Source organism: Oceanisphaera ostreae (genome assembly GCF_042676125.1).
GTDB lineage: Bacteria > Pseudomonadota > Gammaproteobacteria > Enterobacterales > Aeromonadaceae > Oceanimonas > Oceanimonas ostreae.
Genome location: NZ_JBHTJS010000011.1, coordinates 1 through 57671, shown reverse-complemented (window position 1 = coordinate 57671; position 57671 = coordinate 1). Strand labels below are relative to the sequence as shown.

The window sequence follows — 57671 nt, the reverse complement described above, 5'->3', positions numbered from 1 at the left end:
CACTGAGCACTTTCGCACCCGAATCGGCGACCGGCTGGATCGATAAACCGCTGGTGAGCGCAAAAAAAGCCATGGTGGTCACGGCCAATCCATATGCCAGCCAAGCCGCGCAACACATACTACAACAGGGCGGTAGCGCAGTAGACGCCATGATTGCCGCACAGGCCGTGCTAACGCTAGTGGAGCCACAATCTTCTGGCTTGGGTGGCGGTGGTTTTATGGTGTATTGGCAGCAACAACACGCCCGGCTTACCACTCTCGATGGCCGAGAAACCGCCCCTATGGCGGCACCGGACGATCTTTTTTTAGACAAGAATCAGCAGCCGCTGGCTTTTTTTGATGCGGTGGTCGGTGGACGCTCGGTGGGCACGCCGGGCACAGTGATGCTGATGTGGCAAGCCCATCAGCGCTTTGGCAAGCTCGAATGGCAAACACTCTTTGCCTCGGCTATTCGTTTAGCAAACGACGGGTTTATTGTTTCACCTCGACTGGCTCACCTTATTGCACGAGATCAAGAGCATTTGGCAAAAGATGCCGACAGTCAGCGTTACTTCTTTAACGAGCAAGGCAAGCCGCTAGCGGCTGGCAGCATCCACACTAATCCCAAGCTTGCCAAGGTGCTGACACAAATCAGTGTGAATGGCCCCAGCGCGTTTTATGAAGGCCCAATTGCTAATGCCATGGTTGATAAGGTGGCTCAGGCTAAGACCCCCGGTTATTTAAGCCTGACTGACCTAAGCCGTTATCAGGTGAAAGAGCGTCCTGCCTTATGTGCGCCTTATCGGCAATATCAAATTTGCGGCATGGGGCCACCGAGCTCAGGCACGCTCGCACTGGGGCAGATATTGGGTATCTTGTCTCATTCTAACTTGGCTACCTTAGGCCCCAATGCACCGCAAAGCTGGCGCTTAATCGCCGATGCGTCTCGCCTCGCCTTTGCCGACCGCAATCATTATGTCGCCGACAGTGACTTTGTATCGGTACCGGTAGCCGGATTACTGGCCCCAAAGTATTTAGCCAAACGCGCCCAGTTACTTAATCAGTCTCATCAAGCTTTAGCTACAGTGAGCCCAGGCGTGCCCGCGCCTACTTTGGGCCGCTTGGCCTCGGATACCTCTATAGAATTTCCGTCTACTACCCACATCAGCATTGTGGACGGTGAAGGCAACGCTTTGTCGATGACCAGCACCATCGAAAACGGCTTTGGCTCTCGGTTAATGGTGCACGGCTTTTTATTAAATAACGAGTTAACCGATTTTGCTTTTCGCCCCTCGGTAAATGGCGTGCCGGTCGCCAATCGACTAGAGCCGGGTAAACGCCCTCGCTCCTCCATGACCCCCACCATTGTGATGCAGGATGATAAGCCGTTACTCATCGTCGGTTCACCGGGCGGCAGCAGTATTATTGGCTATGTGCTGCACAGTCTTATTAATATACTGGATTGGGGAATGACCGCGCAGCAGGCCGTGCATCAACCGCATGTATTACACCGTGGCAGTGTGCTAGAAATGGAGCCTCAAGGCAGAAATCTCGCCTTGCAGCCCGCGATGGAAGCATTAGGATTTTCCACTCGTTTTACCGAGCTTAACTCGGGTCTGCATGTCATTATGCTCAACCCAGATCAAATTACCGCTGCTGCCGATCCTCGGCGCGAAGGCACGGCGTTGGCCGCTGATTAGCGCGCCGTCTCAATATTAAGAAACTCATTTAGGTATATTGTTAATAATACCGATACAATCGATAAATATATGATCATTTAATTACGGGCATAATCATCCATGAGTAAAAGAAACCAACACGTAATAGACGAGGAAGTCACCTACAACGGCCAGGAGCAATTGGTTTCAACCACAGACTTACGTGGTGTTATTACCTATGCCAATGATATATTTTGCCGTGTTGCAGGTTATCTACCCGAAGAGCTGGTCGGAAAAAATCATAATATTGTTCGCCATCCCGATATGCCCAAGGCTGCCTTTAATGACTTATGGGAACACGCTAAAGCCGGTCGCCCTTGGCGAGGCGCCGTAAAAAACCGCTGCAAAGACGGCCGTTATTATTGGGTAGATGCCTACGTAACCCCCATTTATAACGAAGGGAAAATTACTGGCTTTCAATCGGTGCGTACTCAACTTGACGATAAAACTCGCAATGTGGCCAGCCAAGCCTATCGACAGCTATTAAAACAAGAGCAACAAAAGCGTAAGGCGGCATCATGGCTGAAGCCTATTCTTTCGGGCGCACCACTAGCAGGATTGTGCGCCTTGCTAATTGCCGCTTTTATTAACGGCGGTAGCAGTCAATTACTCTGGAGCCTGCTGCCGTTGTTGTGGCTAGGTGTGTGTTATCGCAAATCGTTATTGGGCACTCGTCAATACTTGCAAGGCCTTGGCCAAGAGTACGACAGTATTTCTCGATTGGTTTATTCCGGTGATGCACCCCACTCCATTGCCGATTATCACTTAAAGATGTGGCAAGCGCGTACCCGGACCATTTTAGGGCGTGTGGATGACGCCACCATTTCACTGAAAGAGTTGGCCAGCTCGATGATGCAGGCCATGACCGGCGCCCGAGTAGAATTAAGCCAGCAAGACAGCGACACCCATCAAATAGCCGCCGCTATTAATGAAATGTCGGCGACCGCTAATGAAATTACCCGCAACACTCAGCAAGCCGCCACCAATGCCGAAGAAGCCCAGCATCAGTGTCATGTCACCCAAGAGCAGTTAGAGCAAACTCGCATCAAAATTGTTGGGTTAGCTGAAGAAGCTGAGGAAGCGGCACACGCTACGCTGGCGTTAACAGAAGAGTCGAACCGCATCGGCACCTTAATGAGCGAAATCCAAGGTATCGCCGACCAAACTAACCTGTTGGCGTTAAACGCGGCCATAGAAGCGGCTCGCGCCGGTGAACATGGCCGAGGCTTTGCCGTGGTCGCAGAAGAAGTACGTGCGCTGTCTACCCGTACCCATGGTGCTACGGAGCAAATTCAAGGCAGTATTAGTCAAATTCAGCAAACATTGGCCAAATGGCGCACCATGATGGACTCCAATTTGGTGCATAGCCAAGAGTGTGTGCAGGCGGCAGAAACGGGCAGTAATAGCCTTGCATTGGTAGTCAGTGAGATTGATCAGATTGTAGGTATTACGGTACAAATTTCTTCCGCCGCCGAGCAGCAACAGCTGGTTGCAGAAGAGATTAGCCATAATGTGCACCAAATTTCTGAAACCTCGTCTGCCAACCTCACTAAAATTGCGCAGGTAGAAGACTCAAGCAAACAATTGCTTGATCGCTCCCAGGGGCTTAACGATCTCACTCGGACCTTTTCTTAAAATATGGTAAGCCCCGCCCCTGATCACCAACGCCAGATTCTAAAGCTACTGGCGTTGGTGCCCTACGGGTGTGTGGTCAGTTATGGTCAGCTCGCCGACTTAGCAGGGTTGCCAGGTCGTGCCAGATTGGTGGGCCGTACATTGCGCACTCACAATACCGAGCACCTTCCTTGGCATCGAGTGATAGGAGCTGGCGGGCGTTTAAGTCTACCCAAAGGCAGCCCCGCTTGGCGTGAGCAAAAGCAACGTTTACTCAGTGAAGGGGTTACCTTTAAGGGCAATGCCGTGAGTGGTAATTACGTGGCCATGGCACAACACCAATGGCAACCCGACCTAGCCGCCATGCTAATGCTGTTTGAGGGGTAGATAACAGCGCCCGGCGCCCAGCACCAAGCGCCCAGCTAAAACCAGTGACTCAAGACTTTCTCGCAACGGAAGAACACGGAACGCACAGAAAAATTAAGCTGAGATAAGGGCGAGAAAGGCCAAGTGATTTATTGGTAAGAGCCAGCCCTTCGGGCAGCGATAACCTTGAATCTGTAAGCCATCAGCTAAGACAAATACTGCCCTTTTAATCCAGCGTAGCAGGATGGTTTGGCTTTTAGGTCTCATGTTGTCCTCTTCACTTTTTACGCTTCATCCTTAACAGGTTTTTATTCAGATTTAATCGCTATTTTTCCGTGGGTTCCGTGGTAAAAACAGCTTTAGTCTCTGTCTTTAAGCTTAGTGCTAGGCGCTTGGCAATAATTAAAATAGTCCCAGCTGTTGGCCGGTTAATGCTTCAAAGTTGAGTCCTATAAACGGCAAGATGGCTTCTGCCACCGGCTTGATTTGGCGATCTACGTAATGCTGATAATCCAGCGGTGAGCTGACATATTCCAAAGCTTCGGGGCCGTTAACCGTCATTACATAACGGATCACACCTTTATTTTGATAACGCAATGGCAAGCCTAACCGCGCATTGTGCGTATCTGCATCCCGTGCGGCTCGCACCTGCGGTGGCTGCGATTTCACATACTGTGCCAAGGGGCGGCGCAAGCGCTTGCTGTACACCAGATCTGCGTCGTATCTGCCCGACAAGGTATGAGCTAGGGTCTCGCGTACAAAATCACAGGGGTCATCATCATTAAAAATAAGCCGATACAGCTCAGTTTGAAAATGTTTCGCCAAGGGCGTCCAATCTGAACGTACGGTTTCTAGTCCCTTAAACACCAGTTCACTGATGCCATTTTTATAGCTTAATCCGGCATAACGCTTTTTAGAGCCCTGCTCTTGGCCGCGAATGGTCGGCATTAAAAAACGAGCAAAGTAGCACTCAAACTGTAATTCAAGATGGCTGGTTATTTGTAACTCTTCGGCCAATTTATGTTGCCACAACTGCGTAACCAAAGCCCCAAGGCGCTTACCCTCTGTGCTGGCACTCGCCTCATTATGGTGTCCGGTCAACAATACAAACACCGAGTCGGTATCACCATAAATCACTTCATGCCCTTGCTCGCTTATCCAACGCGCACTTTGTTGCATAATTTCATGACCGCGTAGCGTAATCGATGAGGCCAACCGCGTATCATAAAAACGACACCCTCCCGAGCCAAGCACCCCATAAAACGAGTTCATTAAAATTTTAATGGCCTGAGAGCGCGCTGCATCTTGTTCGCGTTTGGCCTGATCTCGCGCCAGCCATAAATGTTGAATAATGGCCGGCAGAAAGTGTTGGTGACGAGAAAAACGAGCGCCGCGAAATCCAGGAATAGCCCCTTCTTCATTGAGGCCGATCACCAATCCCAGCGGGTCGATATTAAAAGTACGAATAATCGCCGGATACAAGCTCTTAAAGTCGAGCACCAGCACATGGCGATATAACCCAGGTCGAGAGTCCATCACATAGCCGCCCGGGCTGGCTAAGCCGCCTCCGGCAGGTAGGTTGGGCGCCACATAGCCGGCACGGTGCAAGTGTGGCAAATACACTTGCGTAAACGCCGCCACCGAGCCCCCCACGCGGTCCAGCTCTAGCCCGGTTAGTTGACTGCGTAGCCGTAAGAAATCCAATAATCGAGTATGAGTAAAAATATCCCATACCAAACGGCAATCTTCTAAATTATAGGCGGCCAGTTTTGGCTTATTGCGATGAAAATCCCGAGTAATGGCGGCTAATCGATTGGCGACATCTTCAGTCTGCTTACCCCGCCCTAATAATTGCTGAGCCACCGACTCAAGGCTAAAACTGTCAAACTGATAGCAGGCCGTTTTAAGCGCCGCGATGCCGTCAATTACCACCCGGCCTGGCAAGGTAATAAAAACCTGATCGGTATAATGGGACTCACGTAAAAAGGCCGGTTCACCACCTCGCCCCAAGCGCAGCCTTATGCCGTGTAAAGCTGCGCGCTGTAATAGCAGGCGAAAATCAAAACCGATGATATTCCAGCCAATAATAATATCGGGATCATACTCAGTTAATTCTTGCTCTAGCGCCTTAAGCAACGCCACTTCGTTAGCCTGCCAACAAATATCGGTCTCGGCCGGCTCGGGCTTTCCTATCATCAATACCCGCGCAAGCCCATCACCGTACAGCCCAATAGAATACAGCTCACCTTGACCCGAACATTCAATATCTAATGACAGCACGCGAAACTGGGGAGTGTAATCACTCGGTTTTAGCCGCGCCTGACGGACTTGGCGAAAACCGTTAGCTGGCTCAAGCGTGCCCATAAAGGCCACGCCACCACGAATAAAACGACTCAGTAAAAAGCGCTCATGCAGGCGAATATCATCCTCAAATACCGAGATACCCTCGCGGCGCAACACCTCGGCGGCCGCTTTGTGCCCCGCTATAGTGGCAAAATACAACACGCCCACCGCTTGGTGCTCTAAGGTCTGTAATCCGGGAGTAGCCCATTGCGCCGTAATATTGGCGTGAGCCAGTATTTGCAGGGCTTGAGCATGTTGTTCGAGGGGGATCATCAGCAGTGGCCGTTCGCCACCCAGCACCAGCCGCACCGGACCTTGATCCGTGGTCAGCCAATAAACAATGTCACAACTATTGTGCCGATCACGGCTATGGCGGGTTAAAATAAACCCCTGCTCAATATTACTCATGGCGCCATTATATCAGCCCCACCACTAGCCGAGCTATTTTGTTATTCGCAGAGAAAGACCTGATGAAAGGTAAAGGGTGAAGGGTGAAGGGTGAAGAGGACGACACAACACCAGCCTTTAAATCATACCCAACACTATTTTCCATCGCCCACAAAAAAGCCCCGATAACCGAGGCTTTTTCACAGTAGCTAATACACATTAGCGCAACTTATTTAGCGTAGCTTACTTAGCGTAACAGGTCGGTGCGCTGAAAGGCGTCCGTTAAGGTAGTGGCTACCTTGCTTAAAATATCAGCAGACACGGGTATTTTATTCTTGTCGCTTAACGTAATACTGCTTTGCTCACCTAAGTCGCCCAGCTGAATACGGTATTTTTGCTCGGGGATGTTGAGCATAGGCAAGCTCAGATCACGCCACTTCCCCTTGCTAAGGCCGTCAAACTCAACATCAACATAGCCCAGTGCTTGCTGGCGGTTGGTTAAGTCAAAACCCAAAGTGGGTAATAAGGTAATCAACCGCTTCCAGCTTCTGTCGTAGCCTTCGGCTACCAGTAACCGCCCTTGCGCCTCATCGAGTGTTAGCTTGATGGGGCTGCGATCCAATAAGTTTTTCTGCTGAGTTAACGCTCGCTGATAAGACAACGAGAACGCATTCATCATCGATGCTTCTGCGCGTTGTTTATCTTGGGCAGGGCCCGAGCTCTTATCGTCTGCGCTTATCTGTACTGCCACAGCACGACGCACCGTGTCTGGGCGCAATTGCCAGCTAAATTGTTGCTCGGCACTACCAATGGCTTTACCGTTACTGCGCCAGCCTTGACCGGCTTGGCTATATTCAGATTTTTGCCCTTTTAAAAAGGCCTCTAGCGCCTGATTTAGCTCTTGTTCTAATGGCTGGTCTAAACGTTGCTGATAAAACCACAGGCCACTACCGTTTTCCAATACTTCAGTGCCCCGTACCAAAGGCAGCACCTGGGTGGGGGGGCGAACATCAACATCTTTACCCGTTACCCCCCTCAAGCCAGCTTCGCTCGGCTTAGGCATCACATATTCATTATTGAAATTAGGTGCTTCAAGGCCTGCCGGGATCAGCAACGGAGTGGTTCTTAGCGTTGAGTCCTGATAATCAAACCCACGGTTAGCTTGCGCACGGGTTTCAGGATTGCTGCAGCCAGCCAATACACTTAAGGCCAGTAGACCCATTACCATGTTTTTTGTCTTCAAAGGTTTATCCACGCCCTATTAACTCCGCTTTAATTAACGCTTCCCTTACCATTGCGGTACTGTTTTTATGCAGCAGAAGCAAAGGTAAACGCGGCATTGAGGTATGAATGAGCTTACAAACAGTATCGGCTCACTTCATCGGTATAAGATGGGTATCATAAAATAGAGATTGATACACATTCAGCTTTTATGCACTAGGTCGACCCGTATTCGTCGGCAGAAAGGCCGCGTTAAATAGTACCGACTAAATAATTCAGCGTTATTTGTACCACTATGCTAGCGCCGAATGATAGACAATTCGTTACCGCTAAAAGAGGGGTTATGGTAGTAGTGGCGTGCTGCGAATACAAGAGTGCTAATGGAGCTCGGCACCATTTATGCTAACATCAGTGGTCTGTTCCACCTCTATTTAGATAGGTTTGTGATGACATATTTACCTGCTGGTAGCCCAGCTCCTGCTTTTACCTTGCTCGATCAAAATGGCAAGTCAGTTAGCCTTAGCGATTTTAGTGGCAAAAAAGTGTTGGTATATTTCTATCCCAAAGCCATGACGCCGGGCTGTAAAGTTCAAGCCTGCAGCCTGCGCGATAGCCAAGCCGAATTGGAAGCACAAAATGTAGTGGTATTGGGCATCAGCCCAGATCCGGTAGCTCGACTAAAGAAATTTGAAGAAAAAGACGAGCTGAACTTCACCTTGTTGTCCGATGAAGACCACGCCGTAGCCGACGCCTTTGGCGTATGGGGATTAAAGCGTTTTATGGGCAAAGAATACGACGGTATTCACCGCATCAGCTTTTTAATCGACGAAACTGGCACCGTAGCCAAGGTCTTCGACAAGTTCAAAACCAAAGATCACCACGAAGTGGTTATGAATTACTTAACGCAAGCGTAAGCACCGCCCAGCTAAAAGCAGTGACTCAAGACTCTCTCGCCACGGAAGAACACGGAAAATTTAAGATGAGATAAGGGCGAAAAGGTCCAAGAGATCTATTGGTAAGAATAAGGCAAAGAAGTTAGCGGGGGCATTAGGTTGCCCTCTTCACTCTTCGCCCTGTTGTTATGCGCCCTTATTCCGTCTTTGCGAGCGTAGCGCGGCAATCCATGCTACAACGGCGCGGTACATAACCATGGATTGCCGCGTCGTTGCACTCCTCGCAATGACGAAGGTTAGGGTTTGGCGCTGGCCTTTTGTAGGGTCCAATTCATTGGACCAAAAACCGTGGCTCGGCGTAAAGCTTACAGCCGCTCGGAGCGGCCCGGTCTTAACCAATAAAAAATCCTTGTCACTTTTCGATTTTATCTCATCTTAATTTTTCCGTGGATTTCGTGGATTCCGTGGCAAAAATAGGTTTTAGGTTTAGCTTAGCGCTGTGTCTTCCCTACTAGCCAGAATCCGCCCAGCATAAACAGCACAAAGATACCCGCCTGCCACTGTAAGCTACCTAGCAAACCTAATGCTGGCCCTGGGCAGATGCCGACTAATCCCCAGCCGATACCAAAAATAAGCGCTCCTAGCACCAGCCGCTTATCAATGACCGGTGCCGGTACCTTAGGCAGTTTAGAGCCCAGTGCACATTGTTGATGGCCTAAACGGCGCCACAGCCAATAACCTGGGGCAAACACCAACAGCGCGCCGCCCATCACCAAGGCTAAACTGGGGTCCCACTCGCCAAACAGATTCAAAAAACCCTGCACCTTAACGGGATCGATCATGCCAGATACCGCAATGCCCAAACCAAATAAAGTGCCGGATAATAGTGCAATTATTATTAACATCTTTTTATGCTCCCAGCCCTAATACCGTCACCGTGGCAATGCCTGCCGCCATAAAAACCAAGGTGGCCACCAGTGAACGCCAAGAAAAGCGACCAATGCCACAAATGCCATGACCACTGGTACAGCCATTACCTAAGCGCGTACCAATACCGACCAGCAACCCGGCCAGCGCCAATTTAAAGATAGAGATAGACGTTAGCTCAGGTACTGCAATCTGGCCGCTGGCAAATAACACCGCAGGCACCAAGACTAGCCCCAATACAAATGCGACACGCCAGCCTTTATCAGCCTGAGTACCAATGCCTGCTACAATGCCACTGATCCCCGCGATTTTTCCTGCTGCTAACAGCAATAATAGCGCCCCAGCACCAATACAGGCACCGCCCATTAAAGCAATCCATGGCGTAAAATTAACTATGGTCATAATCGCACCCATTAAATTAGACAACACTAATAATGCAAGTAATCCATTATATTAGCAATAACGTATTTTAGTTTCTCAGTGCCTCATAAAGCTCATAAAGCTCATAAAGCTCATAAAGCTCATCACAATTTTAGGGTCGTTATTTACAATACCCCTCTTAACCGTCAGTATAACCTGACTCGGAAAGTACGGTTTCATAAGGAATATCAACCATATGCAGTTGCCTGCATTGCATCGTCCTCAACATCACTTGTGTTTTTTTAGGCTGGACTCTCAATTCTGTCTCACTCCTTTAACAACACAACCCGCAGACGATATGCGCTTGCCCGACGCAAGCCGATCTTTGCTGTGCCAACTTAACGAGGACGATCGACGCCAGCTCGAGCAACTTTGTGCCGCAGGCTTACCTGACTGTGTGGCGCTGACCATCAATGAGCGGCGCTGGCAGTGTCATCTTGCTCCGGTTGAAAATAATCACTGGCTGCTGAGCGCCGATATGTCGCAGCATCAACAGCAGGATGTGCTGGGAGTTAACGAGTGGCAGCTGCAGCAATCATGGCTGAACCAGATCACTGCCACATTCTCGGCGCAAATGCCGATACTGGTAGATCTGTTAATGAATCGCCAAGAGGCAGACCGAGTCATTCTCTGGCGCTATTACGCCACCGAAGAAGTATTACGCCCTTTATATAGCCAAGGTCTGCCCTTTACCTTGCTGCCGGTAAAAGCAGAGCGGCGCTATTTACGTACCTTGCAGCAAAGAGGAGGCCTGAGTTACAGCCATTGTGCCCAACAACCGCTGCTGAGCGCCTTTAATTATCTCTCGGGCGACGGCATTGTGCACCGGCTGGATGTGCCTCTGGTGATCGAGCAAAAAATCGTTGGCGTCGTCAGCCTCGAATACGCGAGAGTGCGATCATCCGTGACCCTCTCAGACATGCAATTTGTGGCAGCCATTGCCGCTCAGCTTGCCAAGCTGATGACACAACCCGTCAAAAATGAACCCGTTCAAGACGAAGATATCGATATCACTCGGCTAACTCCTTTATTGTTACGCCATACCGGTCAGGATTTTTTTAATCAGCTGATGGTGCAGCTTACTACTCTTTGTCAGGCTGATATCGCACTGGTCGGACTGTTACACCCACACCAGAACAAGGTGAGAGTGGTGTCCTGCTTTATGGATGAACAGTTACAAGCGCCGTTCAGTTATCACCTCGCAGGTACCCCTTGTCAGTTCACGGTGAACGGGCCACACAATATTTGTGTATATCATCATAATATTGCCGAGCTGTTTCCATCCGATGCTCTGCTGCAAGAAAAAGGAATACAGTCTTATGTCGGTCTATCGATTAAGGATCAAGACCAGCGACCGGTAGGCATACTCACCTTGCTGTTCAAACAGCCACTACGCGTCTCAAACAAGCTGCAGTTGTTACTCGAGCAGTTGGAACACAGGGTCAGCGCCGAATTATTACGTCGGCGAGATCAGGAAGCCCTAATGGTAGCAGCCGTCGCCTTTGATACTCAGGCAGGTTTGTTTATTACCGACGGCCAACTGCATATTCAAAGAGCCAATCAGGCCTTTATACAAATGAGCGGTTATAACGGTGGCGAGCTGATTGGTCGCTCGATGCTGACCCTAAGGGCAGACAACCCCAGCCTAGCAACCATAGAAAGCATTACTCATCACATAGCGCAAGAGCAGAGCTGGCAAGGTGAGCAGCAACTCATTCGTGCCGATGGCCAGATTTTGCCCGTCCACCTGCGTATTTCTCAGGTACGAGATAAATTAGGCATTATGCATCAGGTATGCAGCGTTGAAGATTTGTCGCAACAGCAGGAAGCCAAGCAACGCATAGAGAAAATGGCCTATTTTGATGAGCTAACTGGGCTGCATAATCGCCGCTTTATGGTCGATCATATTAACCAAACCGTTGCACAAGCAGAAATTGACTCAAGTCGGGGCGCCCTGTTGCTGCTCGATCTGGATGACTTCAAGAACATCAATGATTCTCTGGGCTACGCCATTGGCGACAAGCTATTAATACTAGTAGCTGAACGCTTAAGTAACTTCACCAAACACATTGATGGCGCAAGCTTAGCGCGTATTGCTAGCGATGAGTTTGTGCTGCTTTTTCCAGACTTAGGCCATGGGTATACTGGTGCTAAAACGCGCGCCGAACAACTGGCTCACAGCCTATCTGAGCAGTTTATTATCCCGTTTGAACTAGACAATTTACGCTTACACCTCAGCGCCAGCATCGGTATTAGTTTGTTCCCGATAGCTCAGCTAAGCCATGATGAATACCTGCGCCAAGCCGATACCGCTAATCATATCGCCAAGCAAGTCGCTCCGGGTAGTCATGTATTTTTTAACCAAGAAATGGCCGATGAAATACAAGAGCGATTACGTATCTCTAATGACTTACAACAAGCATTAGCCAATAACGAACTCACGCTTTATTTTCAGCCACAGCAACGGGTAAGCGATAATAAACCCGTCGGTGTAGAAGCACTGTTACGTTGGTTACCACCGGGTAAAACACCGATTCCGCCAGGGGTGTTTATCCCCGTAGCAGAAGAGACATCGCTAATTTGTGATATCGGCAACTGGGTATTATTAGAGGCATGCTCTAGCTTTGATCGCTGGCAACAAGCCGGTATCAAGGTGGGTTCTTTATCGGTTAACATCAGTGCGCGCCAGTTTCACAGCGCCGGTTTTATTGCTCATCTCTCGTTACTGCTACAGCAATACCCCAGCTGTCGGCAGCACCTAATATTAGAAGTCACCGAAGGGGTTTTTCTGGAAAACCTCACCGAAAGCCGTAGCCGCATGGCACAAATTAAGACTTTGGGTGTTAATATTTCGATTGATGATTTTGGTACCGGTTATTCATCATTTGCCTATCTGCGCGAACTGCCCGTTGACGAGTTAAAGCTAGACCGCTCGTTTATTCAATACATTGACCAGCGCCCGCAAGACAAAGCCATTATTGCCTGTTTACTGAACTTAGCCCGTACCCTTAACATGGACGTGGTTGCCGAAGGTATTGAAACTCAACAGCAGCTTGCCACCCTTAGCGAGCTTAATTGCCCATCCTATCAAGGCTACCTTCGCGCCCGACCGATGCCAGAGGCAGAACTCATTGAGTGGTTAAAGCCGCTGTAAGCCTTCAGCGGTAAGCCCTCAGCTACCCTAGACCGAGCCCCAGACTCACGTCTGGGGTTCATTACCCTGCAAAGATACACGGCAGCAAACGGTCCCCTATGGGCTCAGGAAACGCCATCCGACCGCCATGAATGGCGGAAGTGCTTGCAGCGTGTCGGTGGAGTAGTGCCTTTATTCGACCTTTACATGAAGTAAAATCAGACCATTTGTTTAGTGTGATTAGTATTATTTAGCTTGGCGCTGCCCTTTCTCCCATAAAAAAACCGGCCTGTTGGCCGGTTTTTTATTACCCATACGCTTAGCGTATTAAGTTAGCTTATTTGCCATATTTACTTAGAAAGTAAGGCATTCGCTTTTTCAACGACGTTTTCAACGGTAAAGCCGAACAGCTTGAACAAGTCGCCTGCGGGAGCTGACTCACCAAAGGTAGTCATACCGATGATGTCACCACCAAAGCCCACATACTTGTACCAGTAATCGGCAATACCGGCTTCTACGGCCAAACGCTTGGTCACAGCCGCTGGCAATACACTTTCTTTATACTCAGCAGACTGGGCATCAAACACATCGGTACACGGCAGTGATACAACGCGTACTTGCTTGCCTTGTGCACTCAGTTGCTCACACGCAGCCATGGCCAGCTCAATTTCAGAACCGGTAGCAATGATAATTAGCTCAGGCGTGCCTGCGCAGTCTTTCAGCACATAACCGCCTTTGGCTATGTCCGCTAATTGCTGCTCGTTACGATCTATCTGGCCTAAGTTCTGACGAGAGAAAATCAAAGAAGTAGGACCGTCTTGACGCTCAATAGCGGCCTTCCACGATACTGCCGACTCAACCTGATCACAGGGGCGCCAAGTGCTCATATTCGGGGTTAAGCGCAATGAAGCAATTTGCTCAACCGGCTGGTGGGTTGGCCCGTCTTCGCCTAGGCCGATAGAGTCGTGGGTGTAAACGAAAATGGCGCGCTGCTTCATTAGAGCGGCCATGCGCAAGGCATTACGCGCATATTCCACAAACATCAAGAAGGTGCCGCCGTAGGGCACAAAACCGCCGTGCAAGGCCACACCATTCATGATGGCGCTCATGCCAAACTCACGCACGCCATAGTGCAGGTAGTTACCGCTGAAATCATCGCTACTAATTGCCTGTGAGGCTTTGTGTATGGTCAGGTTAGAGGGTGCCAAGTCGGCACTGCCGCCCAACAGCTCAGGCAAAATGGCACCAAATACATCTAGCGCATTTTGTGAGGCTTTACGGGTAGCAATTTTAGCCGGGTTTGCTTGCAAGTCTTTAATAAAACCTGCGCTTTGCTCAGCCCAATCCGCTGGCAGTTCGCCATTTAGGCGACGCTTCAGCTCGGCGGCTAGTTCTGGATGAGCAGCAGCATAGGCCGCGAACTCTTCATTCCACTTCGCTTCTACCACTTCGCCTTGGGCTTTTGCATCCCACTCGGCATAAATATCGGCAGGAATTTCAAACGGTGCATGGCTCCAACCCAACTGCTCGCGAGTCGCGGCAATTTCGGCGTCACCTAAAGGAGAACCGTGGCAGTCTGACGTGCCTGCTTTATTAGGCGAGCCAAAACCGATCACGGTTTTACAGCAAATTAACGTAGGGCGTGAGGTGTCGGCGCGTGCGGCGTCAATGGCCTTGGTTAAAGAGGCAGCGTCGTGGCCGTCTACATCGGCAATCACCTGCCAGCCATAAGCTTCAAAACGCTTAGGGGTATCGTCGCTGAACCAACCGTCTAGTTCACCATCGATAGAAATGCCGTTGTCATCCCAAAAAGCAATCAGCTTGCCAAGACCTAAAGTACCGGCCAATGAACAGGCTTCGTGAGAAATACCTTCCATTAAGCAACCGTCACCTAAAAAAGTATAGGTGTGGTGGTCGACTACGTCGTGGCCTGGGCGGTTAAACTGAGCCGCTAAGGTTTTTTCGGCAATCGCCATGCCCACGGCATTAGTAATACCCTGGCCTAATGGACCGGTGGTGGTCTCTATACCTGGTGCGTAACCGTATTCGGGATGGCCCGGCGTTTTGGAATGTAACTGACGGAATTGTTTGAGATCTTCAATGGATAAGTCGTAGCCAGTAAGATGCAGCAACGAGTACAGCAGCATAGAGCCATGGCCGTTAGACAAAATAAAACGGTCGCGATCGGCCCAATCAGGGTTGTTGGGGTTGTGCTTAAGGTAATGGCGCCACAACACCTCGGCAATATCTGCCATGCCCATAGGGGCTCCGGGGTGACCGGAATTGGCTTTCTGTACCGCATCCATACTTAATGCACGCACGGCATTGGCAAGCACTTGACGAGAAGGCATCAACATCTCCTGAGATGGTTACTTATTATTAAGGGGGTGAACAAACGGCGGTATTGTCCCAAAGACTGCTAGGCGGCGCAAATTTAATCTGTGTAGGGCTCAACGTTAACCCACAACCTAGCTCATGACCAACAAACACCACCAATGCAGGCAAGCTCTTACATTTTGCTGGTAATCGGCGTCTTGCCTTATTAGAATAGCCGTCCAGATGTTAATACCGCTATTGTGAGTAACCGATAGTCGGCGGACATAACACTCCAGATTTATATAGACGTTAGGAAATCATCATGGCCAAACTATTTACCTCCGAGTCCGTATCCGAAGGTCATCCAGACAAAATTGCCGATCAAATCTCTGATGCGGTGCTGGACGCGATTATTGAGCAAGACCCCAAAGCTCGAGTGGCATGCGAAAGTTTCGTTAAAACAGGCATGGTGATTGTGGGCGGCGAAGTAACAACCAGTGCTTGGGTTGATATTGAAGACTTGGTGCGTCGTACCGTAAGTGACATTGGCTATACCAGCTCCGAAATGGGTTTTGACGGCGCAAGTTGTGCCGTGCTGAATGCCATCGGTAAACAATCTCCTGATATCGCCATGGGCGTCGACCGTGAAGACGAAGACCCTTATGCTCAGGGTGCTGGCGACCAAGGGTTGATGTTTGGTTATGCGTCTAACGAAACCGAAGTATTTATGCCGGCACCTATTACTTACGCGCACCGCTTGATGAAACGTCAGGCCTATGTGCGTAAAGCACGCGAGTTACCTTGGTTGCGCCCAGATGCTAAGTCACAAGTGACGTTTGTGTATGATGATGCCGGAAAACCCATTGCGATTGACGCGGTAGTATTATCGACTCAGCACAGCCCAGACATCGATCAAGCTACCTTGCGCGAAGCCGTAATGGAAATGATCATCAAGCCGGTATTGCCCGCTGAATGGCTGACTAAGAACACTAAATATTTTATTAACCCTACCGGCCAGTTTATTATTGGTGGTCCCGTGGGTGACTGTGGTTTAACCGGACGTAAAATTATCGTTGATACTTACGGCGGCATGGCTCGCCACGGTGGCGGTGCTTTCTCTGGTAAAGATCCCTCTAAAGTTGACCGCTCCGCCGCTTACGCCGCGCGCTATGTTGCTAAAAACATTGTGGCTGCAGGCTTAGCAGACCGTTGTGAAATTCAGGTGTCTTACGCCATTGGTGTAGCAGAGCCCACATCTATTAGCGTAGAAACCTTTGGCACCGGCAAGGTTGCAGAATCGGTGATTGACGCCATCGTGCGTGAGAATTTCGACTTACGCCCCTACGGTTTGATCCAAATGCTGGACTTGAACCGCCCAATTTATCAGTCTACTGCCGCCTACGGACACTTTGGTCGCGATGAATTCCCTTGGGAAGCCGTCGATAAAGCCGACTTGCTGCGCGACGCTGCCGGTTTGAAGTAAGGCTGCCGTGGTACTGCTAAAAAGGGAAGCTAACGCTTCCCTTTTTTATTACAGACTTTCTGCAACGGAATCCACAGAATCCACGGAAAATAGTGATCAGATCTGAAAGTGATCTTTATGGGTAAGAGACAGGCACAAGTACATCATAGGATGGGATTGCTCTTACCCATCAAAAACGTTTAGGCTCTTGTCGCACGTGAACTGCGTTCGTGCGTTGCGTGTTCTTTCGTGGCAAAAAATAATCTTTAGGTTTTTATGATTTCTTTACAACAACGAATCATCACCCGCGTTAATGACTGCATGCAGCTGGCTGCTAAAGAGTTGGCTCGCGAGTTTTCGCCGCCTAAAGTGCAGTTTAATCAGCGTGGACGCATTGCAGGTTCGGCTTGGCTAGAGCGCTGGGAGCTGCGTTTTAATCCGATATTGCTGGCGGATAATGAGGCCGAATTTCTGACAGAGATAGTCCCTCATGAAGTGGCTCATCTGATCGCGTTTGCCTGCTATGGCAAGGTTAAGCCCCATGGCCGCGAATGGCAGCACATTATGCAGTCGGTATTTGGGCTCACGCCGCGCACTCGCCATCGACTGAATACCAATAAGGTGGCACCCACTTTTAGTTATCAGTGTGAGTGTCGCAGCCATCAGCTAACCCTTCGGCGTCACAATAATATGCAGCGTGGTAAACAGCGTTATCTGTGTTTGCACTGTAATAGCATATTGCAGAAGCAATAGCAGTCAGCTTTAAGCGGTAAGCCTGTCTCTTAGTCACAAGTTTTTGATTGCATTAAAAATAAAAATGAGGTGGCGTAATGTAGTCGGCTCGCCTTGCATAACTGCCGAACAAAGGGTCCACTCCACCGACACGCTGCAAGCACCTCCCTGTGACGCTCAAACACATAACATCCCTGTTATGTGATGGTCGGTGGAGTAGATCCCTTTATCCGGCCACACACATCTGTGTCGACTATTGGCATTGATTACTGACCCCTTGAGTTAATGGTTGAAATCAAGTAATTCCCCGAAGGAAACTAATTTGCGCCTGCGGCCCAATGCGAGAGCAAGCGTTCGCCTACAAATTCAGGCAACTCGGTGCTAATGGGAGAGCAGAGGGCGTCTGCTCCGTCGACCCTCCGCGCCAGGGAGGGCGCGGCGGAGCCCCCATGGATGGGTTTACGGCGAGTCGGTCGGAGTAGTGAGCTCTGCCCGATTACACCCAAAACGTCAACAAAAAGATGTGATGAAGAGACAGGCTGGCAGCGCTTAGCTAATTGATTTAACTGACAGCTATTTTTTGAGTTACTTCTAAAAAATGGGTATAACCTTTCACGCTATTGACTAAACAGTCAAGAATAATGGCTGCCATTTTCTGTTACTGACACTTGCATCCAATCATCTCTAAGGAACGTTAATACTAATGAAGAGCCCTCGCTACGTTAGTCGCTATCTTAAAGCGGCTTTTTTTGTTGTCTGCACCGCACTAATTCCCACTTTAACCGTCTATGCCAGTGATATTGTGGTGGGCTCATGGAATATTCAGCGCCTAGGCCATGGTAGCCAAAAGAGCTTTCCTGCCCTTGCCGCCATCGCCAGCAAAGTCGACTTGCTGGCCGTGCAAGAGGTAATGACCGAAGCAGGTATCACTGAACTAGAGCATGCATTAGAAAAACACACCGGAGAGCCATGGGACCATCTGGTTTCTCATGCTTTAGGTGCTAATAGCTATAAAGAGATGTATGCATTTTTGTGGCGTGAGTCTGCAGTGGAATACAGTGACGGCGCTGTGGTTTATCTTGATAGAGAAAACCATTTCGTTCGCGAGCCCTTTTCTGCAAAGTTTAAATCAAAACAAGATAACAGTGAGCTTGCTATTGGCACTGTGCATATTTTGTACGGAAAAAGCATTAAGGATCGTACTCCAGAAATTAAAGCGCTTGCGGATTACTGGCTATGGATGGCGGATATTTATCCCAACACCCCTATTGTGTTAGCCGGTGATTTTAATTTGCCGCAATCACATGCCGCTTGGAATTCATTAAAGCAATATGCGCAGCCTTTGATCACTCAAGGCGCTTCTACGCTGTCGAAAACACCCGGTAAGTATGCAAATTTATACGACAACATATGGGTCGAGCGTGATACTAACCTGCCGATAAACGATGCCGGTATTATTGATTTTCCTAAGATGATTGGCTGGGATCACAGTAAAAGCCGCAAGCATGTTTCTGATCATGCGCCTCTTTATATGGCTCTGGGTAATAGTCGCTTAGATAATGCAACCGCGAGTATTTCGGCCTTTACTACTCCAGCTCCCCCTAGCAAGCCACAACCCTCAACCGCCGAGAAGGCGACCCAAGAAATTAGGGGAAACAGTAACTCCCATATTTATCATCGTCCCGACTGCCCCAGCTACCAGCGTGTCAGTAATAAAAATAGAGTTAACTTTAGTAGTGCTCAAGCGGCTGAAGAATCAGGCTATCGACTGGCAAAAAACTGCCCACGGCCGAGCTGAATAAAGAACGTATGAAGATTGGGGATTGGGGATTGGGGATTGGGGATTGGAAAATATAATTAAAACGCCCGGCACCAAGAGGCACAAAAGCTAATCATGGTGCTTTATTTTAACTGCGAGTTCCTCCATCCATTCCCTAGTCCCTACTCGCTAATCCCATGTGTTTTGTTCGCTTTGCGAATACCATAGAAGCGATGGTGTTCTAACGGTACAATATACGGCAACTTACGAGCGCTATCATCGTAGTAAAGGAACAGTGCAAAACTATGCGTATACCCCGAATTTATGAGCCTAGCCCACTGCACAGTGGGCAGGAATTAACGCTGTCAGAAGATGCCGCCAACCACGTTGGCCGTGTGTTGCGCATGCAGGCTGGCCAAGCACTAGTGCTGTTTAACGGTCAGGGCGGTCAGTTTCACGCCGATATTATTGAAGCCACTAAAAAAACGGTGCGCGTACGCATCAGTGAATTTGATGGCAGTGACTGTGAGTCTCCCCTACCTTTTCACTTAGGGCAGGTGATCAGTCGCGGCGAGAAAATGGAATTTACTATTCAAAAGTCGGTAGAGCTGGGCGTGAATGTGATAACCCCGCTGTTCTCGAGCCGTTGTGGCGTTAAGCTCACCGGTGAGCGATTAGAAAAGAAAATTCAACAATGGCAGAGTATCGCCATTGCCGCCTGCGAACAGTGTGGCCGCAATCAAGTTCCTGAAATTCGCCCCGCCATCCCCCTAAGTCAATGGTTGGCCAAGCAAACCGACGATCTAAAGCTTAACCTGCACCCAAAAGCCGAGCACAGCGTTAACACCTTGCCGCCACCTAGTGCCGGTATTAGACTGTTGGTTGGCCCAGAAGGCGGCTTGTCTGACGATGAAATCACTCAAGCTCGCGAACAGGGGTTTATTGATATTTTGCTCGGCCCTCGCGTATTGAGAACCGAAACCGCGGCTCTTACTGCCATTACTGCTTTGCAATGCCGATTTGGAGATCTTGCATGACCATTAAACTGGGAATCGTTATGGACCCTATTCAGTCCATTACTATCAAAAAAGACACCAGCTTCGCCATGCTGCTAGAAGCCCAACGCCGTGGCTACGAGCTGTGGTATATGGAAATGGGCGATCTTAGCCTGCGTGATGGTGAGTCCTATGGCCGCATGGCCAAACTGACCGTGAAAGAAGACGCTAACCAGTGGTATACCCTAGAAACTGCAGAGCGCCAGCCATTAAGTAACCTCGACGTTATTTTAATGCGTAAAGATCCGCCCTTTGACACCGAGTTTGTATACGCCACTTATCTGTTAGAGCGTGCCGAAGAAAAAGGCACCCTTATCGTGAATAAGCCGCAAAGCCTGCGTGATGCCAATGAAAAGCTCTATACCGCGTGGTTTTCTGAGTTTACGCCTACTACCTTGGTCACGCGCAGCGCCGCTGAAATTCGTGCTTTTCACCAAGAGCATAGCGACATTATTCTTAAGCCTCTCGACGGCATGGGTGGCGCATCAATTTTTCGGGTCAAACAAGATGATCCTAACTTAGGCGTGATCATCGAAACCCTCACCGAACACGGTAGCCGCTACTGCATGGTACAAGCTTATATTGCAGCGATTACCGACGGCGATAAGCGGGTATTAGTGGTGGATGGCGAAGTGGTGCCCTATTGCTTAGCTCGTATTCCACAAGGTGGGGAAACCCGTGGCAACCTAGCCGTGGGGGGACGCGGTGAAGCGCGACCATTAAGCGACAGTGATCGCCGCATTGCCGAGGCCTTAGGCCCTACCTTAAAGGCAAAAGGGCTGATCTTTGTTGGTTTAGACATTATTGGTGATAAGCTGACCGAAATAAACGTGACCAGCCCAACCTGTGTACGCGAGATTGAAGCGGCGTTTCCCGTCAATATTGCCGGTATGTTGATGGATGCGATTGAAAAGCGTCTATCATAAACATTAAGACCATTACCCCCGTCAATGAGCGGCGGGGCCATTTCTGACGCAAGACGAGATGACATGGACTCATTGCAACATCACTTTCTTATCGCTATGCCTAACCTCAAAGACCCTTTCTTTGCCGGTTCGGTTACCTATGTCTGCGAGCACAACGACGAAGGCGCCATGGGTTTAGTCATTAATATTCCCATTGATATGCCCTTGCATGAGCTGTTAGAGCAACTAGAAATGGCCCCTGAAGAAACACCATCCGAGCTCGATAACCCGGTATTACAAGGGGGGCCAGTGGCCGCCGATCGTGGTTTTGTATTGCACAGCCCTGTATCCGGCTTTAGCTCCAGTCAAATGCTGGCTGATAATTTAATGATTACCACCTCACCCGATGTATTAGAAACCTTAGGCACCGAGCAAGCCCCCGAGCATTATCTGGTTGCTCTGGGTTATGCAGGCTGGACGCCTGGTCAGCTAGAACAAGAGCTAACTGAAAATAGCTGGCTGACTATTCCTGCTGATACCAACCTTATCTTTGACACTCCACTAGCCAAGCGCTGGCATCAGGCGATTGCGCGGTTAGGGGTGGACTCGTGTCATTTATCATCACAGGTTGGTCACGCATGAATCGCACCTTAATTGGTTTCGACTATGGCACCAAAAGCATTGGTGTAGCGGTAGGACAAGAAATAACTGCCTCGGCTCGTCCTTTATTGGCCTTAAAAGCCAATGACGGCATTCCTAACTGGGAACAAATAGCCGCGCTGCTCAAAGAGTGGCAGCCTGCTTTATTAGTGGTGGGGCTACCACTGAACATGGATGGCACCGAGCAAGACATCAGCCGGCGGGCCCGCAAGTTTGCCAATCGCCTGCACGGGCGTTTTGGCGTAGCAGTTGAGCTGCAAGATGAACGCCTCACCACTACCGACGCACGCGCTCGCCTATTTGATGCCGGTGGTTACAAGGCATTAGGTAAAGATGCGGTGGACGCCGTGTCGGCGCAATTAATCTTAGAGTCTTGGATGGAAAATCAAGCGTACAGCGCTTAATTCAGTAAGGCTGGGATATTAGAACGAAGAGTGGGTTAGAAAACATAACCAACGCCACTCTCCTCTCATTTTTTAGTTACGCTATGACTTAAACTTATTCTTGTTCAGACTTAGGATATTTGGCTGCGGTTGCTTCAACCAACGGCTTTAGTTCGCCTTGTTGGAACATTTCCATGATGATGTCGCACCCACCTACCAGCTCACCATCAACCCACAATTGTGGGAACGTTGGCCAATCAGCGTACTTAGGCAGTTCTGCGCGAATTTCTGGGTTTTGCAAAATATCAACATAGGCAAACGGTTCGCCACAATTCATCAGAGCTTGTGACGCTTGTGCAGAAAAACCACAGCTTGGGAATTTAGGCGACCCTTTCATGTAAAGCAGGATGGGGTTTTCACCGATTTGAGTTTTAATTTTATCAATTGTATCCATGGGGCACCTCAGCAGACGGCTGCTTATTAGCAACGTATTAAAACGGCAAGTCATTAGGGTCTGTTGACCTTTCGCGGTTAAGTTTTGTTCGAGTTAAACGCGTTTTTATCGCGGCGAGCGGGTTGTAGCCTAGTCATTCTAAGCAAAACCCGCTCAACAAAGAGAAAAACGCGTTTAGCCGAACCCGCAGGGCAGCGCTTGTTGTGCCTTTCTACAAGGCATCACAAACTGCTGCAAAAATAATCTCGAAAGGTCAACAGACCCTAACATGACATGTTAAAAAACCTATTCTACGTTATCTCACAGGGGTCACAAGTAGACACGGGGTAAATTGCGCATACTCTGCAGCTCTTCTGTGACTAACGGCTAAAAAATATCCCTGTTACGACAAGACCTTACCCTTACAAAAGCTGTTGTTGTTTAGCCATCCAGCTAGCTGCTACAATGGATTAAGCAATGTTAATGGTATACGGTAGTAAAATATTGACCGTGTCCGCTCTAGAAGAAAGAAAATAGTAATGTCGAGACCAGCCTCAGGCTGGCACCATCAAAATGGAGATTATAATAATGGCATTTGAACTTCCTGCCCTGCCTTACGCCAAGAACGCTCTGCTACCGCATATTTCTGAAGAAACGTTAGAGTACCACTACGGTAAGCACCACAACTCTTATGTAGTTAACCTGAACAACTTGGTTCCTGGTACCGAGTTTGAAGGTAAATCTCTGGAAGACATCATCAAGACTTCTTCTGGTGGCATCTTCAATAACGCAGCCCAAATCTGGAACCACACCTTCTACTGGCACTGTTTGGCGCCAAACGGTGGCGGCGAGCCTACTGGTGCGTTGGCTGACGCAATTAACGCTACATTTGGTTCTTTTGACGCGTTCAAAGAAGAGTTCACCAAATCTTGCGTAACTAACTTCGGCTCAGGCTGGACTTGGTTAGTGAAAAAAGCCGACGGTACTGTTGCCATCGCTAACACCTCTAACGCCGGTTGCCCGTTGACCGACAACGTAACGCCGCTGATGACTTGTGATGTTTGGGAACACGCCTACTACATCGACTATCGCAACGTGCGCCCAGACTATGTGAAGGCCTTCTGGTCTTTAGTTAACTGGGAATTTGCGGCAGAAAACTTCGCCAAGTAATTCTGGTTGAATGACATAAAAAAACCCCGGCTAGCCGGGGTTTTTTTATGTCTGAGCCCCTTCGGGGAGCTGTACGCTTTAAGCCGTAAGTGATCAGCTACAGATAAGAAAAAAATTAAAGACTCTCTGCCACGGAACCCACAGAAAGATAGTGATCAAATCTGAAAGAGGCCTTGATGGTAAAAGCGAAGACAGTATTATCTTTAACGTAAGGCGTACAGTGTTAGGCGTAAAGCGGTCTTTTGTAGGGTGCCGCTTTAGCTGGCACTCCCGTCTCAGCGGGATTTAAAACCACCCAGCTCAGCTGGGCCAACAGCTGGAGCGTTGGACTACAAAAAGACGGTGTTTGTTTTTAACGTAAGGCGTACAGCGTAAGACGTACGGCGGGTCTTCTGTCACTGATCGCTGAAAACTGACGGCTTACCGCAGCCGTTAGGGCTTGTGCTAGGATGCAGGCTGCGCTTCTTATTCGAGCTGGATAATGATGATAAATACCTTAGAAAAAATCACTCAGAACATCGACAACTTTAGCAAGTCAGAAAGAAAGGTGGCAGACGTGATCCTCGCGTCTCCACAAACCGCTATTCATTCCAGCATTGCCGTTCTTGCCAAATTAGCCGATGTTAGCGAGCCGACGGTAAATCGATTTTGCCGCCGACTCGACGCTAAAGGCTTTCCCGATTTTAAATTACATCTGGCGCAAAGCTTGGCCAATGGCACGCCTTTTGTACAACGTCCGCTGGATGAATCCGACAGCCCTGAGTCGTACATCGCCAAAACATTTGAGTCCAGCATGGCCTGCCTCAATGCTGCTCGCAACAGCCTAGACCCGCAAGCGGTTAATCGTGCGGTAGACGTATTGACCCAAGCACAGCAGCTATCTTTTTTTGGCTTAGGTGCCTCGTCGGCTGTAGCTCACGATGCCATGAACAAGTTTTTTCGCTTTAACGTTCCCGTGCAGTGCTTTGACGACGTGGTGATGATGCGCATGAGCGCCGCTAATAGCTCGGCAAACGAGGTGTTGGTATTAATTTCTTATACTGGTCGCACTAAGGCGCTGGTAGAAATTGCCCAACTAGCTCGTAAAAATAATGCCGTCGTATTGGGGTTGACCGCCAAAAATTCTCCGCTGGCTCGAGTCTGTAGCATGGTCTTATCGATGGATGTGCCAAATGATGCAGATTTGTACCTTCCTATGGCCTCACGACTAACTCAAATGGTGCTTATTGATGTACTGGCTACGGGGTTCATCTTACGCCGTGGCAGTACCTTTATTGAAAATTTACGGAAAGTTAAAGAAGGGATAAAAAACTCTCAATTTGATAACCCTCATCTTTAATTTTGATCAAACCACCGTTAAAAATCAGTCATTTTTGTGACACAGTCTACACTTTTCTATTTTCTTCAGTTACTATCGATAACAATTGATAAACCAAAGGCGGCGTTATAAACCGTGAGCAAGCCAATAATCGTACTTCAAACCGAACGTCTTATCTTGGCTCGAGGCACTCATGCGTGAACGCTCGCCGTTTAATGAGCGTGTTAATCTCTGTGGCTTTAAAAACGCGCTAGTTTCCTTCTTTATGTGATCTACCTCTACACTGGAGTCTCTAAATGTTAAGACGTACCAAGATAGTTACTACCCTAGGTCCGGCAACTGATCGCGACAATAATCTTGAAGGCATTATTAAGGCCGGCGCCAACGTAGTGCGCATGAACTTTTCTCACGGCACTGCCGAAGATCATATGAATCGGGCCAATCAAGTACGCGAAATTGCCAAGAGACTAGGCGTACACGTTGCTATTTTGGGTGACCTTCAGGGCCCTAAAATCCGTGTTTCTACCTTTAAAGACGGTAAAATTCATCTGAACCTGGGCGACAAGTTCATTCTGGATGCAGACTTAGGCAAAGACGAAGGCGACGAAAAACAAGTAGGCATCGATTATAAAGACTTGCCACGTGACGTTAAAGTAGACGATGTTCTGCTGCTCGATGATGGTCGTGTTCAGCTACGCGTTGAAAGCGTAGACGGCAACAAAGTATTAACGGTCGTTACCGTTGCTGGTCCTTTGTCTAATAACAAAGGCATCAATAAAAAAGGTGGCGGCTTGTCAGCTCCGGCCCTAACCGAAAAAGACAAAGAAGACATTATTACTGCTGCTAAAATCGGCGTCGACTACCTAGCAGTGTCTTTCCCACGTACCGGCGAAGACATGAAAGTTGCCCGTGAGTTGGCTCGTGCCGCTGGCAGCAATGCCAAAATGGTTGCCAAAGTAGAACGCGCAGAAGCCGTTGCCACCGATGCCGCGATGGAAGATGTGATTTTAGCATCTGACGTAGTGATGGTTGCTCGTGGTGACTTGGGTGTGGAAATTGGTGACTCCGAGTTAGTGGGCGTACAGAAGAAATTGATCCGTGCCTCTCGCCGCCTAAACCGTGTTGTTATTACTGCAACCCAGATGATGGAGTCGATGATTTCGGCGCCGCTGCCTACTCGTGCAGAAGTAATGGACGTGGCTAACGCCGTGCTGGATGGTACTGATGCCGTAATGCTTTCTGCTGAAACGGCCGCCGGTGACTTCCCAATTGAAACCGTTAAAGCCATGGCTGAAGTATGTTTAGGTGCCGAGAAGCACCCAAGCATCAACGTGTCTAACCACCGCATGAACTTTACCTTCACCTCAGTTGAAGAAACTGTGGCGATGTCGACTATGTATGCAGCCAACCACTTACAAGGCGTGAAGGCCATTGTGGCCCTGACTCATTCAGGAACCACTCCGCTGCTGCTGTCACGCATTAGTTCTGGCCTGCCTATTTTCTCGCTGTCTGGCGAAGAAAAGACCTTGGCTTGGAGCAACATGTATCGTGGTGTTACCCCTGTGTACTTCAAGCATGATGTTAAACTGAACAACTCAGAAGTGAGCCGTGAAGCTTTGGCCACGCTGAAGAAAGCCGGTTACGTTAACAGCGGCGACCTAGTATTGCTGACTCACGGCGATACTATGGAAGTAGTAGGCAGCACCAACACCTGCAAGATCCTGACGGTAGAATAAGCTCATTCATTGAATGTGTTTTGCCTAGTTAGTTGTAGCTAACTAACCGTAATAAGTAATGTTGCATAACTTATGTGGTGGATTCTGTAGGTAGCTTCGGCTTACTTTAAAGCTAAAGACCTTTCGCAACGGAATCCACGGAACCCACGGAAAAATAAAGATAAGATCGGAAAAGTTGATTTGTAAAATCTTAATCAAAGCAGTGCCAAGCTACCCTAGCTGCTAGACTTTGCTCTTACCAATAAGATTTTTTGGATTTTTTCGTTCTTATCTCAGCTTAATTTTTCCGTGTTCTTCTGTGGGTTCCGTTGCAAAAAATTATTGGTGTAAGGCTTTTAAGAAGCAGCAATAAGCCTGATCTATGTTTCCACATCTGTTACGACGAGCTTATTTAAAAAAGCCGCCTTGGGCGGTTTTTTTGATCCTGAGAGGAAGACCGCGGTACACCCTTCGGGGAGCTATAAGCCGTACGCTATAAGCTGTCAGACAACAAACTTCTTGTCGTCCGATGCTCTAGGAATTGATACTCACCGTTTCAACCCACTGCGAATATTCGCTGGATATTCGATTAAGCTGAAAAGATGGGTCACGGCGAGACAGCCTCGCCCCTGTGGAGCAGGAGGGTTTTAAATCCCGCTGAGACGGGAGTGCCAGCTAAAGCGTCACCCTACAGAAACGCTAGATACAAACAATAACACCCCGAACCTACAGGTTCAGGGTGTTATGTACTTGGTATTGAGTGCTCGTCGTTAGGTGTTTTCTTTAACTTCCAGCTTATAGCTTACCGCTGATAGCTTTTTTAAAGTTCTCCCGGCTTAAAGCTGTCTACGGCAATGGCGATACGGCGTAGTTGGTCCGCATGCTTGAGCTGCTTAATATCCTCATCGTTAATGATGTTGTGTGCCTTGCCCTGTGTTAGAAGCTCTTCAAACGCCAGTTTGCTACCCAAAGTGCCGTTTTTTTGTGCCTGATGCAGTTTTTTCTCAATATCTTGCACCCCCACCATCGCCAAAAAGGCCGCTTCTACTTCACCTAAGCCCGGCTTGCCAGCTTCCGGCACATAGCACAGCGTGGTTAAACGCTCGCGAACACCAGATGTGGGCGTCATCAGCAGTTTACTAATGGCTTGTGCATGACTATCCAACGGCTTTTTATAGCGGTTACCCAACGGAAAGATAAGTGCCCTCAGGGTAAACGCCACCCCACGGTTGGGGAAGTTCTGAAAAAATCCGTCTAGTGCTTCACCCATCAGGTACAAGTTGCGGGTGAGCGTATAATGCACAAAGGGCAGCTCGTCACTGGGGCGACCATTATCTTCAAAAAACTTTAAGGTCGCGCTTCCCAAATAAAGATGACTTAACACATCACCCAGACGCGCCGAGATCATCTCTTTGCGTTTAAGGTCACCGCCTAAAATCAGCATTGATACATCGGCACACAGCGCCAACGCTTTACTCATGCGCGCCAATTGGCGGTAATACACAGCAGTTTCACCCGACACTGGTGCTCGGTTAAAGCGCGCACCTGTCACCCCCTGCCACAACGCCCCAAATACGTTGCTGGTGGCAAAGCCGATGTGCTTGAATAACAAGTTATCAAACTCATTCAGCCCCGCTTGCTCGTCGGGGTTAACCGCCGCTTCCAGCTCTTTTAATACATAAGGATGGCATCGGGTGGCGCCCTGACCAAAGATCATCAGGTTACGGGTCAAAATATTGGCCCCTTCTACGGTAATGGCTACCGGGATGCCCATGTAGTTGTGCGCCAGATAGTTTTTAGGCCCCATTTGAATGGCTTTTCCTGCATGCACATCCATGGCGTCATCCAACACGGTGCGCGCCATTTCGGTCATGTGATACTTAGATATCGCCGTTATAATGGCCGGGCTTTCTTTTAAATCTAGCGCTTTCGCTGTCAGTCGGCGCGTGGCTTCCAACTGATAAGTGAGGCCACCAACGCGGGCCAAGGCTTCTTGCACCCCTTCAAACTTACCAATAGATAAGCCGAATTGCTTACGCACATAGGCATAAGCACTGGTACTGCGCACCGACAAATGGCCACTGGCGGTGCCCAATGCAGGCAGTGAAATGCCCCGCCCCGCCGACAAACATTCCACCAACATGCGCCACCCCCGCCCAGCATGCTCAGGGCCGCCAATTATCCAGCTCAGCGGAATAAATACGTCTTTACCATGGGTGGTACCATTTAAAAATGCCAACCCCATGGGGAAATGTCGGTCGCCCACGTCCACCCCAGGATGACTGGTGGGGATCAACGCACAGGTAATGCCCGGAGCGGGGTTATCGCCAAGCAAGGCGTCTGGATCAAACAGTTTAAATGCTAAGCCGAGCACGGTGGCTCTGGGTGCCAGCGTAATATAGCGCTTGTCCCAATTTAGCCGAATGCCGACCACTTCTTCGCCTTCAAACTCGCCCTTGCACACCACGCCGGAGTCGGGAATCGCACCCGCATCAGAACCCGCTTCGGGCCCGGTAAGAGCAAAACAGGGGACTTCTTGGCCCTTAGCAAGTCCTGGCAACCAGCGATCTTTTTGTTGTTGAGTGCCGTAGTGCATTAACAGCTCACCCGGGCCTAACGAGTTAGGTACCATCACCGTCACTGCCGCACTCACACTGCGCGAGGCTATGCGTGCCACTATGGTGGAGTTGGCGTAAGCAGAAAAGTCTCGGCCACCGTATTCTTTAGGAATAATCAGCGAAAAAAAGCCTTGTTGCTTAATGTAATCCCATACCGGCTCGGGTAGCTCACGCTCATCGTTTACAATCTGGTGGTCGTCTAACATACCCAGCAGAGTTTCTACTTGGTTATCAAGAAAGTGTTGCTCCTCTTCGCTTAAGCGAGAAGGTCCATAAGCCAGTAATTTCGACCAGTCTGGCTTGCCGCTAAACAAGTCACCGTCCCACCACACTGTGCCCGCTTCCATGGCTTCGCGTTCGGTTATCGACAGCGGCGGCAGAATTTTTTTAAAGGTGGCAAAGGCCGGTTCGCTGATCCACTTCTTACGTAAACTCATGTTCCCACTCCTCATTAACCGCTAAGGTCAGCGACCCTAAACAGGGTTCGCACCGACTCCACTGGCAAGATAAGGGATCACCTTGCGCACCAGCCCTTCAACATCAATATCTTCATTAAAATCGGTTTTGGCAATATCACGCAACGCCTCGCTGGAGGCCATAGTAAACACCACGGTACCTAGGGTGAAATGCAGCCGCCAGAATAAATCTACCGATGACAGGCTAGGCGCAGCTTTTTGAATAGCTTGCGTAAAATGCTCTAAGACTTGCCCGTAATGATTAACAATAAACCAGCGTAAAAAACCCTGATTATCGATGTAGCCTCGCCCCAATAGCTGTAAAAAAATCTCTGGCCCACGGCGATGTATCGCCGTTAGCTGCATTAAGGGCGATACAAAACAATCAAACACTTGATGCAAAGTAATGGTCGATTCATCTAATAGCAGCAGCAGCGCCGCATCCGACTTGGGCATAAAAGTGGCCAGATAGCGATCCATAACCGCTTTGATTAGATCTTTTTTCGAACCAAAATGATAATTGACTGACGCCAGATTAACTCCTGCATCGCCGGTAATTTGTCGCAACGAAGTATCACTAAAGCCCTGCTCTGCAAACAGCAGCTCGGCGGCATTGAGTATCTTTTGTTTGGTTTCTTTTTTAGCCACGGGCCACCTCGAATAAAACAACTGTTTAAAATCTACGTTTCATCGACCGTCCTTGTCAAGTTAAATAGCCAAGCTAAACCCACAACAAATTATTTTTTTATTAAATAACAATTTTCGGGAACCTTTTATGATTACCTCGCTCTGATATAATGCCACTGTAATAAAGCACTAAGTTCGCCCAGCTATGCTGGGCCTTTTTTTGCCTGAATTTAAGGTACAGGCTGTATAAGCCAATACCCGGCTCGCAGGCAGCCAGCTTGACCTAGGGTAGGTCGTCCACTTGACTCTTTACACTTCACGCGATTAAAAATAAGGGGCTGTAATGAGCTTGAACGAAGCACCAGCAGAGGTGCAACTGGCCGTAGACTTGATTGAATTACTGGAGCTGAATCAGGTGGCACCCGATCTGGCACTAAAAGCGCTGGCCATGGTAACCGCAGACTATGAGCGCAAGCTGGGTGTTACCCAGGGTGAAGGATGAATCTGGAATGGCGCACCAATAAAAAACACCGCTCTTTATGGGAGCGGTGTTTTATCTTTAACTGACAGCTTACAGCTCCCCGTAGGGGCTTAGCGTTCTTCTTCTAAATAGGTATAACCTTCCAGACCGGCAGTCAGCTCTTGAAGCATCATGGCTCGGGACTCTTCATCCAGATGAGGCTGGTTTAACAGCGTTTCATAACGGGCGTTAATAACGGATGGGTCTATATCCACATAACGCAACATGTCTGCCACCGTGCTCCCTGCCTTAACATTATTGATAACCACTTTGCCATCAGCATCTACCGACACTTCTGCACTGTGGGTATCGCCAAACAGGTTATGCATGTCGCCCAATATTTCTTGGTACGCGCCCACCAAGAAAAAGCCCAGATACTGCGGCTGGCCAGGTATAAACTCCGGCATCGGCAAGGTGGTTTCTACGCCTTGGCCATCGACATACTGGTCGATAGCACCGTCAGAATCACAGGTAATATCTAAAATAACAGCCCGACGCGTCGGCTCTCGGTCTAATCCGTCTAGGGGTAAGACCGGGAAAATCTGGTCAATGCCCCAAGCATCGGGTAGCGACTGAAACAGCGAGAAGTTAACAAAGCATTTATCGGCTAACTTTTCATTCAGCTCATCAATGACCGGACGATGAGAACGGTTGGCGGGGCTTAGCTGCGATTTAATATCCAAGCAGATATTAAGGTGCATTTCCTCTGCCCAGGCGCGCTCTTCCAGCGTCATCAGGCCCATATTATATTGCTGATGTACATCACCCAGCTCTGCCACTATATCGTGATAAATCTCGAGCAGTGGCGGATCTTCCCGGCATAAATCTTCCCAGGTTTCCCAAATATTGTGCAATAGCATAGCCGCATCTTCAGCCGGAGCTTGAGCTCTTTGTGGATTAGCAGACTCAATGCTGATTACGTCGGCAATTAACACCGCGTGATGAGCCGTAATAGCACGGCCCGATTCACTGATAATCAACGGATGCGGCAGGTCGAATTCGCGACATACATCGCCAATACCCCACACCACATTGTTGGCATACTCACGCATATTATAGTTAGCCGAGCAATAGCTTTGTGAGCGGGTACCTTCATAATCGACACCCAAACCACCGCCTACATCCACGATGTTGATCGGCACACCAATGCGGCGCAGCTCACCATAAAAGCGACCACATTCGCGCACGCCTTTTTGAATGTCGCGGATATTGGCAATTTGTGAGCCAAGATGGAAATGCAGCAGTTGTAGCCAGTGCAAACAGTCCGCATCACGCAGCTGCTTCACCAAACTCAACACATGGACGGCACTTAAACCAAACTTAGACTTTTCGCCACCGCTCGACTGCCATTTACCCGCGCTCTGAGACGCCAATCGCGCACGTACGCCAAGCCTTGGCTCAACATCAATGCACTTAGCCTCTTCCATCACCATGGCCAGCTCAGACAGCTTTTCGATGACGATATACACCTGATGGCCCATTTTGGTGCCCAGCAGTGCTAGTCGAATGTATTCTTTATCTTTATAGCCGTTGCACACAATCACCGATTCAGTTTCGTGACTGTGCGCCAGCACCGCTAACAACTCTGGCTTAGATCCCGCTTCTAGGCCCAAACGCGGCTTATCTTTATAGGCTTTAGTCACGGCATCCAGCACGCCACGCTGCTGGTTTACCTTGATGGGGTATACCGTTAAGTAGTCGCCTTCGTAACCATAATCGGCAATCGCCCCATTAAAAGCATTAAACAACGCATCGATACGGCTTTTAATAATATCAGGAAAACGCAGCAACACAGGTGCAGCGTAGCCTTCCGATTTTAGTTGCTCTACCACATCAGACAGCACGATTTTAGCATCGGGCCGAGACTTGTCGGGAGTAACAACCACTTGACCTTGTTCATCAAGATGAAAAAAACCAGCACCCCAGTAAGGCAGGTTGTATATTTTGTGTGCGTCGCTTGCGGACCATTCGGCCATAATTCTTTGTCCCTTCTATATGTCAGGGTCACAGAAAATCCGAACCTAAATCAGGTTCGGTACGTTAAATTACCACGCCCAGGGGCGGTTTGGTTCTTTAGCTAACCGAGCTAAAGAGCCGGTAGAATATTTAGCGCCTAACACCATCTGCCGCTAAAAATAGAGGCGCGAGTTTACACATAGCCATGACGGCTGACCAGTGGAAACCACTCCTTTAAGGCGCTTTTTTTACCGTCAATTTTCGTCCATCGCGAAAGGTCAACAGACCCTAACGGTCGCTGTGACCTAAGTCGCGTTCTGGTGCAATGGTATCTCGTAGCCGTTGTTTAATCTCTTTGGCTTCGGGAAAACCATCGTCGGCGATACGGCACCAAATTAGCTGACCATCAACGAGAATTTGAAACTGCCCCTTGTCGCCAGGAATTAGGGCCACTTCACCCACTTCGTCATTAAAGGTAGATAATATCTCTTGCGCCAACCAAGCCGAACGCAATAACCAGCGACATAAAGAGCAGTAACGAATTTCCACTCTGGGTTTCATTAACTTATTCCTTATAACGAATACCAATCCCTCCTGCTCCGCAGGGGCGAGCTTACCTCGCCGTGACCAATCCTTTCAGCTTAATTAAATATCCAGTGAATATTCGCAGTGGGCTGAAAGGGAGAGTATCAACGCCTAAAGCGCGGGCTACAGGGTTTGGGTCTTTTGAAAACACCGTTGCACGTCTTACGCTGTACGCCGTAAGTTTAAGATTAACAGCGAGATCCTGACCTTCGTCAGGAAGACGGCTTAAAGACGGTGTTTTTACTTACGGCATACAGCGTATGGCTTACCGCTCCCCGAAGGGGTTAACGTACTACGCCGCTTAAGAACTCGTGACGGGTTTCGGCGCGGCTTTTAAAAATACCGCCCAATGATGTAGTTGTGGTGCTGCTGGTAGCGTCCATCACTCCGCGCGCTTTCACGCAATAATGGGTGGCGCTAATACTGACGGCCACATCATCGGACTCTAACAAGGTCTGTAGTGCGACCAACACTTGTTGGGTCAGTCGTTCTTGTACTTGGGGTCTGCGGGCAAAAAACTGCACGATGCGGTTTATTTTAGACAGTCCAATAACCTTAGATCGAGGGATGTATGCGACCGTTGCTGTGCCGTCTATGGTCACAAAGTGGTGCTCACAGGTGCTGGTTAGTGTGATATCGCGCACCTGCACCATTTCATCGACCTTCATCTTATTGTCGATCAAAGTAATTTTAGGAAAGTAGCTATAATCTAAACCGGAGAAAATCTCACGCACATACATTTTGGCAATGCGCTGTGGTGTGTCTGCTAGGCTGTCATCTTCTAAGTCTAACCCTAGCACGTCCATCATCTCGGTCATTAAACCAGTAATACGTGCTTGTTTTTCATCAAGAGTCAGGTTGTTGCTTTTCATGGGGGTTTCTAACCCACGCTTTTCAAGAGCAGATCGAACCCGAATAGCGGCATCACTCAAAGCTGTCATGGCGGTTCCCGTTGGAGAAATAAAATACAAAAATGAGACTGTGAGAATGGTAGTGCATTTGCCGCCCATAGTGAATGCTATATTACCAAAGCCCTGCGGAGCAGCTCACAGAAGACACGGCTTTGTGCCATACACTGTCAGTTAATAACCAAGACTAGGGTCTATAGACCTTTCGCGGTTAAATTTTGTTCGAGTTAAACGCGTTTTTATCGCGACGAGAGGTGAGTAGCCTAGTCATTCTAAGCAAGCATCTCTCAACAAAGAGAAAAACGAGTTTAGCCGAACCCGAAGGGCAGCGCTTGTGGTGTCTTTCTACGGCGTTATCGCTTATTGATGGATAGTGACTACATGGCATAATCGATGCCTTGTATAAAGACACCACAAACTGCTGCAAAAACCATCTCGAAAGGTCAACAGACCCTAGGGTCATGCTTGATATAAAGAGCACTCTACCGCTTTTTAGATGTGCCATCGCTTTAATCGATTGAGGGCGGCCTTTGTACTGAACATTTACTGCTCCTGTTTAACGTACTGCGGATGGCGTATTACGGCTATAAATTTTTAACTGGTTGTTAATCTTTAACTTACGGCTTAAAGCAGTTAGCTTACAGCTATGTTTTCGGTGTTAAACACCTTACCTCTCACGGCACTGTTAATAGGAAGCGACTTATGACGACCTTCGATCCTTGTAATCAACCCGGTTTACGAGCCTATCTTGATGCTAAACAAGATATGCTGAGTCAGCTGGATAAGGTGAGTAAAAGCGAGCTGGTCAGTCTTGATCAGCTGCTCAATCGCATTTTAGCCGACGACCTTCTCTCTCCCATCGATGTGCCCTCTTTTGCCAACTCAGCCATGGATGGCTATGCCCTGCGTGCCGAAGACGTGCAGGAAGGCACGGCGTTGACTCTTATTGGCACCAGCTTGGCCGGCCAACCGTTTAACGGCCGTGTTGGCACCGGTGAGTGTGTGCGCATTATGACCGGTGCGGCACTGCCATTAGGCGCCGACACGGTGGTAATGCAAGAAAACTGTCGCTCTGAGCACAACTTTATCTCCCCCCAAGGCACCATTACCGAAGGGCAAAATGTGCGCCAACCAGCAGAAGACTTGACTCAAGGCGAGCGAGTATTTACCGCCGGCACCCGCATTAATGCTCGCGTGCTGGCCGTATTATCCTCATTAGGGTTAGAGCAACTGTATGTGCGCCGCCCCTTAACCGTGGCGTTACTGTCTACCGGTGACGAGCTAAAAACGCCCGGCGAGCTGCTGGGCCCTGGCGATATTTATGACTCTAACCGCATCGGTATTCGCGCCATGCTGCAACGCCTCGGCGTTACCGTGCTCGACTATGGCATTATCAAAGACGACCCGGCCCTGATCCGCCAAGCCTTAGTGAAAGCCGCCAGTGAAGCCGACGCCATTGTCACGTCAGGCGGCGTCTCGGTAGGCGATGCAGATTATATTAAACAAGTGTTAGATGAAGTGGGACGTATCGGCTTTTGGAAATTAGCGATAAAACCAGGCAAACCTTTTGCTTTTGGCCAGATTAACGATTGCCCTTTCTTTGGCTTACCCGGTAATCCGGTATCCGCCGCCGTCACCTTTCATTTATTAGTGCGCCCTGCCTTGGCCAAACTAGCCGGTGAGCCACTGCCTGCCCCTGTTACTTTGCAGGCAACGGCGTTAATGCCCCTTAAGAAAACCCCTGGCCGTATGGACTTTCAGCGAGGCTGCGTTAGCACCCAAGCCGACGGCAGCTTAGGCGTAGTCGCCGCTGGAGCCCAAAGCTCTGGCGTTTTCAGCGCCATGGCACAAGCCAACTGTTTATTACATCTTGAACAAGACCGCGGCAACGTAGCCGAAGGCGAACACGTCACTTTAGAGCTAATCGACGGTTTATATTGGTAAAAGCAGCGCCCAGCACCAAGCGCCTAGCTAAAAATAAACACCGCCCTTTATTTAGCTGGGCGGCGGACGCTATATTTAAGCCGTCTTCCTGACGAACGTCAGGATCTTGGTTGGTTAAGTCTTATCTTTAGCTGATCGCTTACCGCTGACGGCTTCCAGCTTTGTTTAAACCCCTCGCTCGTTGTTCCAGATCAGCACGTGTAGCTGGGGTAATACCCGTGCGGTAAACCAACGATCCGCCGTTACCTTGTCAACCAACCAGCGTAAGCGCGCATTAAGCGCCTCAATATCGGTTTCAATATTCGGTTGTTCTGGCGTGGCTGGTGCAGGATTACAGGGCTGAAGCGTCAGCGGTAGCTGCGGGTAAGCCTTTGCCATTTGCCGTGCCCACTGGTAATCCGCTTCGTCAGAAATCACCAGCTTCAAGCTCACCTGAGTATGTATGCCTGCCGCTGCTAGGCAGTCAGCAAACCGTGCGCCATTAAACGGCATGCCGGCTGAGGGCGGTTTGGGACTGAGCGTTAAATGATCCAGCTGGGCAAACCAGGGTTGTACCTTGCTGCCTTGGGTTTCAATGGCAAAGGTATAACCTTGGTTTTGGCCAAGCGCTAACAGCTCGGTTAATGGCTGCAAGGCTGGATTTCCCCCAGATAAGGTCACCAGCAACGGCTGTTCACCGCTTAAGCATTTTACTTCGGCCATCACCTGCGCCGCGCTCATTGGTGTCCAGTCGGCTTTAAATCGCGGTTCAACGGCATACAGGGTGTCGCACCAGCTACAGCGAAAGTCACAGCCCCCAGTACGCACAAAGACGGTGGGCACGCCAATAAGCGCCCCCTCACCTTGAATGGTGGGGCCAAATATTTCACTAATAGCAATGGTGTGGTCACCGTCTTTCGTATTAGTGATGGTATGGGTAGCTATCTGGCTCATGGGCGATATTCCGCCCAGGTCTTGGGCGTTTCCGACACCATAACGGCGCTCACTTCGGACCAGCGGTGGCAGGCCCAGTCAAACAAGTGCTTGGCCAAACGCTCGGCCGTGGTGCACTCATCACCCAGCACCTCGTTTAAATGGCGATGATCTAGGGTGTCATCTAAATAGTCTTTAAAGGCTTGCAGCTCAAGATAATCACGCACAAAACCAACTGTATTAAGCGTTTCGCTACTGAGTTCAATCACCACTACATAGTTATGGCCATGCAAACGAGCACAAGGGTGCCAGTCGGGCATTTGCGTTAGCTGATGGGAGGCAGAAAAGTGAAACTCTTTTTTAATACGATACATTAGGAGTTCACCTTCGCCTTTACCTTCGATATGGCCGCTTTCCAGTATTGCGTATCTTGATAAGGAGTGGGGTCAATTATGTCAGCTAAGGTCATGGCCTCGATGCGCTCTACACAGGTGCCACAGCGGCCACAGTGTAGTTCCCCCCCTTCATAACACGACCACGTATCGCCTATAGGCACATTAAAGCGCGCCGCATCTCGGGCGATCTCGGTTTTATCGGCATTCACATAGGGGGCAAACAGTGTCACTTCGGCCACGCCGTCTAGCGCTTGCGCCTGCATTTGGGCAAACAGTCGAATAAAGTCGGGCCGACAATCGGGGTAGATAAAGTGATCGCCGCCGTGCACCGCTAATGCCACCGCATCTAATCCGCGGCTAGCCGCCACGCCAAAGGCAATGGTCAGCATAATGGCATTGCGATTGGGTACCACGGTCAGCTTCATGTTTTCTTCGCTGTAGTGGCCATGAGGTACATCTATGTCGTCGGTAAGTGCCGAGCCCGAGAGTTGCGCACCAATGTGGCTAATGTCCATGACTAGGAGGGGGACTTGCAGTTGCTCTGCGCACTGGCGTGCGGCATCAATTTCTTTTTTATGGCGTTGGCCATAGTCAAACGTCAGTAAGGCTCCTAGGGCATTTTCTGCCGCTAGGCGATACGCAAGCGTCACTGAGTCGAATCCGCCTGAGCAGATTAATAATGCGTTCATCAAATTGTGTCCTTGTTTTTTCCGGGTAGGCTGCGACCGGCATTCATTAAAATTGAGGCCATTTTAGCGCCCACTAGCAGAAGCGCAAATAAAAAGGGCGCCTAAGGCGCCCTTTTAAATGAGTAAGATGTTTTTAACCCATTACTTGCTCGTGTGTTCTGCCAAATATAACCACGTATCAATTACAGTATCGGGGTTCAGTGATACCGAGTCGATGCCCTGCTCTACTAGCCACGCGGCAAAGTCTTTATGATCAGAAGGTCCTTGACCACAAATACCCACGTATTTACCGGCCTTGCGCGCCGCTTGAATAGCCATTGATAACAGTGCTTTCACGGCTTCGTCGCGCTCATCAAACGAGGCGGCCACTAAGCCTGAGTCTCGGTCTAACCCTAACGCCAGCTGGGTCATGTCGTTAGAGCCAATAGAGAAGCCATCAAAGTAGGCTAAGAACTTGTCGGCTAACAAGGCGTTAGACGGTAGTTCGCACATCATAATCACCTTAAGACCAGCTTCGCCGCGCTTAAGGCCATTTTCCGCCAGAATATCAATCACCGACGCAGCCTCAGTTAAGGTACGCACAAAGGGGATCATGATTTCAACGTTGGTGAAGCCCATGTCGTTGCGCACCCGCTTCATCGCCTCGCATTCCATGGCAAAACAGTCACGGAAGTCTTCGGAGATGTAGCGCGATGCACCGCGAAAGCCCAACATCGGGTTTTCTTCATCTGGCTCGTAGGCATCACCACCCAGCAGATTGGCATATTCGTTAGACTTAAAGTCCGACATTCGCACAATCACTCGTTCTGGCCAGAATGCCGAGGCCAAGGTCGCAATACCTTCGGTCAGTTTGGCAACAAAGAATTCCCGTGGGTTGTCGTAACCGGCAATAATGTCGTCAATTTGTTGCTGCAGCTTAGGGCTTTCTTTGTCGTAATTAAGCAGAGCTTTAGGATGCACACCAATCATACGGTTAATGATAAATTCTAATCGTGCTAATCCCACACCTGCGTTAGGCAGCTGTGCAAAGTCGAAGGCGCGGTCTGGGTTACCCACGTTCATCATCACCTTTACCGGTGACGGGGGCATGGCGCCAACTTCTGAAATATTAACATCAAAGTCCAGCTTGCCCTGATACACGAAGCCGGTATCACCTTCGGCGCACGACACGGTAATCTCTTGACCTTCGCTAATGCGCTTGGTGGCATCGCCACAGCCCACTACCGCAGGAATACCCAGCTCACGGGCAATAATGGCCGCGTGACAGGTACGCCCGCCTCTATTGGTCACAATAGCCGATGCGCGTTTCATGATCGGTTCCCAGTCTGGATCCGTCATGTCGGTGACTAACACATCACCGGCCTTCACCTCATCCATCTGATCCAATGAAGCAATGACCTTAGCAGGACCGGCACCAATTTTATGGCCAATGGCGCGACCTTCTACTATCACTTCGCTTTGCTCACTCAACGCAAAGCGTTCTAACACATTGCTGTCTTGGCGGCTGCGTACGGTTTCGGGGCGCGCTTGCACTATGTACAACTGACCATCTAAGCCGTCTTTAGCCCATTCAATGTCCATCGGGCGACCGTAATGTTGCTCAATAATCACCGCTTGCTTAGCCAACTCCATCACTTCGGTGTCGCTCAGCGAGAACTGGTTACGCTCTTCTTTAGTGGTTTCTTTAATATCAACCTGCTGGCCTAATGCTTGGCCCTTGGCATAAATCATCTTCTGCAGCTTAGAACCCAAGGTTTTACGTACAACCGCTGGGCGCCCCGCTTTAAGCGTTGGCTTGTGCACATAAAATTCGTCGGGGTTAACCGCACCCTGCACGACCATTTCGCCCAAACCGGTAGATGAAGTAATAAACACCACTTGGTCGAAACCCGACTCGGTGTCGATGGTAAACATCACACCCGAAGATGCAATGTCTGAGCGCACCATGCGCTGAACACCAGCAGACAGCGCAACACCTTGATGTGCATAGCCTTGGTGCACTCGATAAGAAATAGCGCGGTCGTTAAATAAGGAAGCAAATACGTGCTTAATGGACTCCATCACCGAGTCTAAACCGCGTACGTTCAAAAAGGTTTCTTGTTGCCCGGCAAACGAAGCATCGGGCATGTCTTCTGCGGTAGCAGACGAGCGTACGGCAAACGAAGCTTCGTCGCCCATTTTACCCGTTAACGTCTGATAAGCATCGTTAATGGCGCTTTCAAGCTCTGGTTGAAATGGCGTATCAATGATCCATTGACGAATGCTTTTCCCTGCTTGACCAAGGGCTGCAATGTTGTCGACATCGAGGGTGTCGAGCAAATCATGAATTTTGGCGTTAAGACCACTTTGCTCTAAAAATTCGTTAAAGGCATAGGCCGTGGTTGCGAATCCACCAGGCACAGACACGCCGACTCCGGCCAACTGGCTGATCATTTCACCTAAAGAGGCATTCTTACCACCTACTCGGTCTACGTCGTTCATTCCGAGTTGCTCGTACCAAATTACATATTCCTTCACGGCCACGTCTCCAACTAATGATGTTTTGGGTTGCAAATATTTATAAGTGTGCGTGTAGCTTATTATTATCGAGAGCCTTACTTAGATATGCCTCGGCACAGAATGATTCTACAATGGCGATAAAATGTAGGTAAAGTTTAACCTGCACCAATACACAAAAGTGAGATCTGGAGGCCTAATGCACACAGTTTTTTATGTTTCTGATGGGACGGCGATCACAGCCGAAGTTTTTGGTCATGCGGTATTAAGCCAATTTCCGCTGCCCTTTGAGCAAGTTACCGTGCCATTTGTAGGGGATGAAGGGAAGGCGCAGGCAATTAAAGACAAAATTAACGACAGCTATCGCCAAAGCGGAAAGCAACCACTGGTGTTTCACACCATAGTGGATTCGACATTACGTAACATTATCACCAGCAGCGAGGCAAAATGTTACGACTTTCTTAACACTTTTGTAGCTCCTATAGAACAACAGCTCGGGGTAAAAGCCGATCCGCGTATTAATCGTACTCATGGGATGGAAAATAGAAAGCACTATGACACCCGAATTGATGCGGTGAACTATGCCCTAGAAAACGACGATGGCATGACCACTAAGGCCTATGATGAAGCCGATATTATTTTGGTTGGCGTCTCTCGTTGTGGCAAAACCCCCACCAGTTTATACCTAGCATTACAATTTGGTATTCGCGTAGCCAACTATCCTTTTATTGACCAAGACATGCAGCAAATGGAGCTACCAAAGGCGCTTAAAGCCAACCGGCATAAGCTGTTTGGCCTAACTATTGATCCTAATCGCCTGCAAGAGATCCGCCAGCGTCGCATGGCCAACAGCGGGTACTCAGCCGCCGCTCAGTGTCGTTATGAACTAGGCCAAGTTGAGCGACTATTTCGTATGGAAGCCATCCCCTTTATTGATACCACCTATCATTCGGTAGAGGAGATTTCGGTGAAGATTTTGGAGCGCACTGGTATCCCGCGTCGGATCTATTAATTGAGTACAAAAAAACAAATATTTTTTTGCGATCTACCCCGAAACATTGCACACAAAAACAAACAAAATATTGATTTAGTGTTTACATAAATGTATACATTGCACCTAGTGTTTAACCAAGCAGTCGAACACAACGCAAGTCGCATCACAGTTGTGCGTCTGGTTTTTGCTGGATATGGTGTGTTTTTTTTGTATAAACAGCTTCACTCACCAGAAGCTGTGCATACAAAAAAGGCTGGTTCATCATGAACTCCGGCGATTAACGTCATTACTGGTGGCTGTTGTTGCGTTGGCGCATTTTGCCCAGCAAGCTTCGGCCCCACTTGAGCAAAACTCAGGGACTCATTGCAATGAAACAAAGTCAAAGCAAGTCAATATTCGATTTCTACGGCAAGCCGTCTTTCGGCAAAGCACTGCCGCTATCATTCCAGCATATTCTGGCCATGATCATGGGGGCCGTTACGCCACCTATTATTGTTGGTGGTGTAGTCGGTGCGAGCCCTGCAGAAGTAACATTACTTATACAAGTAGCGTTGTTCTTCTCTGGTATTTCTACCATGCTGCAGCTCTATCCTATTGGGCCCATGGGTTCTAGAATGCCAACTATCTTCGGGGTGGGCTTTGCTTATGTGCCTACTCTGATTGCCGTAGGTTCAGTATATGGCATCGAAGGTATCATGGGCGCGCAGATTATCGGTGGTGTCGCCATGATTGTGGTGGGTATTTTTATTAAGAAAATTCGCCACCTCTTCCCACCGGTTGTTGCGGGTACCGTAGTATTAGTTATTGGTTTGTCTTTGTATCAAATAGCGATTAACTACATGGCCGGTAGCGGTAAGCCTGGTGTTCCTGGTTTTGGCGATGGCCAAAACTGGTTAGTCGGCCTGACTACCTTAGTAATTGTATTGGCTTGTTCGCAGTTTGGTAAAGGTTACTTCCGCCTAGCGGCCATCATCATCGGTATTGTTGCCGGTTATGTGTTGGCATTTACTTTAGGTATGGTGAGCTTTGACAAGATTGCTGATGCCGATTGGGTAATGCTGCCAATGCCATTAGCCTTTGACCTGCACTTCCCTATTGAAGCTATTATCCCGATGGTTATTATCTGTATCGTTAACTCAGTACAAACCATTGGTGATTTATCTGCGACTGCTATCGGTGGTATGAACCGCGAATTAAAAGATAAAGAATTGTCTGGCGGTTTGATTGGTAACGGTTTTACTACGCTGATTGGTTCTTTCTTTGGTGCTCTGCCTACCTCTTCGTTCAGTCAGAACGTGGGTATCGTCGCTATGACCAAAGTTATCAGCCGCTATGTACTGGGCATTGCTGGTATCTTTATGATTTTGGCCGGTTTGCTGCCTAAGTTTGGCGCCGCGATGACCACTATCCCCTACCCGGTATTGGGTGGTGCAACCATCATAGTGTTCGGCATGATCACCATGACGGGTATTCAGTTACTGGTTAAAGACGAGCTGTCTTCACGTAACGTGACTATCGCCGCCTTGTCTGTTGCTATGGCAATGGGTATCCACGCTTCACCTACCGCTGTTGGTCAGCTGCCAGATATGCTGAAAACACTGACTAGCCCAGTAATTGTTGCCGCGCTAATGGCCTTCATTATGAATATCGTGTTGCCTAAGAAGTCTATTGAAGACGAGAAGCGTGAGCGTGAGCAAATTGAAAAAGACATGAATGGCAGCAGCGATGATGCTGATAATGTCCAAAAAAAAGTAAAAGCTGAAGGCGCCAACTAAGGAATAAATCTTAAGTTAAGCTAACATTCAGTATCTAAAAAGCCGGTCGCAAGACCGGCTTTTTTTATGTCTAATACCAACCCACCCCGAGCGTAGGGTCGCCTTATTTAGGCAAGGAGTATTCGACCTCTTTAGGCCGTGCTATGGTTTTGGTCGATTGAAATCGACCCTACGATCAGGATGGCTCCTTGTTTTTTGTAGGGGCGAATTTATTCGCACAATAATGGTGGCACGGCCTAAAAGAGACCAACCTACAAAACTAACGTGAGACCTTGACACCCAACAGAGTATCTACAGAAGACATAAAAATCTGATCAACTGGTATAAGCGCAAATATCTTACTTGGCAAAAAGGCGGTTTCAAGGCTTTGCCCTTGTGCTATAACCATGGTCTCTTTTTAAGGCGACAGGAAGTTTCATGACTCAATTCAATAATGTGACCGTTATCAAGCAGGCCAATGTGTACGACGGTGGCAAGGTCACCAGCCGCGTAATCCAGTTTGCCGATGGCAGTCGCAAAACGTTAGGCATTATGCTGCCTGGCGAGTATACCTTTGACACGGCCGCGGCCGAGTTGATGGAGATTATTGCCGGCGAGCTAGAAGTACAGCTGCCAGACACTGAGCTTTGGCAAGCCATTAAGGGCGGTGAATCGTTTAATGTGCCAGCCAACGCCATTTTCAAATTAAAAATCCATACCCTAGTGGATTATTGCTGCTCTTATTTCGACTAAGTTGTTAAGCACTCTACCTTGCGAGACAGAGTGCTTAAATACCCAGCTTTATCCTCATTGGAAGTAACGATTTTCTACGTCTGCCACCGAAATCGGCTTGCTATACAAATACCTCTGCAGCTCCTGCCATCCCATGCCCACGAGTACCTTTTGCTGACTCACCGTTTCTACTCCTTCGGCTATAGTTAGCCCAACCGTTAGCCCAAAACTAAAGGGAAATTAGGATGCCCATACTATTGCTGTTACTAAGCTTGCTGGCCACGCCACTGGCCGCCGAATATCGTGTTCTCCCCCTAGCGCAGGGCCTACACCATCCTTGGGGACTGGTAGAGCTGCCCAGCGGCGAGCTATTAGTTAGCGAGCGTAGAGGTCGTTTACTGCGCCTCAGCGTCAATGGCAACCCTACCACGATTACCGGTCTGCCCACGCTGACAAATGCGGGGCAAGGCGGTTTGCTTGATTTGGCCCTGCACCCCAACTTTGCCAACAATCGTTGGCTGTATTTCAGTTACAGTCAACCTGGCAAAGGGGGCTCCGGCACCGCCGTGGCCAGAGCACAGCTGCATGGCTCTACCCTTCGCAACGTAGAAGTCATCTTTGTGCAACACCCCAAAACCTCGGGCAGTGCGCACTTTGGCTCTCGTTTGGTATTCGACAATCAGGGTTATCTGTTTATTACCACCGGCGAGCGTTATCACTCCCGTGATATGGCGCAACGGCTCGATAATCATCTGGGAAAAATCCTCCGCTTGCATGACGATGGCACCGTGCCTGCTGATAATCCCTTTATACATACCCCCAATGCCAAACCCGAAATTTGGAGTTACGGTCACCGCAATATTCAAGGCGCCGCCATTCATCCGCACAGCGGTGTACTGTGGACCCACGAGCATGGCCCGCGCGGCGGTGACGAAGTAAATCTCATCAAAGCGGGTGCCAATTATGGCTGGCCTCTGGTGACCCATGGCCGAGAATACAGCGGCGGCGTTATCAGCCAAAATACACATCTGGATGGCATGGAAGACCCACTTTGGGTATGGGTGCCGTCTATTGCTCCTTCTGGCATGCTGTTTTATCGCGGACAGCACTTCCCCCAGTGGCAAAACTCATTGTTTGTTGGCGCCTTAGCGGGCCGCAAACTGGTGCGACTAACACTAGATGGCCCCAAAATCATTGGCGAACAGGCGCTGCTTGAAGAGCTAGACGTGCGTATTCGTACCTTGGTGCAAGCTAAAGACGGCGGTATTTACCTGCTAACCGATGAGACGAATGGCCAGTTGCTTAAGTTGCTGCCGGCAATCGATGAGTGAGAAGTCCAGTTTAAAACCAAGAAAGAGGCAGAGGAACAAAGAGCCAACAGATCAAAATCTATTTTTGCCACGGAATACACGACTCTTTACTTACGAGAAGCACGGAAAAATAGCGATCTGATCTGAAAGGGATCTTTTATGGTAAAACCTGAGGTTAGGCACAAGCAAAAGTGACGACGAAACAGAGACTGAATATGCAGGCTGGTGTGGGCATGGTTTTTAGCTCCATGTTGTCCTCTTCACTCTTTACGCTTCACCCGTCACGGTTTAAACATCGCCCCAAAATCTATTTTTGCCACGGAATACACGACTCTTTACTTACGAGAAGCACGGAAAAATAGCGTTCTGATCTGAAAGGGATCTTTTATGGTAAAACCTGAGGTTAGGCATAAGCAAAAGTGACGGCGAAACAGAGACTGAATACACAGGCTGGTTTGGGTATGTTTTTGTTCCATGTCGTCCTCTTCACTCTTTACGTTTCACCCTTCACGGCTCTTTCGGTGTTTGTTTTTAACGTAAGGCTTGCTGCTTTCTTGGGGGCTGATTTTGCCACTAAAATGCGGTAATATTTAACAACTGCATTTAATATTAATTACTTTTGTAAGCAATAAGGAAAACATAATGACGCAGAAAATCTGGAACGTGTATCTGTCTGGTGAAATTCACAGCGACTGGCGTGAGCGTATTATCGAAGGTACTAAGGCCGCAGGCCTGACTGTTGAATTTACGTCAGCCGTGACCGATCACGACGCCAGCGACATGATCGGCGTGAATATTTTAGGTAACGAAGAAAATAACTTCTGGCGTGATCGCAAGGCGTCTGGCATTAACAGCATTCGCACCTCTACCCAAATTAAAGCTGCCGACTTAGTCGTGGTACGCTTTGGGCCTAAATACAAGCAGTGGAATGCCGCCTTCGACGCCGGCTTTGCCGTAGCCTTAGGTAAGCCTATTGTTACCCTGCACGACGCCGAGCTGGATCATCCCCTAAAAGAAGTAGATGAAGCAGCTAAGGCAACTTGTCGTGAGCCAGAGCAAGTGGTAGAAATTCTAACTTACTTACTGTCTTAAGCTTCAAAGCAGAGCTAATTAGATAACGAGTTACATAAGAATCCCTCGCCATGCGGGGGATTTTTTATTGTGCGAGTGTGCCGAGTTCTGTCGGCTGCCTACCTTTTGGCAACGATACCAACTCCCTTCTGTTTTACACTTAGCACTCACTTATACAAAAGGTCATGCCTCATGAAGTATTGGACTGTTGCACTATTACTGAGCAGCCCGAGTTTAGCGCTTGCCAATGCAGAGGTATGGATAGATGTAGGCAGCCAAGAGGAATACGCCACCGAGCACCTGCACGATGCCGTGCATATTCCTTATACCTATATCGCCCGCGGAGTTAGTGCTCGCTATCCCGACAAACAAACCGCCATTAAGTTATATGACCGAGACGGCTTTCGCGCTCAGCAAGCCTCTGAAGCCTTACAGACCTTGGGTTATCAGCAGGTAATGGACAAAGGCGGCTTAGCAGCCCTTAAAGAATCAGGCCGAACAACCCAACAAACCGACTTGCACGCTGATGCCACGCCCACCACCGCTGTGCATTCATTGAATGACACCGCCGGCTTATATGCAGACCTGCCCGCAATAGACTCTTATTAGACGACCAGAGTGCTGGCTAAAGAGTGAAGAGGACAAGATCCGAACCTTCAAGACAGAATATTATGTGCCGCCTTTGTACATTTAGACCCCTTCACCCTTCACACACTCTTGCAGCTGTTCTTAGTAATACCAATCTCACTAAATGTTTGATCTATTTTAAAGCTTGGAGTGTGAGAGGCAACACAGCCACCTCCCACGACACGCCATAAACCCATCCATGGGGGCTCGGGAAATGCCGTCCTTGGCATTTCACGGTCGTGGGAGGCGATCTCTGTTGCCTCTTTATAAGCATCGAGTTGTCTGTGAGCAGCGTCATCAGTCATCTACGAAATATAGGAGAGGATGAAGGGCACTGCTCCACCGACCATCACATGACAAGGATGTCATGTGTTTGAGCGCCATAGGCGAGTTTATTCCGCCGAGATGAACTATTTTAACCTAACCGAATATCCAGTGAATATTCGCAGTAGGTTAAAGTGGTGAATGTCATTAACCCTTGCAGCGTGTCGGTGGAGTAGGCCGTTTATCCGACCTTTATAGAAAGTAAAAGCAGACTACTTATTTAGTGCGATTGGTATAAAGATCGTTGCAAAAAATGCACATTCGCTTACACGGCGAGCGGCTTCAAACGTGATCCGTTTCATCTTCACGTAAGCCCACTTTTAGTACCTGATCGCCATCAACATCAGCCACCGTCCATACCATGCCATAACGCAAAAAGTTATCGCCCACTACCGGGTGCCCGTTACTGTGGGTAAGCATAAATTCGCCTAAATTCAATTGTGCCTCGCTGTCATCAACATCAACACCATACATAAGTGCGACATCGCCCATCAGCGCATCGGCATCCAGAATAAAGTCACCAAAGAAAGCGCGCGCCTTGCTGCGGGCTGCGTCCAGATCACCACCAAACATATTATTGAGGGTTTTAAGATGATTGCTGCGCCCTATTACGCACAGTGCATCCCCCATGGCCAACCGTGTGCTGCCCGAGGCGGGTAATAGGTTTTCCCCTCTAAACACTGCGGCCACTCGACAATGAGGCGGAAAGGTCAGATTGCGCACCACTACGCCGTCTATAGACTCACTGCTCACGGTGTAGAGGAACATTTCAAAATCGTCTTCTTGAAAGATGCCCAGCATAGAACGGCGCTGTGGTGCTAATTCCGGTGGTACTTCTACTTTTAATAACCGCGCTATTTGCGGCAAGGTGGAGCCTTGCACCAACAGCGAAATAAGCACCACAAAGAAGGCGACATTAAAAAACATCATGCCCTCGGGTATGCCTGCCATTAACGGGAATATGGCCAGCACAATAGGCACGGCGCCGCGCAAGCCTACCCAAGAGATAAAGCCTAACTCTCGGCGGTTGAAACGAAAGAACGGCACCAAAGACATCAACACCGCTAACGGCCGAGCAATAAAAATCAACGCCAATGAAATTAGCGTTGCAGGCAGCGCCATGGCCCACATATCGGCGGGCGAAATCAGCAAGCCTAGCACCAAAAACAGCCCGATTTGGCTAAGCCAAGCTAAGCCATCCAGCACGGGCAAAATCGACTCCATATCGCGCAAGCGGGAGTTACCCAATACCAGACCGGCTAAGTACACCGCCAAAAAGCCACTGCCTTCTAACAGCGCGGTCAAAGCAAATACTGTTAAGCCAAAGCCCATCACTAAAATGGGATATAAACCGGGGGCCAGTTCGAAGCGCTTGATCATTTGCACTAATAGCATGCCGCCCAAGATACCCGCTATGGTGCCAATGCCAAATTGAGTCAACAAAAATAGCAGGGCGTCGCCGGTGCCATTCATATTGCCAGTGATCAGGCCAATTATGGTTAACGTTAAAAATATCGCCATCGGGTCGTTGGTGCCTGACTCAATTTCAAGGGACGCGCCTACCCGTTGGTTAAGGTGCATGCCCCTGCCGCTCAGCAACGAAAATACCGCCGCCGCATCGGTGGATCCCACAATGGAGCCTAACAACAAACCGTGTAGCCAGCTTAAGTCGAGAATATAAACCGCAATTAGCCCGGTCACACCACTGGTCACCACTACGCCCAATGTCGCCATGCTTAACGCCGGCCTTAGCCCCACACGGAAGGTATCCATGCGGGTACGCATGCCGCCATCCAGCAATATGATGGCCAACGCGAGATTGCCGATGCTGTACGCCAACGAATAACTTTCAAATTCAATGCCGCCGGGGCCGCTTTCACCGGCAAGCATGCCGATGACTAAGAAGATAAGCAGAATCGGAATACCAGAGCGCGCCGATAATAAGGTGGCCAATACGCTCACGCACAGCAAAATCCCAGCCAGTAAGAAAAGATGTTCAAGATTATCCAAAGGAAAGATTCCGACAGGGTGTTAGATATAATAGTTATATCATACCTTATTACGTTAAATCAGAGTGCTTTTTTAACCATATTTTAAGTATATATATGCAAAAAATAGACGTCGTCAGGTTTTATCTCGTGGCTTGATTCCTCTGCTATTGGTCGTTATCACGGCGCTTACGCTCTCTTTAGCCAAAATGACTAAAGTCTGACTGCATAACTATTCTAAAGTAGCCTTTATTATCGCTAAATACGGCACCATGTAGGTCCATTAAAGCTTAAATAATCTCCAAATCTGCATATTTTATTATTAAATTTCACGATCCGGTTGCGCCTCATGCTCTGCTTCTTTAAAGTTCTGCGCCTGTTTATTTTTTTACGCCCACTGTCTGGCCTTTGCCTGTTAGTGCCCATCTTGTTCAGGAAGCAAAACCGCATGGAACCAACCCACATCAGTTCACTGATCCCCATCGTGATCACCCTTTTACTCGCTCTTGGCACCCGCAATGTGGTGATCGGTCTTTTTGCCGGTGTGGTCAGTGGCGTGGTCATGCTGAACGATTGGCATCATCCGCTGGATAATTTTGGCATTTTGGTCAAAGACCATTTGGTCGGACAGCTGACCGACAGTTATAACGCCGGCGTATTGGTGTTGCTGGTATTTATCGGCGGTTTCGTGGCACTAATGGAGCAGTCTGGCGGTGGCCAAGCCTTTGCTCGCAAGGTAACCCACTGGGTGAGCACTAAATGCCGTGCACAAGTTGCCGCCTGGCTGGGTGGCATTGTCATATTCTTTTCCGATTTGGGTACGCCCTTAATTGTGGGCCCGGTATTTCGCCCACTGTTCGATAAACTTAAACTATCGCGCCAGAAGCTGGCTTTTATTATCGACTCTACTGCTTCACCGGTGGCCATTTTGGTGCCTTTTATCGGCTGGGGCGTGTACATCATGGGCCTGCTGCAAAAGGAATTTAATGCCCTTGAGCTGCCGTTAACCGACTGGGAAGCCTTTATTTCGGCTATTCCATTCCAGTTTTACGCGGTGCTGGCGGTAGCCATAGTGCCCTTAATTGCCTTTAAGAAGTTAGACTTTGGCCCCATGGCCGATGCCGAACGCGCCGCCGAGCGCGGTGACATTGCGAGTGGCCCTATTGAACAGCAAACCCTGTTTAACCACGACAATGCACAAGCTTCTTTTGTTTGGGCGCCGCTGTTGGTAATGGCTGGCGTGTTGGCCGCCATGCTGGGGCCACTGGGCTTTCCGTTTGAAAAGGTGTCGGGTTCGGTGTTTCGCGCTGCACTATCCACCGCTTATTTTATGGCAGCCATGACGCTGATTATCTTAATGGCTGCTTACGGGGTGCGCCGAGTGACCGACGGTATTGCCGTCTACCTTAAAGGCATGAGCAACATGATGCAGGTGGCGATAGTGCTGATACTGGCATGGACCTTAAGCAGTGTCGGTAAAGACTTGGGCGCCGCCGCCTATATTGCCGAACAGGCACAATCGGGCTTTCCTGCCTGGCTGGTGCCCGCGGTGGCCTTTTTGCTGTCGGCGATTATTTCTTTCGCCACCGGCTCATCTTGGGGTACCTTCGCCATTATGTTTCCCTTGGTGATCCCAACCGCCATCGCCATAGACGCTCCGCTATATGCCTGCATTGGTGCCGTGCTGTCGGGCGGCCTGTTTGGTGATCATTGTTCGCCTATTTCAGAAACCACCATACTGTCGTCTACCGGTTCGGGCTGTGATCAATTTGAGCACTTCCGTACTCAGTTGCCTTACGCCTTGCTTAACGGCAGCATTGCACTGGCTGGCTTTTTGGTAGCTGGCTGGACAGAAAGCCCGCTTATTCTGCTGGCAGCCATCGCCACTCAGCTAATACTGGTTATTGCATTGTCACGCTGGCAAACCCACCGCCTGCAAGGAAAAACCGCCTAACCGACAAAGCCCTAGCATCTTATGCTAGGGCTTTTTTATCAAGAGCTACCTGCCCTCTAGCTAGTTATGCCGAGCAGCTATTCTTAGCTTATTTACTGTTAGCCAAACCAGAGGCCGTTATGATCATTACTTTATCCATCAAACTCGTTGCGGGTATGTATGCAGAAACAGAATGGGCATCCGAGCTGGAAATAGTAGACTCGGTGTCGTTGTATGATCTGCATGACGCCATTCAAGGTGCGGTCGGTTTTGATAACGATCACATGTATTCGTTTTTTATCTCTCGCCAAGAGTTCGGCTCGGAGCGTATTCATTTTGACGGCGAAGAATTTTCGCTGGATGACGACATAGCGTCGCTGTTTCCCCTACCCAAGGGCAAGAAGCTGTTCTATTGGTTTGATTTTGGCGACGACTGGATTTTTCAGGTCGCCAAGTCGCGCAAGAAACCCAGAGAACCCCAGCCAGGCCGCCACTATCCTTTTGTGACCACCGAAACCGGCAGCAAGCCAGTACAATATAAAGGCTACGATCCCGAAGATAAAGACGAGTGGTAACAATAGCACCCTGCGCTACATGATTTTTGTAGGGGCGACGTCAGTCGGATAAAGGGGCCGGGATAGTTATTGAATGTCGTATTTGCGGATTTTTTTACTGTGGCAGGTTGGTTAATGATGCTCTGCGATTGACTCGGGGCGATTCATACTAGGGTGCGCTGCCGACGCTTCGATAGGTCAGCAGCGCGAACTCTGATTAAGAGTTGGGCATTGCGGCAATGATGATCACTTCAACGCGATATTCCGGCTTGGCCACCGAAACCTCGCCACAGGAACGGACCGGGGCAGTCCCCTCAGGAACCCAGCTGTCCCACACCTCGTTGAAAACGTCGTAATCGCCCATGTCAGACAGCCAGATGGTTGCTTGCAACAGGTGTGATTTATCGGTGCCTACCTCGGCCAGCAGAGCGTCGATGCGTGCCAAGCAGCTGCGAGTCTGTTCGGCAACGGTTGCGCCTTCGCCAACCTGTCCGGTCAGGTAGACGGTGTCGTTGTGGCGCAGTATTGGGCTAGAGCGTTTAGTGGTGCGTACACGTTCGATAGTCATGTTAATTTTCTTCCAGTTAGTTAGCAGCAGACAGCCGAGCTAATATTCTGCTGACGAAGGATTAACCAACGAGTATACAGGGGGGTACTGGGGGTGCAAGCTTATACCCTGAGAATGACTTTTAGGGGGCGTGCAGAGCAAAATTTCGTCACGCAGGCAAAGTTAGCGGGTGGTAATACTTCCTTGTTATATATTATCAATTGCGTGACTTTCAGCGGCAGGCCGCAATGATACATCCCGGCACGCAGCACCTGCATTCAATGGGCACACATTACCCACAATGTTGTGGCACTTACCGACAGCAGCAATCAGCCAATCGGCGCACTGTGTTGCCCATCAAATGAGTCTCGATGAACTGTTAGCATATTTCAGTGCTGATAGCAGGCAGTCTCATCGCTGATGAAAAATCGAGCAACCATAGTCACCCTAGTACTATACTGACCTCAATAATATATAGCAGTCGTTTTGGTGAGGCCCTGCGCAATCATTGGGCTAGAGACATGTTATCCGTTGCACCCTTGGCGACTTGCCCTTAAAACCACTGAGGCTACTCCCATGAAACTGATGGTTATCAACCCCAACACCACCTCCTCAATGACACAGCAGATGGCAGAAAGCTGCAAGCGCCTGATTGGCCCAGACGTACAGCTCTCTGTTGTTAACCCCACAGAGGGTGTAGCAAGTATTCAAGGCAGGGCCGACGGTATTGCTGCGGCTTATTACACGCTGCGACTGATCGAGAAGGCAGATAAAGAAGGGGTTGATGGTTTTGTTATTGCGTGTTTTGACGATACGGGATTGCAAGCGGCCAGAGAAGTGGCCTCGGGGCCTGTTTTAGGCATTGGTGAATCCGCCATGTATGCGGCGTCCGTTCTCGGATGCAGATTTTCCATTCTCACCAGTACGCAGCGCTCTGTCCACATCCTTGAAGAAAATGCGGCCAATTATGGGTTTTCACAACGCTGCGAAGCAGTGCATGCCCTCAACATCCCTGTTCTTGACCTGCACAGTGATAGCTCCTACAAGCTGGCCCTGAAACGCTCAAGAGAAATCGTCAAACAAGATAAATCCGAGTGCTTGGTGATGGGCTGTGGTGGTATGACGCATTGGCAGGAGTCTTTATCAAAAGATCTGGGAATGCCGGTGATTGATGGCGTTACGGTTGGTTTAGGGCTGATTGAAAGTTTGGTCAGAATGGGCCTTAAAACCAGTAAAGCCTGTACCTATGGTTACCCAATCAAATAACAAGTCGCACATTAAACCCACACACTGATGTGATTTGGTTATTAGCCCAGGAGATCACGAATATGAGTTCAACACTTAAGTCATCAGCAAGTACTACCACTGTGGAAGAGATCCATGACAAGTCCTACGGAGAAGAGTCCCTTGCTCCACAAGAAACAAGGATCATGGACCGATGGTCTTACTTTTTTGCGTGGCTTGGTGGCTGCGTATCTATCGGGACCTTCACGGCAGGCTCATCACTGGTCGGTACATTGAATCTGTTGCAATCTACTTTAGCCATAGCTGTTGGTTGTTTTGTTATTGGTATTTTTCTTGCCATTAATGGCGCCGCAGGACACAAATATGGCATTCCATTCATGGTCCAATCCAGAAGTGCCTTTGGCTTTGCTGGTACGCGTTTACCAGGTCTGATCCGTGCGGTTCCGGCACTTGTCTGGTTCGGGTTTCAAAGCTGGATTGGCGCAGGCGCTCTTAATACCTGCTCTGCCGTGCTCTTCGGATACAGCAACATATGGCTGTTTTTTATCTGCTTTCAAGCCTTGCAGATCGGGTTGTCGGTGTTAGGTTTTCACGGTATTAAATGGCTTGAAAACATCGGCAGCTTCTTCATTATTGCTTGTTTGATCTACATGTTTGTCAGTGTTGTCGACAAGTACGGTGATGTGCTCGGTGACAAACTGGTCGGAATCGAAGGTAGCTGGGGTATTGAATTCTGGGGCGCGACTATGTTGTTTCTGGGTATATACAGCACCATGATGCTCAATGTCAGTGACTATTCGCGAGAATTACACCATGACACTAAACGCGGGATATTAGTCACCATCTACTCCTTATCCATCTTGCCTGCGACGTTATTTATGGGTTTGATTGGTGTTATGGTGTCGACTGCGACAGGCGTCGTTGATCCCATCGAAGTGTTCACCAGTGCCGTTGATAACAAACCCTTGCTGGTCACAACGTTATTATTCATTGCTTTCGCACAGGTCACCACCAATATCCTCAACAACTGTATACCACCCACTTACGTGATGATGGATATTTTCGGCTTTTCCTTCAAGAAGGCTTCAGTCATTACCGGTCTGTTGGCATTCGCCACATGCCCCTGGTTGTTAGTGACGGCTGAATCGGCGGATGGCTTGATCATCTTTATTAAAACCTATTCGGCGTTTATCGGACCTATCCTGGCGGTGTTGATTGTTGATTATTACCTGATTCGTAATCGTACGTTAATCGTCAGTCAGTTTTACGATGCGAATGGCCCCTATAAGGGTATCAACTGGGCGGCTTATATCGCGGTTTTCGCAGGGGTGCCGGTCGCCCTCTATTTCTCTAACGTTTCTTTTTACGCCAGCTTGTTACCTTCGGCTATCGTTTATTATCTGCTGATGAAGAACAAAATGGTGGGTAGTGAACGTTTCAGCCAATAATAGAGGAATGCACATAGGGGCGTCCTCATTTGATGTGGAAGCCTCATTTAATCCCCTTCTATTACATGACCACAATTTTACACCGATGCACAGCAGGCAGCACAGCCACCTCCCACTACACGCCATAAACCCATCCATGGGAGCTCGGAAATGACATCCCTGTCATTGTCACGGTCGTGGGAGGTCATCTGCGCTACCTCCTCTCTAAGATCGAGTCGCCTGCTAGCGGCGCTTATCGCTTTGAATTTTTCTTAAAGCGCATCGGTGCTGCGGATTGCCGTTTATCACCTTCCATTTTGCAACCCATATTGCTTATAATGCGATAGCTTCGTTTGAATTCAGTTTTAATCGCTGTTGTATGTTTGAAAAAATAGGCCTGATCATCAACAAATGTCGGCGGTAGCCTGCCCGACAGCCACTCAATAAAGCCTGTTTAGGCCATATCATGCTCAAAAAGCACACCCAGCATGCGCATTTACAATCTGCGATTGAAAATAAACGCAGCTGATTCAACGCATTACAAAGCCAGGTAGTATTGATATCAGGCATTGACCACGGACAAATCGAGCATGCGTGTTTTGATCATCAGGCAGGAATGTAGAAGTAAGTTAAAGCTATTTATTATCAGTAGCTTAACAAAAAACAAGTCACTGGTATGATGAATGAAAACTCGCATGCGCAATATTAAGCTGTTATGCATAAAAACTAACTGTGATTTATTATAAGGAAATGTCTAATGAGCTATGACGTAATAAGGCTGGCAGCCGACAGCCTGACTTATCGAGATAAACTAAAGCTTTCCCAATATTTGATTCAAGCGGCAATAAAGGAAGAATAAGATCTGAATCCTACCGCGAGAAATATTTCAGCGCCAAAGATTGAGAAGGCAGAAGCGAAAATCATAGATAAAGCGGCTAGCGATTTGGATGTCATTTCGTATGTTAAGGAGAGGCTAGTCAAGTCAAAACCCTCAAAGAAGCAGTCTCTAATAAACTTCATTGCTGCTATGTTTCAATTTCAAGGCGGTATAGAAGAGAATAAAATCGATGCGATTATTAGCAGGCTTGAAAAAGATAGGGTCTTAACTATTTCCGGCACTAAAATCATTTATGCATAACAAGTCGCAGCAGTATGCGGCCTACGACCGCCGGACACCACTGACGTGTCGCTGCTGTGCTCAGCGTTAGGTCTCGGTAGTTTAACTTATTTACTTTAGGTGTTTAAATAGTATATCTACCTAAGTTAATTAAACATAACACTAATAATACAAAGAGAAAGATATGAGTAAGAAATTTAAGACAACATGGTTTTATAGCGGATTGGATACTTATGAACAAGAAGTAAAAACCGGAATCTTCAAAAAGTAAAACAAAGAATATTATACGCAACGGCGTGTTGATTTTGAACAGTTTTCTAAAAGCTTAGAGAATAAATACGAAGAGTTAGATAGTGAAGGTTATGACGTGATTAATGTTATACCTATTGCAATGGGTCAATCTGAATCATGTACAAACGCAGGCCAAGCCTACCTTGGGGATGTTGGTTTTTCTATTACTCGAGGTGCAGTTGTTGTAGGAAAGAAAAAAGATAGCACAGCTTAGTATATGAATTAAGCAGACCTAATCGGGTAGCCGAGGGTTTCTAGCCCTCAGCCCCCCACAACACCCTACACCGAGGCGTCGGACCGGCTGCCCCGCACAGGGCGTTTCACTAAGAATGGGGAAGCTTAATCCAACCATCGCGTAACTCATACAGCCCCTGAGATTTTAGATAAGCATTCGATAATGCTTGATTAATCCCCGGAGTTTTAGAGCTGCGCCATGGGCCTTTGCTGGTTATACCGCAGGCCACTGCGGCTTGTACGTGAACGCCCAATCTCATCAGGTTTCTTACTTTAGTGCGTGGCTTTCGCCAGACAGCCCCTCGCGGAGCTGCCCTTGCCATTCGCTAGTAGTTCGCATCTAATATCGATTATAAATAGCTAAAGATGGTGACCTTCCTACAGAGGAATTTCACCTCATTAGTTCATGCCCATGCTGGGCGTACACAAAACGCTGTTGCTGGGTAAGCGCCCTTAAATCAGCATCTATTAACCCAACTTATCCAGCATCACACTAATACCTCTCATTT

Annotated in this window: 44 protein-coding genes (1 of these 44 running past the window's edge); 27 read left to right on the top strand and 17 right to left on the bottom strand. The window is 48.9% G+C overall.

Annotated features, from left to right (window positions below; all coding sequences use genetic code 11):
* The 3 genes from ggt to ACFQ1C_RS04360 form a co-directional block, all read left to right on the top strand.
* A protein-coding gene (ggt, locus tag ACFQ1C_RS04370) for a gamma-glutamyltransferase (protein ID WP_379557315.1) crosses the window boundary here: on the top strand, positions 1-1679 show its 3' portion. Its footprint begins 85 nt before the window's first position; only the last 1679 of its 1764 coding nucleotides appear in the window; the start codon falls outside the window, past its left edge; the stop codon is at positions 1677-1679.
* A 99-nt stretch (positions 1680-1778) separates the two neighbouring features.
* Positions 1779-3332, top strand: a complete 1554-nt coding sequence (locus ACFQ1C_RS04365) for a methyl-accepting chemotaxis protein (protein WP_379557314.1) — start codon at positions 1779-1781, stop codon at positions 3330-3332.
* Positions 3333-3335: 3 nt separating this feature from the next.
* Complete coding sequence (locus ACFQ1C_RS04360; protein ID WP_379557313.1) at positions 3336-3698, top strand: MGMT family protein; 363 nt, start codon at positions 3336-3338, stop codon at positions 3696-3698.
* A 381-nt stretch (positions 3699-4079) separates the two neighbouring features.
* On the opposite strand, the gene ACFQ1C_RS04355 is transcribed toward ACFQ1C_RS04360, so the two are convergent.
* Positions 4080-6428 carry a DNA polymerase II gene (locus ACFQ1C_RS04355; protein ID WP_379557312.1) on the bottom strand — a complete coding sequence of 783 codons (2349 nt, stop codon included), beginning with the start codon at positions 6426-6428 and terminating at the stop codon, positions 4080-4082.
* A gap of 226 nt (positions 6429-6654) precedes the next feature.
* Positions 6655-7650: an outer membrane protein assembly factor BamC gene (bamC, locus tag ACFQ1C_RS04350; protein ID WP_379557311.1), complete on the bottom strand. Its 996-nt coding sequence runs from the start codon at positions 7648-7650 to the stop codon at positions 6655-6657.
* Positions 7651-8074: 424 nt separating this feature from the next.
* Between bamC and bcp the strand changes: the two genes are divergently transcribed.
* Positions 8075-8542: a thioredoxin-dependent thiol peroxidase gene (gene bcp, locus ACFQ1C_RS04345; protein WP_379557329.1), complete on the top strand. Its 468-nt coding sequence runs from the start codon at positions 8075-8077 to the stop codon at positions 8540-8542.
* Between the two features lie 470 nt (positions 8543-9012).
* On the opposite strand, the gene ACFQ1C_RS04340 is transcribed toward bcp, so the two are convergent.
* Positions 9013-9426: a DUF6691 family protein gene (locus ACFQ1C_RS04340; RefSeq protein WP_379557310.1), complete on the bottom strand. Its 414-nt coding sequence runs from the start codon at positions 9424-9426 to the stop codon at positions 9013-9015.
* A gap of 4 nt (positions 9427-9430) precedes the next feature.
* On the bottom strand, positions 9431-9850 hold the full coding sequence (locus ACFQ1C_RS04335; RefSeq protein WP_379557309.1) for a YeeE/YedE family protein: 420 nt from the start codon (positions 9848-9850) through the stop codon (positions 9431-9433).
* A gap of 214 nt (positions 9851-10064) precedes the next feature.
* Between ACFQ1C_RS04335 and ACFQ1C_RS04330 the strand changes: the two genes are divergently transcribed.
* Positions 10065-13022 carry a sensor domain-containing phosphodiesterase gene (locus tag ACFQ1C_RS04330; protein ID WP_379557308.1) on the top strand — a complete coding sequence of 986 codons (2958 nt, stop codon included), beginning with the start codon at positions 10065-10067 and terminating at the stop codon, positions 13020-13022.
* A gap of 329 nt (positions 13023-13351) precedes the next feature.
* Here the strand turns inward: ACFQ1C_RS04330 and tkt are convergent, their stop codons facing one another.
* A complete protein-coding gene (gene tkt, locus ACFQ1C_RS04325; RefSeq protein WP_379557307.1) occupies positions 13352-15352 on the bottom strand; it encodes a transketolase in 2001 nt (666 codons plus the stop codon).
* Between the two features lie 287 nt (positions 15353-15639).
* Between tkt and metK the strand changes: the two genes are divergently transcribed.
* From metK to ruvX, 7 genes are all read left to right on the top strand, one after another.
* On the top strand, positions 15640-16800 hold the full coding sequence (gene metK / locus ACFQ1C_RS04320; protein ID WP_379557306.1) for a methionine adenosyltransferase: 1161 nt from the start codon (positions 15640-15642) through the stop codon (positions 16798-16800).
* A gap of 255 nt (positions 16801-17055) precedes the next feature.
* On the top strand, positions 17056-17532 hold the full coding sequence (locus ACFQ1C_RS04315; protein ID WP_379557305.1) for a SprT family zinc-dependent metalloprotease: 477 nt from the start codon (positions 17056-17058) through the stop codon (positions 17530-17532).
* A 682-nt stretch (positions 17533-18214) separates the two neighbouring features.
* On the top strand, positions 18215-19309 hold the full coding sequence (locus ACFQ1C_RS04310) for a sunset domain-containing protein (protein WP_379557304.1): 1095 nt from the start codon (positions 18215-18217) through the stop codon (positions 19307-19309).
* A 266-nt stretch (positions 19310-19575) separates the two neighbouring features.
* Positions 19576-20307, top strand: coding sequence for a 16S rRNA (uracil(1498)-N(3))-methyltransferase (gene rsmE / locus ACFQ1C_RS04305; RefSeq protein WP_379557303.1), 732 nt, complete (start codon positions 19576-19578; stop codon positions 20305-20307).
* Positions 20304-21251: a glutathione synthase gene (gene gshB / locus ACFQ1C_RS04300; RefSeq protein ID WP_379557302.1), complete on the top strand. Its 948-nt coding sequence runs from the start codon at positions 20304-20306 to the stop codon at positions 21249-21251. Before rsmE ends, gshB begins: the two co-directional genes overlap by 4 nt.
* A 63-nt stretch (positions 21252-21314) precedes the next feature.
* Positions 21315-21872, top strand: coding sequence for a YqgE/AlgH family protein (locus tag ACFQ1C_RS04295; RefSeq protein ID WP_379557301.1), 558 nt, complete (start codon positions 21315-21317; stop codon positions 21870-21872).
* Entirely contained in the window at positions 21869-22294 is a 426-nt protein-coding gene (ruvX, locus tag ACFQ1C_RS04290) for a Holliday junction resolvase RuvX (RefSeq protein WP_379557300.1), read from the top strand. Before ACFQ1C_RS04295 ends, ruvX begins: the two co-directional genes overlap by 4 nt.
* A 94-nt stretch (positions 22295-22388) precedes the next feature.
* Here the strand turns inward: ruvX and ACFQ1C_RS04285 are convergent, their stop codons facing one another.
* Positions 22389-22727 carry a Grx4 family monothiol glutaredoxin gene (locus ACFQ1C_RS04285; RefSeq protein ID WP_379557299.1) on the bottom strand — a complete coding sequence of 113 codons (339 nt, stop codon included), beginning with the start codon at positions 22725-22727 and terminating at the stop codon, positions 22389-22391.
* 567 nt (positions 22728-23294) lie between these two features.
* Between ACFQ1C_RS04285 and sodB the strand changes: the two genes are divergently transcribed.
* The 3 genes from sodB to pyk all read left to right on the top strand — a co-directional run bounded on the left by sodB (position 23295) and on the right by pyk (position 26930).
* The gene (gene sodB, locus ACFQ1C_RS04280) at positions 23295-23876 is read left to right on the top strand and encodes a superoxide dismutase [Fe] (protein WP_379557298.1); all 582 of its coding nucleotides are present in this window, start codon (positions 23295-23297) and stop codon (positions 23874-23876) included.
* 484 nt (positions 23877-24360) lie between these two features.
* Positions 24361-25215 (top strand): MurR/RpiR family transcriptional regulator, encoded by an 855-nt coding sequence (locus ACFQ1C_RS04275; RefSeq protein WP_379557328.1) that lies wholly within the window; start codon positions 24361-24363, stop codon positions 25213-25215.
* Between the two features lie 275 nt (positions 25216-25490).
* Positions 25491-26930, top strand: coding sequence for a pyruvate kinase (pyk, locus tag ACFQ1C_RS04270; RefSeq protein ID WP_379557297.1), 1440 nt, complete (start codon positions 25491-25493; stop codon positions 26928-26930).
* Positions 26931-27729: 799 nt separating this feature from the next.
* Here pyk and ACFQ1C_RS04265 read toward each other — a convergent pair.
* Complete coding sequence (locus tag ACFQ1C_RS04265) at positions 27730-29964, bottom strand: acyl-CoA dehydrogenase (RefSeq protein WP_379557296.1); 2235 nt, start codon at positions 29962-29964, stop codon at positions 27730-27732.
* Between the two features lie 36 nt (positions 29965-30000).
* Positions 30001-30630 (bottom strand): TetR/AcrR family transcriptional regulator, encoded by a 630-nt coding sequence (locus tag ACFQ1C_RS04260; RefSeq protein ID WP_379557295.1) that lies wholly within the window; start codon positions 30628-30630, stop codon positions 30001-30003.
* Positions 30631-30952: 322 nt separating this feature from the next.
* Between ACFQ1C_RS04260 and rsmS the strand changes: the two genes are divergently transcribed.
* On the top strand, positions 30953-31111 hold the full coding sequence (gene rsmS / locus ACFQ1C_RS04255) for a pleiotropic regulatory protein RsmS (RefSeq protein ID WP_379557294.1): 159 nt from the start codon (positions 30953-30955) through the stop codon (positions 31109-31111).
* An 89-nt stretch (positions 31112-31200) separates the two neighbouring features.
* Here rsmS and speA read toward each other — a convergent pair whose 3' ends face one another.
* The 3 genes from speA to folE form a co-directional block, all read right to left on the bottom strand.
* On the bottom strand, positions 31201-33105 hold the full coding sequence (gene speA, locus ACFQ1C_RS04250) for a biosynthetic arginine decarboxylase (protein WP_379557293.1): 1905 nt from the start codon (positions 33103-33105) through the stop codon (positions 31201-31203).
* A 268-nt stretch (positions 33106-33373) separates the two neighbouring features.
* The gene (locus tag ACFQ1C_RS04245) at positions 33374-33646 is read right to left on the bottom strand and encodes a SelT/SelW/SelH family protein (protein ID WP_379557292.1); all 273 of its coding nucleotides are present in this window, start codon (positions 33644-33646) and stop codon (positions 33374-33376) included.
* Positions 33647-33954: 308 nt separating this feature from the next.
* Positions 33955-34611 (bottom strand): GTP cyclohydrolase I FolE, encoded by a 657-nt coding sequence (folE, locus tag ACFQ1C_RS04240; RefSeq protein ID WP_379557291.1) that lies wholly within the window; start codon positions 34609-34611, stop codon positions 33955-33957.
* Between the two features lie 669 nt (positions 34612-35280).
* Between folE and moeA the strand changes: the two genes are divergently transcribed.
* The gene (moeA, locus tag ACFQ1C_RS04235) at positions 35281-36522 is read left to right on the top strand and encodes a molybdopterin molybdotransferase MoeA (RefSeq protein WP_379557290.1); all 1242 of its coding nucleotides are present in this window, start codon (positions 35281-35283) and stop codon (positions 36520-36522) included.
* A 165-nt stretch (positions 36523-36687) separates the two neighbouring features.
* On the opposite strand, the gene queE is transcribed toward moeA, so the two are convergent.
* From queE to ppsA, 4 genes are all read right to left on the bottom strand, one after another.
* Positions 36688-37455 carry a 7-carboxy-7-deazaguanine synthase QueE gene (queE, locus tag ACFQ1C_RS04230; RefSeq protein ID WP_379557289.1) on the bottom strand — a complete coding sequence of 256 codons (768 nt, stop codon included), beginning with the start codon at positions 37453-37455 and terminating at the stop codon, positions 36688-36690.
* Positions 37452-37808, bottom strand: coding sequence for a 6-pyruvoyl trahydropterin synthase family protein (locus ACFQ1C_RS04225; protein ID WP_379557288.1), 357 nt, complete (start codon positions 37806-37808; stop codon positions 37452-37454). The genes queE and ACFQ1C_RS04225 overlap by 4 nt, the downstream gene beginning before the upstream one ends.
* Positions 37808-38518 (bottom strand): 7-cyano-7-deazaguanine synthase QueC, encoded by a 711-nt coding sequence (gene queC, locus ACFQ1C_RS04220; protein ID WP_379557287.1) that lies wholly within the window; start codon positions 38516-38518, stop codon positions 37808-37810. The genes ACFQ1C_RS04225 and queC overlap by 1 nt, the downstream gene beginning before the upstream one ends.
* 141 nt (positions 38519-38659) lie before the next feature.
* Entirely contained in the window at positions 38660-41035 is a 2376-nt protein-coding gene (gene ppsA, locus ACFQ1C_RS04215) for a phosphoenolpyruvate synthase (RefSeq protein ID WP_379557286.1), read from the bottom strand.
* 178 nt (positions 41036-41213) lie between these two features.
* Here ppsA and ppsR point away from each other — a divergent pair, with 178 nt between their 5' ends.
* From ppsR to ACFQ1C_RS04185, 6 genes are all read left to right on the top strand, one after another.
* Positions 41214-42026, top strand: a complete 813-nt coding sequence (ppsR, locus tag ACFQ1C_RS04210) for a posphoenolpyruvate synthetase regulatory kinase/phosphorylase PpsR (protein ID WP_379557285.1) — start codon at positions 41214-41216, stop codon at positions 42024-42026.
* Positions 42027-42376: 350 nt separating this feature from the next.
* Entirely contained in the window at positions 42377-43783 is a 1407-nt protein-coding gene (locus ACFQ1C_RS04205; protein ID WP_379557284.1) for a uracil-xanthine permease family protein, read from the top strand.
* 417 nt (positions 43784-44200) lie between these two features.
* Positions 44201-44515, top strand: a complete 315-nt coding sequence (gene ppnP, locus ACFQ1C_RS04200) for a pyrimidine/purine nucleoside phosphorylase (protein WP_379557283.1) — start codon at positions 44201-44203, stop codon at positions 44513-44515.
* A 224-nt stretch (positions 44516-44739) separates the two neighbouring features.
* The gene (locus tag ACFQ1C_RS04195) at positions 44740-45825 is read left to right on the top strand and encodes a PQQ-dependent sugar dehydrogenase (RefSeq protein ID WP_379557282.1); all 1086 of its coding nucleotides are present in this window, start codon (positions 44740-44742) and stop codon (positions 45823-45825) included.
* A 621-nt stretch (positions 45826-46446) separates the two neighbouring features.
* Positions 46447-46896: a YtoQ family protein gene (locus ACFQ1C_RS04190; RefSeq protein ID WP_379557281.1), complete on the top strand. Its 450-nt coding sequence runs from the start codon at positions 46447-46449 to the stop codon at positions 46894-46896.
* Positions 46897-47067: 171 nt separating this feature from the next.
* On the top strand, positions 47068-47484 hold the full coding sequence (locus ACFQ1C_RS04185; RefSeq protein WP_379557280.1) for a rhodanese-like domain-containing protein: 417 nt from the start codon (positions 47068-47070) through the stop codon (positions 47482-47484).
* A gap of 624 nt (positions 47485-48108) precedes the next feature.
* On the opposite strand, the gene ACFQ1C_RS04180 is transcribed toward ACFQ1C_RS04185, so the two are convergent.
* Positions 48109-49836 carry a potassium/proton antiporter gene (locus ACFQ1C_RS04180; protein WP_379557279.1) on the bottom strand — a complete coding sequence of 576 codons (1728 nt, stop codon included), beginning with the start codon at positions 49834-49836 and terminating at the stop codon, positions 48109-48111.
* A 426-nt stretch (positions 49837-50262) separates the two neighbouring features.
* On the opposite strand from ACFQ1C_RS04180, the gene ACFQ1C_RS04175 reads away from it, so the two are divergent.
* A complete protein-coding gene (locus ACFQ1C_RS04175; protein WP_379557278.1) occupies positions 50263-51768 on the top strand; it encodes a Na+/H+ antiporter NhaC family protein in 1506 nt (501 codons plus the stop codon).
* Between the two features lie 119 nt (positions 51769-51887).
* Complete coding sequence (locus ACFQ1C_RS04170) at positions 51888-52322, top strand: IS1096 element passenger TnpR family protein (protein ID WP_379557277.1); 435 nt, start codon at positions 51888-51890, stop codon at positions 52320-52322.
* 196 nt (positions 52323-52518) lie between these two features.
* On the opposite strand, the gene ACFQ1C_RS04165 is transcribed toward ACFQ1C_RS04170, so the two are convergent.
* On the bottom strand, positions 52519-52869 hold the full coding sequence (locus tag ACFQ1C_RS04165) for a RidA family protein (RefSeq protein WP_319783878.1): 351 nt from the start codon (positions 52867-52869) through the stop codon (positions 52519-52521).
* A 555-nt stretch (positions 52870-53424) separates the two neighbouring features.
* Here ACFQ1C_RS04165 and ACFQ1C_RS04160 point away from each other — a divergent pair.
* Together ACFQ1C_RS04160 and ACFQ1C_RS04155 are read left to right on the top strand one after the other, a co-directional pair.
* On the top strand, positions 53425-54114 hold the full coding sequence (locus tag ACFQ1C_RS04160) for an aspartate/glutamate racemase family protein (protein ID WP_379557276.1): 690 nt from the start codon (positions 53425-53427) through the stop codon (positions 54112-54114).
* A 62-nt stretch (positions 54115-54176) separates the two neighbouring features.
* Complete coding sequence (locus tag ACFQ1C_RS04155; protein ID WP_379557275.1) at positions 54177-55541, top strand: NCS1 family transporter; 1365 nt, start codon at positions 54177-54179, stop codon at positions 55539-55541.
* Positions 55542-57671: the final 2130 nt, after the last annotated feature.

What these genes read in the sequence shown, in the direction of transcription:
- ACFQ1C_RS04365 (WP_379557314.1), top strand. Translation starts at nt 1,779, where the DNA reads ATGAGTAAAAGAAACCAACACGTAATAGACGAGGAAGTCACCTACAAC.
- ACFQ1C_RS04360 (WP_379557313.1), top strand. Translation starts at nt 3,336, where the DNA reads ATGGTAAGCCCCGCCCCTGATCACCAACGCCAGATTCTAAAGCTACTG.
- ACFQ1C_RS04355 (WP_379557312.1), bottom strand. Translation starts at nt 6,428, where the DNA reads ATGAGTAATATTGAGCAGGGGTTTATTTTAACCCGCCATAGCCGTGAT.
- bcp (WP_379557329.1), top strand. Translation starts at nt 8,075, where the DNA reads ATGACATATTTACCTGCTGGTAGCCCAGCTCCTGCTTTTACCTTGCTC.
- ACFQ1C_RS04340 (WP_379557310.1), bottom strand. Translation starts at nt 9,426, where the DNA reads ATGTTAATAATAATTGCACTATTATCCGGCACTTTATTTGGTTTGGGC.
- ACFQ1C_RS04335 (WP_379557309.1), bottom strand. Translation starts at nt 9,850, where the DNA reads ATGACCATAGTTAATTTTACGCCATGGATTGCTTTAATGGGCGGTGCC.
- ACFQ1C_RS04330 (WP_379557308.1), top strand. Translation starts at nt 10,065, where the DNA reads ATGCAGTTGCCTGCATTGCATCGTCCTCAACATCACTTGTGTTTTTTT.
- tkt (WP_379557307.1), bottom strand. Translation starts at nt 15,352, where the DNA reads ATGCCTTCTCGTCAAGTGCTTGCCAATGCCGTGCGTGCATTAAGTATG.
- metK (WP_379557306.1), top strand. Translation starts at nt 15,640, where the DNA reads ATGGCCAAACTATTTACCTCCGAGTCCGTATCCGAAGGTCATCCAGAC.
- ACFQ1C_RS04315 (WP_379557305.1), top strand. Translation starts at nt 17,056, where the DNA reads ATGATTTCTTTACAACAACGAATCATCACCCGCGTTAATGACTGCATG.
- ACFQ1C_RS04310 (WP_379557304.1), top strand. Translation starts at nt 18,215, where the DNA reads ATGAAGAGCCCTCGCTACGTTAGTCGCTATCTTAAAGCGGCTTTTTTT.
- rsmE (WP_379557303.1), top strand. Translation starts at nt 19,576, where the DNA reads ATGCGTATACCCCGAATTTATGAGCCTAGCCCACTGCACAGTGGGCAG.
- gshB (WP_379557302.1), top strand. Translation starts at nt 20,304, where the DNA reads ATGACCATTAAACTGGGAATCGTTATGGACCCTATTCAGTCCATTACT.
- ACFQ1C_RS04295 (WP_379557301.1), top strand. Translation starts at nt 21,315, where the DNA reads ATGGACTCATTGCAACATCACTTTCTTATCGCTATGCCTAACCTCAAA.
- ruvX (WP_379557300.1), top strand. Translation starts at nt 21,869, where the DNA reads ATGAATCGCACCTTAATTGGTTTCGACTATGGCACCAAAAGCATTGGT.
- ACFQ1C_RS04285 (WP_379557299.1), bottom strand. Translation starts at nt 22,727, where the DNA reads ATGGATACAATTGATAAAATTAAAACTCAAATCGGTGAAAACCCCATC.
- sodB (WP_379557298.1), top strand. Translation starts at nt 23,295, where the DNA reads ATGGCATTTGAACTTCCTGCCCTGCCTTACGCCAAGAACGCTCTGCTA.
- ACFQ1C_RS04275 (WP_379557328.1), top strand. Translation starts at nt 24,361, where the DNA reads ATGATAAATACCTTAGAAAAAATCACTCAGAACATCGACAACTTTAGC.
- pyk (WP_379557297.1), top strand. Translation starts at nt 25,491, where the DNA reads ATGTTAAGACGTACCAAGATAGTTACTACCCTAGGTCCGGCAACTGAT.
- ACFQ1C_RS04265 (WP_379557296.1), bottom strand. Translation starts at nt 29,964, where the DNA reads ATGAGTTTACGTAAGAAGTGGATCAGCGAACCGGCCTTTGCCACCTTT.
- rsmS (WP_379557294.1), top strand. Translation starts at nt 30,953, where the DNA reads ATGAGCTTGAACGAAGCACCAGCAGAGGTGCAACTGGCCGTAGACTTG.
- speA (WP_379557293.1), bottom strand. Translation starts at nt 33,105, where the DNA reads ATGGCCGAATGGTCCGCAAGCGACGCACACAAAATATACAACCTGCCT.
- ACFQ1C_RS04245 (WP_379557292.1), bottom strand. Translation starts at nt 33,646, where the DNA reads ATGAAACCCAGAGTGGAAATTCGTTACTGCTCTTTATGTCGCTGGTTA.
- folE (WP_379557291.1), bottom strand. Translation starts at nt 34,611, where the DNA reads ATGACAGCTTTGAGTGATGCCGCTATTCGGGTTCGATCTGCTCTTGAA.
- moeA (WP_379557290.1), top strand. Translation starts at nt 35,281, where the DNA reads ATGACGACCTTCGATCCTTGTAATCAACCCGGTTTACGAGCCTATCTT.
- queE (WP_379557289.1), bottom strand. Translation starts at nt 37,455, where the DNA reads ATGAGCCAGATAGCTACCCATACCATCACTAATACGAAAGACGGTGAC.
- ACFQ1C_RS04225 (WP_379557288.1), bottom strand. Translation starts at nt 37,808, where the DNA reads ATGTATCGTATTAAAAAAGAGTTTCACTTTTCTGCCTCCCATCAGCTA.
- queC (WP_379557287.1), bottom strand. Translation starts at nt 38,518, where the DNA reads ATGAACGCATTATTAATCTGCTCAGGCGGATTCGACTCAGTGACGCTT.
- ppsR (WP_379557285.1), top strand. Translation starts at nt 41,214, where the DNA reads ATGCACACAGTTTTTTATGTTTCTGATGGGACGGCGATCACAGCCGAA.
- ACFQ1C_RS04205 (WP_379557284.1), top strand. Translation starts at nt 42,377, where the DNA reads ATGAAACAAAGTCAAAGCAAGTCAATATTCGATTTCTACGGCAAGCCG.
- ppnP (WP_379557283.1), top strand. Translation starts at nt 44,201, where the DNA reads ATGACTCAATTCAATAATGTGACCGTTATCAAGCAGGCCAATGTGTAC.
- ACFQ1C_RS04195 (WP_379557282.1), top strand. Translation starts at nt 44,740, where the DNA reads ATGCCCATACTATTGCTGTTACTAAGCTTGCTGGCCACGCCACTGGCC.
- ACFQ1C_RS04190 (WP_379557281.1), top strand. Translation starts at nt 46,447, where the DNA reads ATGACGCAGAAAATCTGGAACGTGTATCTGTCTGGTGAAATTCACAGC.
- ACFQ1C_RS04185 (WP_379557280.1), top strand. Translation starts at nt 47,068, where the DNA reads ATGAAGTATTGGACTGTTGCACTATTACTGAGCAGCCCGAGTTTAGCG.
- ACFQ1C_RS04175 (WP_379557278.1), top strand. Translation starts at nt 50,263, where the DNA reads ATGGAACCAACCCACATCAGTTCACTGATCCCCATCGTGATCACCCTT.
- ACFQ1C_RS04170 (WP_379557277.1), top strand. Translation starts at nt 51,888, where the DNA reads ATGATCATTACTTTATCCATCAAACTCGTTGCGGGTATGTATGCAGAA.
- ACFQ1C_RS04165 (WP_319783878.1), bottom strand. Translation starts at nt 52,869, where the DNA reads ATGACTATCGAACGTGTACGCACCACTAAACGCTCTAGCCCAATACTG.
- ACFQ1C_RS04160 (WP_379557276.1), top strand. Translation starts at nt 53,425, where the DNA reads ATGAAACTGATGGTTATCAACCCCAACACCACCTCCTCAATGACACAG.
- ACFQ1C_RS04155 (WP_379557275.1), top strand. Translation starts at nt 54,177, where the DNA reads ATGAGTTCAACACTTAAGTCATCAGCAAGTACTACCACTGTGGAAGAG.